The sequence below is a fragment of the Bacteroides sp. genome (genome assembly GCF_030151085.1).
In the GTDB taxonomy this organism is placed as follows: domain Bacteria; phylum Bacteroidota; class Bacteroidia; order Bacteroidales; family Bacteroidaceae; genus Bacteroides.
The window spans coordinates 1-50,879 of sequence record NZ_JASLER010000082.1 but is presented as its reverse complement, the minus strand read 5'-3'; the positions used below and the strand labels follow the sequence as shown (position 1 = coordinate 50,879).

The window sequence follows — 50,879 nt, the reverse complement described above, 5'->3', positions numbered from 1 at the left end:
AAATTGAAGAAGGTGCCATGGTACTCCGCGCCAAAATCGATATGGCTAATCCTAATATGCATTTCCGCGATCCGATTATCTACCGCGTGGTAAAACATCCGCATCATCGTACAGGTACTACTTGGAAGGCTTATCCGATGTATGACTTTGCTCACGGAGAAAGTGATTTCTTCGAAGGTGTGACACATTCGCTCTGTACACTTGAGTTTGTTGTTCACCGTCCGCTATATGATCTTTTCATTGATTGGTTGAAGGAAGGTAAAGATTTGAACGACAATCGTCCGCGCCAGTACGAGTTTAATAAACTAAATCTCAGCTATACTCTGATGAGCAAGCGTAACTTGCTTACTTTGGTTAAAGAAGGCCTTGTTAATGGTTGGGATGATCCTCGTATGCCAACTATCTGTGGTTTCCGTCGTCGGGGGTATTCTCCTGAGTCTATCCATAATTTTATAGATAAAATTGGTTACACTACCTACGATGCCCTCAATGAATTTGCATTGTTGGAAAGTGCTTTACGTGATGATCTGAATACCCGTGCTACACGTATATCCGCAGTGTTGAATCCTGTAAAACTTATCATCACCAACTATCCTGAAGGAAAGACAGAAGAATTGGAAGCCATCAACAATCCGGAAAAGCCGGAGGAAGGTAGCCATATCATTGAGTTCAGCCGTGAGTTATGGATGGAACGCGATGATTTTATGGAAGATGCCCCTAAGAAGTTCTTCCGCATGACTCCGGGACAAGAAGTTCGCTTGAAAAGTGCTTATATCGTAAAATGCACCGGATGTAAAAAGAATGAAGCTGGAGAAATTGTCGAAGTATATTGTGAATACGACCCCAACACCAAGAGTGGTATGCCCGAAGCCAACCGAAAGGTAAAAGGCACTCTCCACTGGGTAAGTTGTAACCATTGTATCGAAGCAGAAGTACGTCTCTACGACCGTCTTTGGCAAGTAGAGAACCCACGCGACGAACTCGCTGCCATTCGTGAAGAAAAGAATTGTGATGCCTTAACCGCTATGAAGGAAATGATCAATCCCAATTCTTTGCAAATATTACCCTGTTGTTATATAGAGAAATATGCCGCCGGCATGAAACCTCTCACCTACCTGCAATTCCAGCGTATCGGTTACTTCAATGTAGACCGTGATTCTACACCGGAGAAAATGGTATTCAACCGTACAGTAGGCTTAAAAGACAATTGGGGTAAAATTAATAAGTAATAAACAAATGAGTAAAAAGAGTTACTTATCTGGAAGAGATAAGGAACTGCAAGAGCTTGCAGAACAATATGAGGCTCATAAAGCCGAAAATAAACCTATCTATCTGGATGCGGATGATTTAGCCGATCTCGCCGATTGGTATGCTATTCGTCATAAGAACGAAATAGCTACTGAGGTGGTAGAATATGGTTTAAACATACACCCCGAAAATACTGCATTGCTAGTTGAACAAGCATACTTGTATTTGGATATCCAGGAGAGAGAGAAAGCAAAAGAAATCATAGAACAAATAAGCGAAAACTCTTCCGAAGTAAAAGTCTTAAAAGCAAATCTTCTGGTTGGAGAAGGCAGATACGATGATGCCGAACAATTACTTGACTCCATAGAAGATAAAGAAGATCTGGCTAATATTGTAGATGTAGCTTATTTATACATTGACACCGGTGCTCCCGAAAGAGCATTACCATGGCTGGCACGTGGAATCGAACAAAATGGTGAAGAAGAAGCCTTCCTTGCCGTTACCGGTGATTGTTACTACGCCCAAGGTAAATATGAAGAGGCTTCAATGTTCTACAACAAATTGATTGATAAGAATCCTTATTCGGCATCGTATTGGTTCGGACTAGCTCGTTGCTACTTCGATCAACAAATGTTCGACAAGACTATTGAGGCCTGTGATTATGCCATCGTTGCCGATGATGAATTTGCCGATGCCTACATTATGAGAGGTCATTCTTACTTTCAGATTGGTAACGAAGAAAGTGCTTTGGAAAATTACAAGCAAGCAGAAAAGCTTGATGCCATCACTCCTAGCTTCATGCACACTTTTATCGGACTCAACAAAGTTTCGAAAGGTGAATGGGAAGATGCATTAACCCATCTGGAACAAGCAATAGCCGATCAAGATATTGATGATTCGCTCACACTCCCTGCCCTCTATGCCAATGCAGCACTTTGCCTCCACAAAATGGGTAAAAAACGCAAAGCTCATCAATATTGCAAAAAAGCAAGAGATTTAGATCCTGATGAAGTAGACTCATACCTGATTGAAGGTCGTATTTACATGGAAGAGGATGACTATGAAAAGGGAGTTAAGAAATGGGCAAAAGCATTAGAAATAGCTCCAGAGGCCGATACTTGGCATGAAATAGGTATGAGTAGCATGGAAATAGGGCAACTAAGTTATGCCAAACTGGCTTTTGAACACGTCAAAGAAATGGAACCGGACTTCGGAGGCATTAATGAAAAGTTGACCTCCTTGTACATGTTACTTAGAGACAAAGAAAATTTTATCAAATACAATCAGCTTTGCGAACATCCGTTCAAACTGGAAGAACTGGAGAAAATACAGCAGCTGTTACTGGATGAAGACCAGGAAGATTTGGCCAAAGCAATGAAGAATATTTTTGAATCATTAAAATAACATCCAAGTAAACCACAAATTAGAAAATGGAATCATCTGCTGAACTCATCAAATGGGTATTAGAGAATTTGAACTATTGGGTAGTCACATTATTTATGGCTATTGAAAGCTCATTTATACCCTTTCCATCTGAAGTAATTGTACCACCAGCTGCATGGAAATCTATGGCGGACGAGAGTATGAATATCTTCCTTGTCATTATTTTTGCAACAATCGGTGCAGACGCTGGCGCATTAGTGAATTATTATCTGGCAAAATGGCTGGGACGTCCCATTGTCTACAAGTTTGCCAACAGCCGTTTTGGGCACATGTGCCTGATTGACGAAGCAAAAGTACACCATGCGGAAGAATACTTTAGAAAACACGGTGCCGCTTCGACATTCTTCGGTCGTCTTATTCCGGCTGTTCGACAGCTTATCAGTATACCGGCAGGACTCGCTGGCATGAAATTAGGTCCTTTCCTGCTGTATACAACACTTGGTGCCGGAATATGGAATTCAATATTAGCATTGCTGGGTTACCTTATCTATCGATATACAGATATTAAAACAACCAATGATGTCTATGTTCTGGCAACTGAATATAGCCATGAAATAGGTTATGCCATTATAGGTATCGCAGTATTAGTGATAGGATTCCTAATCTATAAAGGAGTAAAGAAAAAATAAAAACTATTCATTTATATACAAAAAAAACGGTGTACAAGATATCATTCTTGTTCACCGTTTTTCATTATCGCTTATCCAAATCCAATCTTATTTCTTTACTGCTTCGATTGCTTTATCATAATCAGGTTCTTGTGTAATTTCCGGAACAAGTTCTGTGTAGGCAATCTTTCCATCTTTACCAATAACTACCACTGCACGTGCCAATAATCCGTTAAGAGGACCATCCGCCATACGTACTCCATAGTTCTCATCAAAATCTGAAAAACGGAAGTCAGACAATGGTATCACATTTTCAATACCTTCAGTAGTACAAAAACGGGCATGAGCAAAAGGCAAATCTTTAGAGATAGCCAATACTACTGTATCAGGTAATCCAGCTGCCAGCTTATTAAACTTACGTACGGAAGTAGCGCAAACGCCAGTATCCAAGCTTGGAAAGATATTCAAGATTACATTCTTTCCATTCAATTCCTTCAAAGAAAATGAAGATAAATCAGTTTTCACTAACTCGAAATCAGGGGCAGCTTTACCCACTTGTATAAATTCACCGATAATCTTAACCGGTTGTCCTTTAAATTTTGTTGTAGCCATAGTTTTATCAAATTATTATATAGCTATAACAAACCTAATGTCGGAAAAGTTCATCAAAAACTTTTTCTTAGATGAATTGTTACTCCACAAACGAATATATAATAATCATTTAAAATTAAGATTCACATGAAAACTATTTTTGACGAACTAAAACAAGAAGTAAAAAATTGGTGGATTTCACTAATTCTTGGTATTCTTTATGTCGTGGTAGCTCTTTGCTTGATGTTCTCTCCATTCAGCGGATATGCAGCTTTGAGTATCTTATTCAGTATATCTATGCTATTCAGTGGTCTACTGGAAATCTCTTTTGCGGTAAGCAATCGAAAGACTGTATCTAGTTGGGGTTGGTATCTGACAGGAGGCATCATCGATTTGATATTAGGCTTCTATCTGATTGCTTATCCATTAGTAAGTATGGAAGTTATTCCATTCATTATTGCATTCTGGCTGATGTTCCGCGGATTTTCTTCCTTCGGTTATTCCATGGATCTAAAAAGATATGGAACTAAAGATTGGGGATGGTATATTGCATTCGGTATACTCGCAATTATTTGCTCATTAATCATTTTGTGGCAACCGGCTGTAGGAGCTATCTATGCTGTTTATATGATCTCTTTCGCCTTCTTAATTATCGGATTCTTCCGTATTATGCTAGCTTTTGAATTGAAGAATCTGCATAAACGAGTAAAAGAACATAAAGAAACAGAATCCGAAATACCTGTTTTATAAAAAATGTACTAACGAAGGGTGTCAAAAAATTATCAACTTTTGACACCTTCGTTTAGTCGTGTACTTGTTAATGATTTAACAGACGGAACATAGTAGTACGTGAAACTCCCATCTGACGTGCAAGTGCTGCACAAGACTTCCCTCTCTCATGATCTCTTACCAATTGTCTTTTGTGTTCGTTCAATATTTTCATCTTTGGCATATCCCCTTTTTTACGTCCAAGATGCTTTCCCTCATTCCTTCGTCGTGCCAATGCTTCTTTCGTACGCATGGAAATCAAATTACGCTCAATCTCAGCCATCAAACCAAAAGCAAATCCCAGAACTTTACTGTTAATGTCATTCTGAAATACATACCCTTCTTTCGTACTATATAGTACTACTCCTTTTTTGATGCAAGAATTAAGAATGGTCATAATCTCCAGTAATGTACGGCTAAGTCGAGAAATTTCTGTTACAATCAAACAGTCCCCAGGTTTCATTCGATCCAATAATCCAGCTAATTTGCGTTCTTTTGTACTCACTTTACCACTTACAGTTTCCATGTACCATTTGTCAATGTTTAAACCATTCTTCTCTGCAAAACGTACGATCTCTTCTTTCTGATTTTCAAGAAATTGCTTCTCCGTACTCACTCTCAAATAAGCTACTACTGCCATAATAAATAAATGTTTATTGGTTATTATACAATACCAAAGAACGGTTATTCAAACAAGAGTGGCAAACAACCTTCATTACTCTCTATTAAAGCAAACAGTCATTTTTCTTAAAGTACAGAAACCTTATAAATTGTTCCAATATACATGAAATGAAGATTTAATTTATGGCAAAGGTTCTCTTTTATTTAACTTTAGAATTAAAAAATAAAGTAAAATAGGTACAATTGGCAAAGCAATAAGTGCTAGGTAAGTCATACTTCCCGTTTCTAAATCGAAATAAATAATTTGCGGAGATAAAGCCTCTATCATAAAGAAGAAAAATACACCAAATTCCATCATTAATGTTATCATCAAAAGAACGACAAATGTATAATATTTTTCAATATACACATTAAATGGAACAGATATATAACGCATTATGACAAGAGCAAATATCATGAAAAGAATACAGAGGTCAATACAAAAGAATAGTCCCCACTGACCGGACGCATAATCGGAATCCATTATTTGCCAAATGTCATCATTATTAATTCCCGGTTCTATGGTCTTATAGGGAATACGGAATAGATAAAAGGGATTAATAGTACGGGTAAAAACGGAACTGGTATCAATGCTGCCATCATTGTAAAGGATGCGTGATGATATGCCCAAAGAATCGAAATCGGCAAAGTACACAGAATCGACAAAACATTGAAGACCGGAAATAAAACCGGAATGCTCTGCCGCCGCTTTTTTGGAAAAGGTAAGGAAGAAACCTAAATCCTTATTCATTACCTTTTTTGTATCCCTATAGATATAAACAGAATCATTCACCCATAAACTATCTATCACAAGGCTTAAAGATTTAACAAGCTGTGTCAATGCACGTTTTTCTTTAAAATCAAATGCCGGCAAATAAAGATTCAATCCTTCGGGCTTGGAATCAAAGTCAGCTCGATTTATCATACCACCCGGATAATTCAGTATTGAATAAATAAACTTACGACAAGCTTCCGGATTGGTTAAAAAGCGATTTGTAGACTGGGAATCACCGCAATAAGCAACCAAATCATAAGGTTTACTTTTATAAGGAATGAAATCCATCAGATTGGGAGAGGTCCAATTGTTAGTAATCTCCGGCGTTCCGCTAATGGGATTGATGACATAGCCTAAATAACCATAGCGCCTAATACGGGAACTTACTGAAAGGGGCAAACCCAGATAAACATCCGTCATCCAATAAGGAATCATTGCATAGAGTGAATCACTTTGAAGTATATGTTCCTTCAAGGTTTCGACCTCGGTAGAATAGTAACGGGTGGTATCGGTAATATACTTATAATGACTGCTACCGGCATCGGAGCGATTATCAAAATAACAATAGAAATTCTTCACGTTGTAAAGGTCATAGTAATCGGCCTCCTTAAGCCAACCCATATTTCCTTTTTCATCATATATTTCGGGAGTAGTGACTTCTTCCGTTCCGGTGGTGTCCGGTACATAAATAATATCATCCAACTTCTGCGCCGTCTCATAAGACACGTCTGTAACAAGAGTATTCATAAAGCCCTTAGCTAAAACACGGGGGGAAAGCAACTCGTTTTCAGAAAGTTTAAATTGCTGTTCGAGTTTGAAAGGATAAACCACATAGCCAAAGGCATTGGGCTTAAGTATCAAACTGTATATTCTTCCCATATCATCCACTTCCTTAAAGAAATAGGTATTGGCAGGTGTAGGTGCAGGAATAAGTCCCTTCCAGCCTCCTGCCAGATGCATTTCCATTCGTCCAGTCTCCACAAAAGGCCACTTTTCCTTTCCATGCGTTGCCACTTCGCGACGAATGCGATTCCATGCCCGCGGCGTCTGATAATGATAAGGACGGAAACGTTGGTAAGCTTCCGTAAATGTATCTTGCGCCACAAGCAAGAAGCTTATAGCAGTGACGAAGAATACAATTACTGACATGAACAATCTTTTCATTCTAAAGACTTTATTAATTAGATTCTATTGTCTTACACCCTCTTTTGCTTGTTCACGGCGGATGGCATCGACTAATACACTTTCATTGAGAGCGTTAGTTTTTGCCGCCATCAGATAAAGTGCACAACTACGGATTACATTTGTCATGGCTCCACCGGCGAGTTCATAATTAGCCATTCTCCGTATGCATTCTTCACGGTTGACTAGCCAATTTGGGGGCAGCATCTTCTCCCACAACTCGTAACGAGTTTCTTCGTCGGGCATGGGGAAGTAAATGATGGACTGGAAACGCCGGGAAAAAGCTTCGTCAATATTACTTCGCAAATTCGTTGCCAGGACTACCATACCCGGAAAATCTTCTATGCGTTGCAATAAGTAAGCTACCTCCTGATTGGCATGTCGGTCATTGGAAGTCTGTGTGGAAGTACGCTTACCAAATAAAGCATCAGCCTCATCGAAGAAAAGGATCCAACGACGGTTTTCAGCCATATCGAAAATACGTGCAAGATTCTTCTCCGTCTCACCGATATACTTAGAAACAATCATTGAAAGATCCACTCGATAAACATCCATGCCATTTCGTTTTCCCAATAATGTCGCGGCAAGAGTTTTTCCTGTCCCTGGAGGTCCGTAAAACAAAGTCCGGTAACCGGGTTTGAGGATGCGTTTCAGTCCCCACTCTTCCATAATCGTTTCGGATCCGGTAATCCAGGTGTTGATTTCTTCCAGTTGTTCCGCTACTTGGTAATCCAAAACCATATCGTTCCAATTAAGCGGAGTAGTTATCCGCTTAGCAGGAAAACCGGTACTGTAATCCGGTTTATACTCTTTACCATGAAGAACTTTACTCAATAGTTCATCCGATGCTCGTAATTGCCCGCTTAGAAAAGGTTCTCCTTCTCCCCCACCTTCCAGACGGAGAATATTCCGGATATAAAACCAATGTTCTTTCTCGAACAGACTAACAACCGAAGAACGCATATCCGTATTTTCACCCGCCAGCATAAAAGCTACTGTCTCACCCGTAGGCAAAAAACCTCCATGCGAGAGTCCTTTCCAGCCTCCGAATTCCGTATAAGGACGATCAAAGTTCTTATTATTGACAAAGAAGATATCCAGTGCTTGCGGATAGAGATGAGGCATCAATGCAAGCATGATGACGACTTTCTCCTCAAAAGAAATTTGCTCGCCGGACATACCTGTCATCTGCTCCCACCACGGGCTAAGAGGGGACTTTACTTCAAGCAAAGAAGTTATTTCACTCTCTTGCTTGAAGTAAAGACGGATTGTTGTGTCAAGCACCTGCTGAAACCAGTCGGTCAATTCTTTCATGGCATATTATCTTGCAGCTTTGGTTCCCAATACATCCGCTTCGTGTTCCAGTCCTTCATTATCATTAACCGGCATTCCGCCAATCTCTGTAGTAGGCTGTACACGCCCTTCGGCTTGCTGAACAACATGGGTTAATTCATGTCCAAGCAACTGTTGTCCCACAGATGTGTCAGGCTTAAATTGTCCCGGAGCAAAGTGAATGTCAGTACCCTGAGTATATGCTAAGGCTCCTACCTCAGGAGCTTTAGCCGAATCCGGATGAACGCGTACACTAGAGAAGTCGGTACCAAATGAATCCTCCATACGCTGTTTCACATCATCTGGAATACCTGTATTGTTTTCTTCTTTACACTGAAGAGGCTGTTCAAACTTACCTTGCAGCAAGTCGTCCTCATCTTCGTCTCGCTGAGCTACAAACTTTCCCTGTAACAAATCATCTTCATCGTCTGCACGTTGCACAATACCTGCCATCTTGGCTTGTGCTGCAGAGAGTTCACGATTATCGGCTAACTGTATACTTCCATCAGCCTGTTTGGATTGCCGTACCCGTGTAGGAGCAGCATCCATATTCATTTTCTCAGTACTCATCATATCCACTCTCCATTTAACTAGTTTCTTATCTCCATTCAACCCTAATAATCTCTTCCATCCAGCGGAAAGGCTGTATTTTATATCCCCAAGGTAATGAATCAAGTAATACATCAAAGGCTTTTTGTTCTACTTTGACTTTCCAGAATCTCTTATCTTTATCGTCTTTTTCTACAATACCTTTCCTCAGAATAAATGAATTCCGAAAACCATTTGGTGAAGTATTTCTCATCTTATCCCAGTTTCTAAGTATCATTTCGAACATAGAGTCTAGTAATGTAATATCTGCATCACTCAGTAGATAGGTACGAGGTAACGGCTCATTAGTATCAATCATTCCGGCATAAACTTTATTCAAATAAAGTTCCTCCTCATTCCATTCCCGTTGCTCGCCATAAGCCAAATACTGCAAAGCAAAAATAAAATGAATACGGTCACCCATAGACTTAAAAGATAGATTTCCATCCACTATATCCATCCTTCTGCACATCATAGGCAAATATGGACCTAACAGTACTAAACCTGCATTATTCACAGCATGGTTTTCTCTTTCACAATCCTGTTTCTTAGCCATTTCCTCCATTCGACGAAACCATTCTAATTCTCTTTCATAATCATTCATAACTTGTATTTTATTTAATAAAACAATAAATCCATGAAGTAAATTATCACGTACGCGGACAAACAAGAAATCCATAATCTCTTGCTCCGACCACGATAAATATTTAGTTGCAGTAAGTTCCACCATCCAAACTGACAGATACTCTCCCAACGATTCCAGGAAAACATACTCCTGGAAACGGGAACGTAATGCTGCATATACTGAAAGCCAACGGCGATAAATAACAAGCAAGCGGGTATCTCCAATGCGACGAAGCCAAAGATTACGCAAGGCAGAACTTCGGTTCACTAACTTCAATAATAAAGTTTCACTCATTCGACCGGATTTCCACAGTACCTTAAAAAGTCCATTCTTCTCATCCAAGAAAAAGACAAGCCATTTCTCTATATAGGATTCACGGTTTCCGGATAATACTACATCCGAACCAAACAAATAAATAGCCCAAGCCTCCAGTTCCTGATCTGTTTTAGAACGAACCACTGACACATCAGTCATAGGCAAAAGATGTTCTTCATAAAGTTCTTTCAAGATATTACCCAACTGTACAAACTGATGCTGAGATAACAAAGTCGTGAGTTCATGCAAAAAGTAACCAATCAATGTAGTGATCTCCTGATTGTAACGGGCAGCTATACGCCGCAAAACAGAATAAACAAAGTGTTTCTGATGAAATGCTAAAGTATGATCGGCAGAGAAACAAGAAAATATAAACTCCCACTTCATTGAACGGAATTCTCCTCCTGCCTTACCTTGAAGCATTCCTGAAGCATATCCTTTTTCTAGCAAAGCTGCATAACTGACTATAAACTTGCCTTGATATGGAAACAGACGAATGACTAAAGTATCAATCTGCTGCTCGGTATGCATATCTATAAATTTTCGAATCGATAACGAAGTTTGCAGAATATAAGTCCAATCCTCTACAGAACGGATATCATCCATTTCTTTCTTTTCTTCAGACATAAACATCTGCTCCAACTCTTGCAGAACCATCGTTATACCCGATGATGGAAAAAGCTGTTTCAACTCGTCATCCACATATAGCCAATGTATCAAATCAGTTAGAGAAAGATTATAATGGGCAGCCAAATGTTTAAGCACAGAACACACAAATTGCCTTCGGCTAAAAGCAGAAACCGGCATAGAAAATAATACGGCAAAAATAAACTCCCACTTTAACAGACGAAATTCACTTCCGGCTTTTCCTGTAAATGTTCCAACATCCTTATGTTTATCGAGCAAGCATGCGTATGTTATAACAAAATCACTTTCTTGAGGAATAACAACCTTCACCAACTGATGAATCTCTTTCTCTTGTAATTGTTGTAATAACTTCCGACAATGTACCGCATCGGATAAAATGCCGAACATGTGTTCACAGGATATTATATTTTCCGCCTCTTTCCTTGTTACTCTGTGGCGCAAAGCAGAAATGATTTCACGCATAAGACAGACATGATAATCACCATCCAAAGCCCAAATTTCCGCCTGCATATTTTGCCGGATTTCTTTCAATATGCTCCATAACTCCGGTAATTGTACAACGGTATTTTCAAGTTTTTGAATGCCCTCGGTGAGTAAACGGGTTATTTCCGCCAAAGAATAATTCAAATGTGCCGCCACTCCCCGAAGTGTATGCAGAATAATCTGTTTACGGCTGAAATATCCCACACTCTCGGCAAACAGATAAGCCAGTACAAGTATCCAGACCACATCACGATATTCGTTTCTCGTTATATCAGACCTTTTCAAAGAATCGTAGGTTTGTATCTGTACTCTTACATAAAGGTTGACAAAAATGCTTTCAGAAGGCTGTACAATACGAACAATCTGTTCCAATTGCCCGTCATTGAACTGATACACCAACCTCCTGCATAAGAAATCATAATGTCCGTAAGAGTTAAGAAACTCTTTAAAACGATAAGCTTCTTCATCAATGACTTTTTTCAGCAGGAAATTCAAATCAGTATATTCCTGATCTATTTCGAACGGAAAATAGCCGTGCATCAAAAAGAAAGAGAGCATCTCAAACGCACTTTTTCCTGTAGAAACAATTCGTACCCCTTCTCTATTCACATCCATAATCTGCTGTGCTTCAATCTTTTCCTTACAATATTTCTGCAATACTTCACGAAGACGGATAGGAAAATGCTTATAGAATTGTTCTTCCTCAATATTCCCCAAATCAAGGGGCAAGGAATCAATCACAATCGTACGGTCTGATTGATCATAAGCAGACAAAACTTCCTCCACCACTTCTTCGAAAGAAGTCTGGAAAAAGGAGTCCCATCCCCCGTTCAATTTCAGGGCAAAAGGCTCATCATCCGCTTTAAAATCAAATTTTACAGTACCAATTGTAATCATCTTCCAAATCCTTTTTTATCTTGTCACACAACTCTTCTAGTCCATATTTTCGCTGAGTAGAAAGGGAATATTTCCAAAAAAGATAATTTGAACGGAATGCAGCTATTTGCCCCCTTCTCTGCCAAAACAATGTCATCTGAATATGGGCAGGTAGTCGTCTAGTCAAAAGTTCTCCGCATCCATGCCTGAAATCACCATCCAACAGCCATTTTTCATCTACAGCCAGCACAACTGCAATCCGGAAAACATTTTCTTCCGCTACGGCAAATTCACTATTTCTATATTCCAAAAAGCGATATTCCAAAAGAAAAAATTCCATTTGGTATTTCTCGATATTCAATACCTTTTTAAAATAGGTTTCAATCCCAGCTTCATCCTGTTGCGCAGTGTCCAGTAAATTCAGACCTTTTCCTCTATTCAATCCCCATAATGGAATATTCTCCAAAAAAGAAACTCTGCGCTTACGGCGTTCCAACTCATCTTCATATTTCCATAGAAAAGGCAAATTACTATCTTCTCCGTAAATGCCCTCAATAACATCTATCCATTCTTCTTTTTTCGCAGTTAAACCAGTCTCGTCCGGCTCCATCCAATATGGAAGTGACTTCAGTTCATCCAATACGTTCTCCGTCAGACAATCGAAGATCTCCAAATATGCACTGGCTTGCTCACCTATATTTTCCCGGAAACATCCAGGCAAATCATTACGCAAAGAGTAATGAGCAAACACATCCCTGTGGGTTCCCGTAGGTACGGTATCCAATACTTCCTTATCCGTTGTACGATTCTGGGCACCATATAAAGTGGCGCGCATGGAACCAAAATGAAGCTGAACAGCATCCCAAAGAATAAGAACAGACCTCCCCCTACGCGTCAATGATATTTCATGCTTTCTATACCCCATCTCAGCCAAAGCATAACCTTGAAATATACTTTTCCTCTTCAGATTGCCATGCAGCAAATTCCCATCTTCTTTAAAATAAAAAGATGAAATGCGGCTGACTCCCGGCAAATCGCGAAGCCGCTGATACAGCCAAGCTACATCATATTCTTCCCAATCCATACACAAAGAAGCATCATCCACCACCATACGGACCTGCTCCGGACCTTCTAAAATCTCATCCGGTGACCAACCTTCCGCCATTAATTCATCAACCCTGCGAAACCGTACACCTGCCCGGAGAAACTCTTGAATCTCGAAAAATATTCGTGCCGTCAGCATATTGGAATCCATTGTATCATCAATTTCGATCTCTGCACATATCTGAAGAATATCGTATTCCAAAAAACGTATAATACCGACATCTTCGCACAGATTACGATGAGTGTGATATAAATTGAATACTTCTTTCAGAATCCGTTTTCTCCTTGCATCAGTAGTATCGGGCCATACATCCAATACAAAATCGTATATCCCTGATTCCGGGTGCACAATTACCCGCACATCCGACAAGTCATCAATATTTGAAATAAACAGCTTCCGATAATCTGTTACCGTCACCGGATTAACAGGGAATATCTCCGAAGGAGCAAACAATGCATGCTCACGAGGAGTAAATTCTTTTTGTGGCAAAGTCAGATAATCCGGTAAGGTGAAACCCATACGGTAATCTGTTTCAACCAGTACATAATTCAGCACGTCAAGTAGTGTAACTCCCGGGTCGTGCAGGTTATAATCAGTCCACACCTTCCCCGCAATACGCTGAATATCTTTCAGCGCCTTCTCTTGAAGCCGGGTATAAAGATCCTGGCTTTCAGTTTTACGCGTAATAGAAATGTGTCCTTCCATATCTTATTCACTTACTTATCGAGAAACAAAATCCATGTCGAACAGTCGTTTGATGCAATAATGAACCCATACATCTTCACCGTAATCCGAACGGGTACGCACTTGTAAGCAGGAATTCAATCCTTCGCTATACCAACGAAATTGTATTCTGTTAAAACGACTGCCAAACCAGGAATGACTTGAACGGATCCTAGGATGCTTACCAAAACAATGTATGGCGGTCGCCTCTGCCAGCGCATAACGGCCTTTACCTTTCAGTCCGCAAGCTGCTTCAATTTGATATCCCATACAACTATATTCCAATTCACCGATATTCTGCCACTGCCCATTCGCAGGTACTTTTCCTTTCAAATAATTTCCAATAAAGCTATCCGCACGAACGGTACCCTTTATTTCAAGTTCTATTTTATCTTTCGTACCTAATACAATCTTTCCATCTTGAAAAAGACTTACCGCAGGCTCTTCATCTAGTCCACGATGTATATTCAGTTCGCCACCTTTGCCCAATGCCACGATCCATGCCGGTTCATTATCCAGTATATTCTGGCGAATCTCCATAACTGCCCCTTCATCATCCAGCGGAGAAAGCTGCAATCCCCTCTCTGCCGACTTATTGAAGCCATCATCCACGATATTCAGCATCGAGTCTATCAAATCGGCAAATTGTCCGCTATCGGGCTTTTTCCCTTTACCGAAATACTCCTTTAAGGTTCTGCGATTCGTTTTTGCCATATCCGCTATTTTATCACAAACGTATTATCTATTTCAAAATCACCAATCTCTATCTCTTTGCGCCACTCACCTTCCGACACAAGTTTCACATAATGTCTGGAAGCGGGAACTAATATTGCCCAAGGCACGGAAGGAGCAATAACCAACTCTTCTTCATCTGTTGATATATACTCCCGAAGGTCATACCTCCCTCCATCCTCGAAGACGACCTGTAACAACTTTATTCCATGTATGGTGCTAACCCCTTTACTTTCTTTAATCCGACTTTGCAAATCACGCATAGAGAATGAATAGCCAAAGACGGGGGTTTCTCCTATCTTATTCCAAGGTTCTATACAATCTCTCAATCCTTCGTGAACTTCCTGTATTGCAGTCCCCGCAGCTTCACCAACTTTCAAACTAACTCCACAAAACACAGTAACTTCTTCGTAAACAGGGTTAATCACATCAACCTTGACAAAAGGAGAAGTATATTGTCGGAGATGTTCCTCCACACGGCACAACAATTCATCCGTACACAAAGGATATGTATCTCCACTACGGGTGTGTATCACAGCCAAAGTCACTAAAGAACTTCTATTCTGCCGTTTGGCATCCATACCCGGAAAACATTTAACCTTTACTATATCCGGAAACTCCTGCAACACCATTTGTTCGTATTCATCAGAGAGCAATAAACGATTCCGATGCGCCACACGTTCACTCATGCGGGTACGTACTTCTGCTATATCCTCTTCCGATCGAGTCCCCACAAGAGGAGCGATCCTCTCATATCCTACCAGACCCGGAACGGATAATTTAACTCCTTCAGTCATTTCCGGTTTTACTTCTGCAACATTCAAATAGATAGATCGTAGGGTAGAACAATTATCCAAATGCGAATGTACACCCACACAAAGCCAGAATATTTCTTCAGAATCGGTCATCTCAGGGGTTACACGGAAAGGTAACTGCAATACAACCGCTCCGCTATGCATTAATCCCCCCGTATCGTCACGAAGTACATTGATTGCATCCATCTGAACCCAACAAGAAGCATCCCGATAGTACCAGTCAGTATGGGGTAGAAAATCATGATCTATCTCCCGCTGCAATAACTCCATTTCCAGATACATCCGTATCAGATTCTCTCCGATAGCTCCTTTGATACCTATTAGCAAATTACCTTCGTCCTCCGGTCCATCCAGCATAGCAATGGGATGGCTATTGTCTGAATATGAATTATTTTGATTGGATAACGGACGAATATGCGAAAAACGGATTTCAGAGGTATTCCCTACATTAAAAAAGCACTCCTCTTCTGCCACATATCCCAGTTGGGATGTATCCATCGATAAAGACAGAGGAACTTCCGGCAATGGTTTCTTGCGCCGCGCACGACTGTTATACATCATTGTTTCTGCAAACAAACGATGATATTCGTACATCCCGAATCCCATATCAGGTTCAGTCAACATCAAACGATAAAAGCCGGAACGCACATTTGACAAATGGAATTTATCAGCCATCCCCAAAGGCAAAACAGAGTTCTCCGAAACAGAAAAGTGCATTTCTACATGTTCTACCAAAGGCTCATCTTTCTGTGGCACCGACTCAGGAGATGTACGGAACAGATAAAGTAGATCGGAATCAGCCAAAGGCTTCCATCCTCTACTGCGAAGTTGATCGATCCGGCCTTTAAATGAACGATTATCTATAGATTTATTATACGTCCTGTAATACTCCTCCAAACCACCATTACAAGTAGGTAAATGCTGCCAATTAAAGTTGAAGTCAACCGTTTTCACCGCTTTACAGGCCATTTCATAACATCCGAAAGCAAACCATGCTCCCTTTTCTCCCGCAGTTCCGAAAGGAGCAAAAGCCTGGTGAATATCTATACTTCCTAAATCATTATATACTTGGAAATGACGTAATCCTTGAACGGAAACATTTATCTTCACCGACTTAATATACATCTTACGTGCCCATGAATATGGAAACAACCAAGCCGTAGAGTTCACTAACAATCGCATCGAAGGTTCCAGTTCTCCTTCCAAGGGGGAAACAGACGGAAAATCCTCATCCAACCTGAAAACCAATCTAAGGCCTTCATCTTCCTCAAAACGGAGATAGAAATTTTCTATAGACTGCCATCCCTCTGACGTACTGACCCAAAGATAGAAAGCATCATGAAGCATTTTAAACAAAGCTTCATCCCGACTAATTTCCTGTATCCGAGCAACCTGTGCAATGGTATCATCCATAAAAATCAATGAATCGGATGTCAGAGAAAACAATACGTTTACTTCACGTTTCCCTTCACCCAACAACAGCATTGCCGAATGCAGACAAAATCCGATCGGTACGGAAGAGTATGTTTTATTCGGTACTACTCTTTGCTTTACAGCTGTGACATATTCCAAAGCTGCCTCGGGATAACGTTCTTTATTCTTTTCAACCACCACAACCGCCATTTCGGCAAGCGACATTTGCGTTAATCTTACATCCGACAACAATTTATACCCTGAAGCCAATTTGTCTTTATCTGCCTTCAAATAAGTATCCCGATGCAGAACAGTACCTGTTCCTACTGGCGTACTCTCAAAAGTCAACCAAGTAATACCGTCAAACTGCTTCTTTCGTACAGCTTTCAGAATCTCGTTCAGATAAAACATCGGAAGTGCTCTCCAACGCATATTGAAACTACCAGCAATCTCTCCGTAATTATGCAGAAAAGCTACAATAACAGCTAAAGAAGGATCCATTTTACCGGAAGAATAGATTTCCTCTCTATACAATTCACATTTGGACTGTAGTAAACGAACAGATGCCAACAACAATAAATAAAAACGTCGGGAAAAATCATCCGACTTGTTTTCTTCCCTGTTTCTTTTTCCGGCAACCAACCATATCTGCCGGGGAGGTTCACCTGGATAATTGCCATACTGCTTATAAAAAGTACTGAACATCGGACTGATATTAGTAGCTATCTGACCGGACAAATCTTTCAAAAGAGTGAGTTGCTTCCCAGACAGGCAAGCATATTCCAGTCTTCTACACCAATCATCCATTTGCGAAGTCAGTTCATAAACTGCCGGAACAAACTTCTCCGCTGTAGAATATTCCATAAAAGTTTTCTCAGCCGCATCCGTATCAAATAGTTCTATTTCAAGCAAAACGACAAGCGGCTGAAATTTAAAAATAGAAGAAAAATCCGACTGGCTGAGTGCACGTGCAAGCAATATCGGAAAACGCTCTTCCAATACCGCCAGGGTGACAGGCGCCAAAGCCCTCTCTAGCCGCCTCTCCCTGCTCAATCCATCCGATTCAGAAATGTTCCTCATAATAGAATGGATATACCATGTTAGCACGTGCATTTGTCTGACGTATGGTATATTCCAATAAAATATATACTATTCCGTTTCCATTTTCACTCATATCAAACGTTACATTGGTCAACATAATACGCGGTTCCCAATATAGAATCGCCTTCTCAATAGCGGCACGAAGTTGCGTACGTGCTGTCAAGTCCATATTATGATATACCATGTTGTGCAAGTCAGTGCCAAATTCAGGACGCATAATCCTTTCCCCTATACGGGTAGAGAGGATTATTTGCAGACTCTGCTTAATATCTTCTTCCTTAGTCACCATTAGAGTCGGATTTACTCCTCCACCAAAATCGACCGGAAATGCCCAGCCACAACCTAAGAAAGAATCATCTTTTTCTTCACTCATTCCATTATCCTCCAATTTGAACAGTTGGACAACCGGCTACAATAGAACCACCATGCGCTGTTATATCTCCCATCCTAGCAGCCGGTTTACCACAGATCATCACGGTTGCAGACCCTTTAATAATAGTGTCGGGAGGACCCACGCAAACACAACTATCACCCATCACTGCGGCTGGCATCTTACCGATTAGTACTGTTGGTGCACCCGGTCCTATAACAGGACCTCCTACATGAGGTATCGGAGATGGCCAAGCAGGTGTCTGCATGGGACAACTGTGCATATCTGTTAATCTTGCTGCTGGAGGCATATATATTATTTTTATTAGTTATTATTCTGTTATTCATTCTCAATTTATCATGACCATCGCCCCCTTCACCGTAGTTTGTCCGGAAGCTGAAAGTTCTGCGGAAGCACTGCCTGTCAGTTTCAAGGAGGTTTGTGCTTTTGCTGTTACATTCATTCCTTCAACTGTAGTATCCTGGGTAGCTTTTATTCCCACTTTACCTTTGGCATCCAAGGATATATTACCTTTGGCTTTTAGTGTTATATCTTTATCAGAAGTTATCTGAATACCATTTTCACCCATCACAATCTGATTCTTGTTCTGGTCTTTTAACACAATAGTCTTACCATCATCATCTATCACAATCGAATTCTTGGCAGGAGTAATAATTGTGATAACTTTCTTTTCATCGTCCAACTCTATTTTCAACTTTTCCGGAGAAATGAAAGCACGCTTATAATTATCATCTGTTATCTCGTAAGGAGGAACACGCTTCGCACTATACAGACACCCCAGGATAATGGCATTATTAGGATCATTATTCAAGAAACCAAGAATCACTTCATCTCCTACCGAAGGAATAAAAAAACTTCCAACCCCATTCGAAGCAGCAAACTGTGAAAGTCGTGCCCAAACCGTATCCGGCTTTGTATTCAACAATGGAATCTGTACCTTGATACGGCTACCTGAATCCGGATCTCCTGCCAAAGCCTCTACAATACCTATATGAAGTCCCTCTATTCCCGGGTATAATCCGGAAGCCGGAGGAGCTACCACATCAGGCTGCTGAGTAATATTCATCGGAGAAATCCCCATCTCCACTTCTGTAATCCATGCTCCATCCGCTACGCGGTGGGTTACCGCACCTGCAAATGCATTTCCATTAAAACGAGATCCCAAACCTTGCAGTTCTATAGTACATCCTGGTACAGCTGCTGCATTTCCACAAAAAGAGAATGAACCTCTGAAACGTGACAATCCCGTCTTCAATAAAGTAGAATCCGCCCATTCTTTCAAAATTTTTGCATCCGATAAAGAATCAGTTTGCAAGGTTACAGTATCAGTACCTGCAGCCGACGAAAGATTTCCGGGAGTCAAATTTCCCTGAGAATTAAGAGATGCCGGAGAAGAACTTGCAGAAACAGCCTTCTGATCTACAGGGTTCCAGCCTACGCTTTCGACTGTATTGAACTGATCTTCTGCATATACTTCACCGTCAAACGATAGTAAATCTGTTCCATATTTCACGGTCAGAACAGGACCTGCTGATGCTTTAGGTCTCTGAATCGTTACTTTGGCTCCGTCCGTCGTCACCAGCATCCCATACACATCAGCGCGCGATAAAGCGAAATCCCAATCCGTACAATAATATTGTACTAATTTAGTATGGACTATATTTGTACCATCCATGCTGACAGACAATCCGCATTCACCCAAAGCAGCAGATACAGCCTGGTTATCTGTTTTATCTTCAAACACTTTATTCTTTCTGGCAACAGTAGCCTTTATAGCTTCATCCCTGCACTCTACAACCAAGACAGGTGAAATATTATCATTAGCAGGAATTGAAATCTTTTGTGATACAACGATACCATCAAAAACTTGTTGGTTAGTCGCTTCATACCCCAGCTCTATCTTAATCTGCTGACCGGGTTTAAAATCATCCGACTCGCTTTCCGGTACATTAGCATGTGGCATATCGCCTGCTATCACTTTCAAGAGAGCACTCCCTATACGATTTATTTCCCGATGTACCTCTATCGAGCGAAACTGATAGGTATCACTTACTTTTTTCCCATTACTGTAAATAGTGAAAGTCACCAATCGACCCATATTTGAATTTGGAGAATCTGCCATCTTATTCCTAGTATTATTTAATTATTAGACAATGGTGGAAATAGTAATTGTGTACCCGGAGTCAGATGACGAAAACCAGTCAATCCGTTTACACGCGCTACTTCTGCACAGTAAGCTGCACTTTTGTATATCCGCTGACAAAGGGCTGGCAAAGTATCACCATCCTTCACAGTCACCAGATGGGAAAGGTCAGGAGAACTTTTATTTTTTAACCTGTTCTGCGTAGCCTCATCAATATATTTCAGCATACTCAGAGTGATCTTTGCCCGCAGAGGTTCACCCTCGGTATCAAAAAGCTGATAATTGATATTCATGCTTTTTAATCGTCCTTTGTAATTCAGCGTTCCCCACGCCACACTTAGATAAGGAGGTTCGTGTGCATCTCCTACATAAGTATAAACTGTAGTTTCAAGTTTTTTAATCGTTTCCGATAATGGTTTTAGTTCATTAGCGTTCGGAACATTCATCCAGTCAATAAGTACTCCGGTAGTATCCAGTGTAAATTCAAACTTAAGATCTTCATCCTTATATCCTTTGTAAGCAGGCATATTGCCACCATCCATAGCCTTTTTCTCATCGTACTCAATTTGCTTATTTTCATCATAGTTACCTGGATTTACCATCACAGTAAAAGTATTTCCTGTCTTTGACGAGAAACCCTTGTCTTCATAGGCTATTATTTCCAGTTTTTTCAGTCCTGCCATAAGCTATAGTACATTTTATCTGTCTTTTTTGTTTTTTCTTGTATGCTGTACCCAGTTATTTTCACCCAGTTCAGCAAGTATTTCCTCTTTCAAGACCTTCAGAATTTCCTCAGAAGATTGTAACCACTGTAGAGTTTTACGCTCCACAGTGGTCTTTACCATTACTTCTTTTATGACAATTGGCATATCCTACATCACTCGTCTATTAGTATCATACGCAAATTCAATAGTTTCCAAAGCCACGTCATTCTTCTTAGAGTCAAATCCTGCAATATCCCATTTCACCGGATAAGCACTTTTAATAAACCATGCACATTCAGGATTTCCATCAGGATTAAGCAACTTAACCATCAAATCACATGGAATAATTTCAGAATCTACCCCTCCTCTCATGGTCATATTAACCCACGAAGATAATTCGCTCATAAAAACCCCATGCAAAGGACGCTTACAAACCAAATTTCCATGCTTCTGGCGCACAGGAACAACTCTTTTATTACCTCCTCCCATATCTATTTCTTGTGTTTCAAGTTCCATTGTCAAACCGGAAACTTCCAAAAAAGCCATATCATTGATTTTCAAAGGGCCTACAAATTCTAATTGGAAATAAAATGATACAGGTGGGGGTGTAAAATGATCAAACTCCATAATATAAATATACTAATTGTTACAAATAAATTAAGCATTCTCAATTACTAATCCCTCATGAGCCATATCCAACTGCTCAACGGCAACTTCGTTTCCATCCGATTTCAAACTAACACCAGTCACCTTTGTCGGCCATGCATTAGCCAGTTTCCATACCATAGTTGGATTTCCTTCTTCATCGAGCAAACTGATAGTAACCGCTTCACGCTGGATAGTATTCAATTTAATTGTATTAAACCAATCAAATAATTTATTATCCTTTGCAAATACCCCTTTCTTCAACTGTATATTGCTATATTTCTTGATGCCCGGCATCTTAATCGTTGAAAATTGCGGGCTGTTTCCATGACGATATTCTATAATCTGTGCTTCAGCATCCAAACCTGAAACTTCCTTGAAAGCTATTTCACCTAAACTGCCAATCTCTACTTTAAAATAAAACGCCGGCAATGGCCATACGTTATCTTGTTTTTCTCCTGCCATAATTTTCAATTATTAATTATTAATCATCTTAGCTCTTTTGCATCTGCTGCTGGAAAGTAATCTCAATAAACTCTGCCGGACGTACTATAGCAACCAACACTGTTACCCGCAATATTCCTTCCAAAATATCTTCGGGAGTCATCGTATCGCCCAGTCCTACATGTACACTAAAAGCATCATCAGGAGTAGCACCGGCAAGTCCACCACGTTTCCAAATTCCATTCAAGAAGTTCTGAATCATGCTCTTGATATTAATCCAGGTACCTGCAACGTTTGGATCAAACACGTATGCACGAGCAGCATTCTTTACTGACTCTTCAAGCATAATCATAGTACGACGTACATTGATATACCTCCAATCAAGAGAGTTTCCGTCCAAAGTACGAGCTCCCCAAACCTTAATACCTTCACCCACAAAAGTACGGATAGCATTAATAGCCTTACCGCTCAAAGGTACATTCAAATCTTCCTGTTCATCATGAGTAATGTTTACTGCCGGAGAAATAACCGAACTTACAGAGACATTAGCAGGAGCTTTCCATACACCACGGGTATTATCCACCATTGTATAAATACCTGCCATAGCAGCAGAGGGAGGTAAAAGATTCAGCATACGTTTCATCTCTTTCAGTGCAGCATTGTAAACCGGAGAAATCTGAAGAAGAGTCTTATTCAACGTATCCTGACCAACGACATCCAACTCTGTACCTATCAGGTCAATCTGTTCCTGTATAAGCGGTTGTTTTTCTTCAGGCTGTTTTTTCAACTCTTCATTCAACAAAGCCTTCAGCAATTCAGCATCGAAATTGAGGAAAGAAAGATCACGGTCTTGCACAATGGAAGTATTGACCCAAGGATAGTAAGCAGCACCAAAATCAAGGAACGAACTGCCAATCTTTTCACGGAATTCATTTACTACATCACCAGACGGATCACGTCTGTCCTTGTAGCCATCAAACACATCAAGAATACTCACACGATTGCGCATCTTGTAACCACAGTGGCTCAGCATAGCAGTCTGAACGCTGTAACACAATTCTTTATCCTGAATACCAACAGCCTCGGGACACAGTACCATCGTAGGTTCTTGTTCTTTCAGAAGCGTTTCAATACCTGCCTTAAAAGCATTCGCATTAAGTTCTTCCGCCCTATAATCGCCTACAGAAACGATATAGCACGGACCGCCGCCATTCGCAAAGAACATCAGCATCTGATAGTAAAGCGTGAAAGGTACACTGGTCTGCTTAACCATTACCTTTTTTTCACCGCAGATCAAAGTAGGCTCTTCGCCTTCCACGGCATCCGGCAAAGCAAACATAGGAGTTGGAGCTCCTCCAAAATAAGCATGATATTCCGCCATAGAAGTAATGCGGAAAGGCTTGTTAAGCAAAGAAACATTACCATTCACAGCTCTCTCCGTATAGCCAATAAATGCGGGTACTGCGGTAGCAACTTCTACTGCCGAATTAGGGAATGCGTTTTTCTCTACGATATAAACGCCGGGTGTTTTCATTGTTCCCATAAGCAAATAAGATTTAATTATTAATTAGGAAAATCATATTTATCACTTTAAAAGTATGCTATAGACAGTGTCGAATCTTTATCCTCCTTATTAAAAGGAAAGCGACCAGGAATCGGCAAAGGCAAAGAACGCAAAAGTGGTCTTCTTATTCCGGAAGGTAATAGTTCATACAACGAAACTCTTTCTAAACCATATTCTTGCGACTTAAGTGGGACAGATGTCCGGAATTTTACTAACGATATATTCATGGGGTTACTGGAATCGTCACACCGACGACACTCTATTTCTTTATCATTATCTTTTATTTCAAGCTCTAAACTCCGGCTTATATTTCCGTCACGTGGAATCAACCAATATTCCCAATAATAACTTTTAGCTGTAAAATCCAACTCGGTAATAGAAGTTCTTTGGCTATTTATCCCATGCAACGAAACTACCATTTGGAAAAAAACATTTCGTTTAGAATCGACTTTCTTGCCTGGTAGTGTTCTCATATCAATATGTACATCATCATTTACACCAACCTGTATCTGCCGACATGTACCATTTGCCTGCCAATCCCATTCTGTATTATAAATCAGATTATTATCTTCACACATAAAATCCAGTTCCAACTGATCCGAATCTTCAAATATATCATCACCAAAAGCGATAAGTAACCATTCCGAACCCCCGGTTTGTATCAATCTACTTCCACGTCTTCGTAACAACAAATCTGACTTCTGAGACAAACTATACTTTAACCCACGGCAATTACCATCCCTGTAGAAATCATGTTTGATTTTCAAACGCCAAATTTCTCTAAACTGTGTCATATACGTCCTATATTATTTTGACTTCCAGAAACTTCAATAGCTGCACGTTTCACTTCATCCGAGTCAAACGTCAATCTTCTGATTTTACAGACCACTGACGGATAATACTTTCCTCCTAACTGTGTCCAAATGTTACTTTGATCCTGCAAGGTAGGTGAAAGAAGTTCAATCGTATATTTGTTGCCATTCACCATAAATGAGGAAGTCGTTTGCATAAATGTGATGGCTTGTGAAAGGAAGGAAAGTCCTTCCTTATATCTTTTATCACTGAATACCGCCGCAATAACTATATTCAGATTTGCATATACAGGAGGAGACGAAATTGTAGCAAAATGTCCGGAGGCACTAGCTACAGAATTCGATATTCCCTGAGTAGATTCACGCTCTATACTCAACAGTGATACCAAAATCTTACAAGGCTCTTCTTCTCCCTGCGTAGCAATAGCACCCACTTCTACCAACCCTTCCGGCTGGTGAAAGAAAGAAGCCATATATTGCTCCATGAGTTTGGCGTAAGTCGATAGTATCAGAGAAATCATATTTTCATCTGTATTATATTTATTTGCTTTTCATAGCCTGTTTTCACAAGCATTATTCACTGTTAGCTCTGTTCAAATATAGAAAGAATGTAGCATATAAAAAATATTATTTTCCGAACGACATGAAATCAACAATGAACGACATATTTCGACCCATGAACGGAAAAAAGGGGGATGAAGATTTTACTCCTCATCCCCCTTTTTTGAACAGCACTAGTTCATCCTATCCCAGTGGGTTATCATTCTCATCCCCACCGGAACCACCACTGTTACCACCATTATCATCTTTGCCATCCGAAACCGTTCCCGTCCACTTCTGAAACTCTACACCTTGTAACAAAGAACGGGTAGTACCAATAGCAGCAGGACGAGTATATTCAGGGGTAAACTGGCAACGTAAAGCGGTTACCTGATTGGGATTTACATCTTCCTCTTTTGCAACTCCTTTACCACGAGTACGGGCTTTCATTGTAAATGTACCCAACCCATCCAATCGCACTGTACGACTATTCAATAAATGCAGTCGCATGGTAGTCATCAAGTTACGAATAACGTTGTGCACATCACCCGGGGTTAATGAAGACTTCTCAGCAATACTTTCAGCCAGCATCTGTAAATCAACAGCTCTTCCTACTTTTTTCAAACTTAAGTGCCACAGTTTAGCACCTTCTTTAGTCGCAATAGACGACTGTCTCGGATAATAAAATAAAGGCATAATTTTTCTCCTTTTGCTTTTTAATTCAACATTGTTTTAATTCTCATTTCGTTGATCAACGATGCAAAGGTGAGGATATATACGGGTATAAACAAAGAAAACAGCCCGATGAAAGCTGTTTTCTGAGATTCGTTTATATAGCATTGATTTAATGCACATTACAACTCCCATCCACTATTAACCAAAAAGAGGACGCCTTTCACAAGGAATCCTCTTACAACACATTTTTACTAATACAATCAGATTAAGATTACTTAAAATCTCAAACACTGAATGTGGGGAAAACAACCTGATATGGTTGCATATTTCTATTAGATCGTCTGTCTTATTATCTCTACTACTCTCTTTATATCATCATCCGTCAATGTTGGACCGGAAGGCAGACACAAACCTATGTCAAACAACTGCTCACTTGTTCCGTTTCCGTAGAAAGGGGCATCTTTGAAAACAGGTTGCAGGTGCATGGGTTTCCACAAAGGACGAGTCTCTATATTTTCAGCATCCAGTTTCAGACGAATATCCTCACGTGTCTTACCGGCTTTGTCGGGATCAACTGAGATACATGTCAGCCAAAAATTAGAGGCGGTTTGTTCATCAGGATTCTGCATAACCGTGATCCCCGGAACATCTTTCAGCCATTCTGTATACAATTCATGGATAGCACGTCTTCTCGCAACATGTTCTTCCAATACGAACATCTGCCCGCGACCGATACCGGCACAAATATTACTCATACGGTAGTTATAACCGATATGACTATGCTGATAGTGAGGAGCAGCATCACGTGCCTGAGTAGCATAGAATTTAGTCTGTTTAGCTTCCTCCTCAGTACGGCAGATTAAAGCGCCACCGCCCGAAGTAGTAATCATCTTATTACCATTGAAAGACAAAGCAGCCAATTCGCCAAAAGTACCACACTTCTGTCCACCAAGTTCGGAACCAAGAGCCTCGGCAGCATCTTCTAATACAGGGATATCATAACGTCCAGCTACCTCCATTATCTCTTTCATCTTGGCAGGCATCCCATAAAGATGAACAGGGATAATAGCTTTAGGTACACATCCCGTCTTTCTCAAACGGTCTTTTATAGCCTCTTCCAGTAAGACCGGATCCATGTTCCAAGTATCCGCTTCACTATCCACAAACACCGGTTTAGCTTCCAAGTAGGAAATAGGATTGGCTGAAGCCGCAAAAGTAAAACTTTGACAAATGACCTCGTCACCTGATTTCACACCAAGCAGAATCAAACCAAGATGAAGAGCGGCTGTGCCAGCACTTAAAGCGACTACATGTCGGTCTTTATTCAGATAGTCTGCCAAAGATTTCTCAAAAGCATCAACATTCGGACCCAAAGGTACTACCCAGTTCGTATCAAATGCCTCTTTTATAAAGTCTTGCTCACGACCGGACATGTGGGCAAGCGAAAGCCAAATTCTATTATTCATAATTATTTATATGATTGTTATCTTTTTGAAATATAACGTGGTATAAACAGCCACTTAAGTACTCCCCATACCTTCAGGAAAAACGAGAGTACAATCATTTTTCCACTCTCACCAACAAAGTATTTCAAATCTTCTTGGAAAGAATTTATATTCGGATATTGAAATACCACCCAATTCATGTCAAATAACTCTTTCTAATATATCTAATCAACACCCTCCTTACTCACATAGGCGAGACTGATGTAATTTGTTTTTCTTTCAGACATGATTGTTTTGAAAATTAGATCAAAGGAAAGTTATCCGATATCAGTTCACTCTTGCGAGTTATTACCACATCATCATACATCATCATGATAACGCCTTCATCGTACTGACCAATAACAGGCTCATTTTCTAACCCATGAATATTGTTCAGAATCAATTTGATAAAATCCACACCTGCGCCATAAGCATGAAGGTAAGCACCGCCGAAACGAGGATTAATTTCTGACAAATAGTATTCACCATCCTTTATAAAGAAATCCATGTCACAAGGACCGTTCAACTCAAACACAACACAAACCTCCTTGATGAAATTGAAGAGTTTCTCATCTTTAAAAGAAATGGTCTTACTCGCACCGCCTATACGACTTTCTATCTTTTTCTTGCTGAAAGCAGCCACGGGCTTATGGCTAATACAATCCACATAGACATCAGCATCACAATCACCACCGGACATCAGTTCCTGAATAATATAAACAAACTTGCCATCATTGAACTTAGCTTCTGCCTCTTCCCAATTATTAACCTTGCCAATACCCACACTACCACTTCCGGAGACAGGTTTCATAAATACAGGGAAAGAAATTTCACCCTTTTCCAAACCTTCTTTCAAACCTTCGAGCGAATCGTAGGTAAGCACTGTACGCACACCTTTTTTATGAAGATACTTAAACATTTCATATTTATCGAAGCATAGACGAGCAGTCCAGTCAGCAGGGCACAAAGGCAAAATACCTCTTGCAAGCAAGTCTTCCCTATGCTTTGCTAAAAGTTCAATTTCAGGATCAATCAAAGTGGTGATAGCTTTCACATCACTCTTTTCACAGATATCAAGTACTTTCTCATAGTAGTCCGGGGCATCAATGCCAGGAACCAAGTAAGCTTCATCCGCATAAAAGAGAGCAGGAGCTACAGGACTAAGGTCAACGGCCACAATCTTGCCACAACCATTCATCGATAAACGAAAATCCTTTAGTAGAGTGGCTCTGCGCCCCACACTACAAAATAAAATATTATCCATCTTGTTCAAATTTTAGATTTCTGAATATATTCTTCGGCAGTCCACTTTTCCCTAATCAGTGAATAACCATCAATTTCCCTGACGTAAATATTAGGTATATATCTGATGAACATCGGAGTGAGACACATGGTATAAGCACCTACATTTTTATAATGAATTCTATCACCCACACTCAATAAAGGTCTATCTGTGAGTGTGTACAGACGGTCATACTCCAGACAAGTACACCCTGATACAATCTGCTTTTTTACCACTGGCGTTTCCACCTGATATAATTCTTCATTCAAATAAGACGACTTCTTGAAAAATGGGTCAATATCGTTACGTGAACCATCTGTTGTAATGAACCAGCATTCACTCTCGACACGTTTCGCATCAATTACCTCACTAAGAAAATCATAGCATGAAGCCACTAATGCATTCCCTGGTTCCACAATAACACAAAGTCGCTCCAATCCATGTTGTCTCAGTACTTCATAAAAGGTATCACTATATTGCTGAAAAGTGGGTTTGTCGGAAAAGATGCCGAAATAACCGCCTCCCACATCTATGTAGTTCAATTGTAAACCGTACTTCTTGATTACTTCACAGGCATAGTTGATGGATTTTTTGTAAAAACGAAGGCTACGGCTATGAGCTGTCCTATGGATATGCAATCCGTCAAGAACCACATTGGATAAAGATACTATCAAACCGATAGCATCCGCAAATTCCATAGTATCATCCGAGAAACCAAAGCGACTATTATCGTTATCCCCGTCAGCATCCTCTGGAGAAATATGACTAATATTAATATTTAAACGAATACCCACTTTAAATATCTTATTTTGTGGAAGTTCATAGAGCCAAGCTAACTCTCTTTTGGTTTCAATGTTTACAATTGCCCCACTCATCACTGCATCGAGAAATGTTTCCTTTGACTTCATCGGGCCGTTATAAATAATATGTTCTTGCTCAAATCCGCACAGTTTGGCCAATTCGTACTCATCGTAAGAAACGACTTCAGCATAAGCTTCCTCTTTACCAGCCAACTTCAAACAATAGGGTGTAGAATTAGTCTTCACAGAATAACCTATAACTGATTTCTCGAAAAGATTATTCAAAGCGTTCTGATAACCATGGATACTCCTAACTAATTCCTCCGTATTAAGTATAAAACAAGGAGTTATCAAATCTTCATACCGGCTAATTCGTTCCATCAAACAAAGGTGTTGTATATTGTTTTTCACTTACAGTATCATTATCAATATCGGCACGTTTTAGTACCTTCATAACAGTTCTCCAAATAATTTCACAGTCCAACTTAAATGAAACATGGTCTACATACCAAACATCCAACTCAAATTTCTTTATCCAACTGATATTATTACGACCATTACACTGCGCCCAGCCCGTAATTCCCGGACGAGCATCATGTCTGCGAGCCTGTTCCTTACTATAAAGTGCCAAATATTGTACAAGTAATGGACGAGGACCTATGATTGCCATATCACCTTTCAGGACATTAAACAACTGTGGTAATTCGTCAAGACTCAACTTTCTGACAATCCCACCAAATTTTGTGATTCGCTGAACATCAGGAAGCAACTTTCCATCTACCCCTCTGCGTTCATTCATTGTTTTAAACTTAATAATTTTAAATATTTTACCCTTATATCCAGGACGATCTTGAGTAAAAAAGGCACCTGCTCCTTCATTGAAAATAAGCAGCAAGACAAATATTACAAGCAAAAAAGGCCAGATAACTAATAAAACACAAAGCACTATTACAAAATCAATGCTTCGCTTGATATATCGTTCATACACTCTCATTCTGTATAATCATCTTTTGTACCCCAAAGTTGAGCCATCGGTTCCTCTTTCATTTCTTTTTTGAAATCTCTCAACTGATCCAGATAGCTGTATTCCGGGCGATAGGTCGGAAAATCTTCAAAAGTCCTAGTCATATCAAAAGCATTCTGCAAGGGGTCCGGCTTCTTAGGGCAATAAATAATCTCAGATGGTCTATCTTTAGGCGAGAACACTTCAATGATACCTTTAATCTGATCCTCCAGCGAAACTTGCCAACCGTTACCACAATTATAAACGCCACCTTCCTTGTCTGACTCAATGCAAGCTTGGACCAATCTTACGAAATCCTTAACATATACCATCTCTTTCTTTTTCTTACAATTCCCCCAAATTTCAATAGGCAGACTTTTACTTGCTCTATACATTAACATTCTGTAAGGCATCATTCTCCTTTTATAGTCAGCATAGTGATAGGCATTCGGATGATACTGGTAAATTGTAAAAAAGCGAAGTGCAAAAAAATGAATTCCATATTCAGCCCGATAATGTTCCATTAAATCAACAGCTGCATTTTTAGCAATCGTGTAAATGGCATGATCGCCTGTAAGTGGAAAATGTCTTGGAACGTCACCAGGAATTAATCCCTCCTGATTATGATATTTTGCCATATCGGAAGGAGTCTGAGGAAATACGATTTTTTTACAATTCAGCTTTTGCATCCAGTTCAATACATTCAATGTGCCAATGGTTATGGATTCAAATAGTTCAATTGGATCAAATGCATAACGTGAAGGTAATGAACTCGCAAAATGAGCTACTGCATATACATCCTCAAGCGGCAGAATATCAAAAGAATTAGGGTCTTTGATATCAACAGAATAATAAGGTATTCCACGATCAGCAAAAAAATTATTATCATTTTTCCTGTGACCAACAGCAATTACATCATATCCCTGCTCCTTCATATGAACAGCTATATATGCACCTAAATTTCCGGTAGCACCGAAAACTACAATTTTCTTATTCATAGAGTTTATATTTATAGTAAACTGTCAACTTATTATTTCATCATAAAACTCATACAAACACTGCCGCACAAATCCTTGCTCAAAACGACTTTCAATCATTGGTCGTGCATTGGCAATAAACTGCTGAGTCTGCTCCTTATTTAGAAGCATCCGTTCCATTGCATTGTAAAGAGCATCCCCATTCTTAAAAGGGATAATCATCCCATTCTTTTCATTGACAATAATCTCACGAGAACCATTTATATCCGTCACGATACATGGAAGCCCCATGGCACCAGCCTCCAAAACGGTATTCGGAAAACCTTCACGATAACTAGGAAATACAAAGCAATCACTGGCGGCATAGTAAGCCAACAAATCATCCGCAAATTTCGAACCTACTGCCTCAATCGCTTGATTTGTATTGATAGTATTCAATGTATCAAGCCTCACAGGATCTAAATCCGATTCATAGCTTCCCACAAGATACAAACGAGTATAAGGGTATTTCTGATTCAACTTACAGAAAGCCATAACTAACTCATTTATACCTTTGTCCCCCACAATACGCCCTACGAATATAAACGTAAAAACATCCTCTTTTTTTAGTACATTAGCTTGCTCTATAACCTCCGGCCTACGGCTAAATTTAACCATGTCCACACCACAAACATTACCATATCCCAATACTCGCATTGGTTTATTAGTGATGTGTCGTTGCAAATCATTAAGCACTCCTTGTCCTTCGGGAATCACATGTGTCGCACAGGCGCAAGTCAGCCAATCAGTTACCATCAATATCTTACGATACAAACCTGAAGTAGTCGGCCAAACAAGTCCTGTAAATGTATGCACTCTTCGAGGAACTCGAGTGAACCAAGCTGCTAACATACAAAGCAATCCCGCTTTTGGAGTCATTGAATGTACAATATATGGTCTCTCTGAATGAAATACCCTTATAAGTTGGAATAATGATTTGATATCTTTGAATAAAGATATCCTGCGAAACATACATACCCGATGCCCCATTATTCCATATTCCCGACAAATACGATCTATCTTCTTTCCAGGAGAACATAGCAATTGCACCTCATATTTTTCTTTCAAAAATGGGATCATCGGCTCAATAAAGCCTAATGACTCATCCACTGTTACAGATCGGATGATTTTATATTTTTTGATTGTCATATCTTTTGCAAACAACCGCTATAGTCCCAATATAAACTATTTTTTCAATTTACTAATATAAAACTTCAGTAACCATTCAGTAAATCGAATCCCTAAAAATCTATTGACCCAGGCAACTTTTCTTACTTTGGGATTACTAGTAAAACGAAGCAACCATCTATATTCCAATAACAGTTTGCGTTTATTGTTACGAATATCCGACCTAAGTGAGCCAATTAAAGAAAGTAAGATACAAAATTCATAAGCAAAGAAAGACCGTAAATCATTTTTTGCAGAATCCGAAAATGTCCTAATATTTACTCTTTCTATTTCCAGCTTCAAAAGATTAAAAAGATCATTGAAACTTTGTTCACTGTCTGTATTAGTAATACTGCCTAACACATTTTGTCTATACGCATAAATATAATGGTTGACAAACATACATTTCTCACAACCATCCAACAAATCGATGAACCAGACAATATCTTCACCACGAATACCCTTAACGAAAGTCAACCCCATATTTAAAAGGGATCTCAAAGAAATAACTTTCAAGCATGCACTCATAGGCATTGTACCCGATGTAACCAATAAATGCATAGCAGAATTTTTATCTGTAGGATAAGCTAATCTTTCATCAAAAGCTACCCATTTACGATAAAGATCGGTATCTGTATAATAATAGGAACAGTTGAAATTAATAAAATCACAATCTCGATTGTTTTTCACCACCTCCATCAACTTTCGTAAACAGTCTTTATTTATCCAAAAATCATCACTATCTACAAATATCACATATTCTCCCGTCGCCATTCGAACACCAGCATTACGGGCATCAGAGAGACCTCCATTAATTTTATGCAACACTTTGACTCTACTATCTTTAACAGCCCAAGTATCGCACATTGCAGGACAATTGTCGGGAGAACCATCATCCACTAAAATAATCTCAAAGTTTTTGTATGTTTGTGTCAAAATACTCTCTACACATTCATCCAAATATTTTTCTACTTTATAAACAGGAATGATAAAACTTATTTTCATAAAGGAATTCTATTTAAATGTATTAATCATCTGCTTCAAAAGACGTAAATAATCACGAATAGAAGATTTAATACCATATTTAGCAGATAGTGTATCTATCGACAGTTTTTGAGAATCTGCAAAATAAGTATTTCTGCCCTTCGGCCTTTTTGAAACATGTGAAAGGTTATAGTTACCCTCTATGGCCTCTACCAAAGGCCTTTTTTCCATAAATAAATCAGAACAGTCATTCAACAACGTTAAAGCTTTCTCACTATTTACCAACATCAAAGACACACCTTTAGATGTAGGATGATTGAATGGTATCTTCACACCTATTCCCCAATAGTCAGCTAAAGTAATATCACTCACTCTTTCTGGTCGAGCATATTCACACGCATAGCAAGCTTCACTAAACATCAATCCTTTTGTAAATGCCCTCAAATAATAGGCATTCTTAGGGAATATCACTCTTTTATCGCTATATTCATTTTTAGTCGGGAATACTAAATATTTGGACATTTGAAATCCCCAGCCATCTGTAAATCTAAAACTCACATTTTTACACTTATCCTTCAGACCAATCTTGTCAACATAAATATCAAATGCCTTCTGCGAAGGCACCCCATGGCAAACTATATCACAGGTATATAAATTGTCATACCTTCGATGTAAATATGTAAGCAAACCTGCTACCTGACAAGGAGTCCCAGTAAAAAGTACTTTTCTACCTTTGCAAAGTTGTGTCCTAATTTCCTTATATATACTCCCTACATAGGATTGCAAGTACTTTGAACCTTGCAACCGAATCAAATCGTCAACACTCTCTATGCCAATGTGGCGCACCTTCAAATCTTCACACATTGATGCACCATAGACTAGACCTTGCAAACTGAGTATCTTTCGTGCTATAACCGAGAATGCACCCCCTGAAGAGCTTTTTTTACGATCAGCTAACAATTTTGTCCAACAAGCATAAGAATGTATCGGAGTTTGACACTGTATACTTGGAGTCAATATATGACAAGCTTTCACACATATTCCACACGCTATACAAGCTTCATAATCTATCTTAGGAATCAAGAAACCATCTATTGTTTCTTGCATTGAAATACATCCTTTAGGACAAATAGTTTGACAAGCATAACACTGCGTACAACTTTTATAATCACAGAGTTTTATCTTATTCATCTCGGAGTGCATTAATCAAAAACTGTTTAGATTCTTTTCGCAATATTTCTAACCGAATTTGTTCTTCGTCCACATTATAGAAAAGTAGGCTCTTATCAGGGAAAGCATCCTTGACAGATAATATTTGAGTGTCAAGATTAAGCTTATGCATTAAACTTACCTGCCTACTATCACTTGCATTTTTATCTTGTACGACTGTCAACAAAGGCTTCCCATAGTTGAGAGCAAAGGCAGTTCCATGAAATGAGGTAGTAAGTATCATTTCTGCATCTCTTACTAAAGCAAGAAATTCTTCTGGAGATGCACCCACACGATACTTTGTGTGACAATAAACTAATTTATGTGGAGGTCTTGCTACATGAACTATTTCATAACCAGTTTGCTTCTGCATATGGTCAGTCAAGTTATCCACATAAGGAAAAGCATCGAATGTATAATTGAGGTAGTAACAAAGTATATATTTTTTCTTTATTAGACGTTTAGGTGTAGCTATTTTATTCCACTCATCTTTATTAAGAAGTAGTGTAGGATCAAGCACAGCATTTACTTCCATTCCCGTAATGTCATGTATTACATTTATACCAGAACTTTCTCTCACCGAGATGTGCTTATAACGGTCTAATAGTTCTTTATAAAGTGTATGCAATTCCAAAGGTATACTGCCCACCCCAACACTTGCTGCATAAGAAATCTTCATTGCGTCCTCTGGGGCAAAATGAAGTAAAAAAGCCGGATCACCATTACAATGACGCGGATTCCAGAGTTGATCACTCCCCGTAATATACACATCATACTGAGGAGGATTTTTTTTCAGTTCTTCTGGAGAATTATAAGTCATAGGTGATAAATGTTGATACCGATATACAAAATTATTAATCCCTCGGTGTTGCCGCAATAAAGCTTTTACAAATAGATATTTAATCCATATTGGCTCATTAGATTGAAAATCTCCTATTGTCGCAAACTTATTATTCTGATGCTGTACGTTAGGATAGCGATAATCAATTATTTCTGTTCTGTAACCTAAATCCTCACACACTTTTTGAAGAGCATAAGCCTGAAATACAGATCCATAGTTAAATATTCGATGAATAGTGATAATTCCTATATTTTCCATTACTGTCGCTTAAGCAGTTTAAAAATTAGCGATTTCATAAAATTGGGTAAATAATAAAAGAGTCTCTTAGATAGAGGTAAAGTTTTAACATCAATCAAGGATGACAATTCATCTATTATTTTGTAAGATACTTTATCTCGAATGAGTGAAGGAAGACAAGAAAGAATATATTCAGAAAAAAATGTTCTTACACTTAATGATTTTTCCATGTCACATTTATAGCGAGATATATTTCCTATTAATCGATAACGAATATCACATAGAGATTTCATTGCACTTCCTTCAACATCAAGATTGTAATAAGTCAATGGTTTGTTAAGGAATATCATATCATCTACTAATGCTATCTGAAAATAGAAATCCAAATCTTCTCCTCTTTTAAGATTAGTATCGAACAGTATATGGTGTGAGCCCAACCGTTGCTTATTGATTGTTATCGCAGAGGCATGAAAAAGAATAGATATCCGCGCATATTCAAAATACTCTGTTTTGTGGAAAAAACAAATAGGAATATCTCCAATAGTTGCAGACAAGAACTTTTCTCCCTTCTGTGACAATTGGAATTGCCTAACTCCATAGAGGCAACAATTAGGATTCTTATGTATCAAATTAACTACTTCTTCCAAATAGTTAGGTGCCCAAGAATCATCTGCATCCAAAAATGCAATAAACTCAAAAGAAGCGACTTCTATACCAAAATTTCTTGCACTAGATACACCGCCATTAGCTTTATGAATAATACGAATCCTCTCATCTGCAATCTTAGATACTTCATTTACACTGTTATCTGTAGAACCATCGTCAATAACAAGAAGCTCAAACTGTGTGAAAGATTGATTTAAAACAGAGTGAATGCAATTAAGAACTGTGTGCTCTTTATTATACAAAGGAATAACAACACTAATCATTTCAATACTATATTACTCTAATCCAATATAAAAATCATCAATATTTATTTTCCTTTCATAAGCATCTTTATGCTCAAAAAGTACAGAATCATATTCATAAATAGGAGTATTGATTTTACCATTCACTTTTAATATGGAGATTAAACAAACTATACCTATGTAAATAATCTGATTAGACCGAACACGAAATAGATAAACAAACTGAGGAATAATGACTGCATATGAGAAGAAAAACAAATTAGTCATTCTTATGGCCAAAATTCTAATTTCACTGAAATAACAGAATAAAAGTAAATAAATAAAAATACAATTGATAAATATAATATTATAAGAATGCAAAGCCTTAATTCTTTCATAATAGTAGCTTATCATTACCGCAACAGCTATTCTTAGAAAGAAGCCCATAGTAAATCCATAATCGCTTACAATCCCTGTGTCTAAATAATTATTTGAAAGTAATTCAAATCGACCTCCCAAAAGGCCCAAAAAAGGAGTTACCGCTATTGATAAAATATGTATTTTTCCTAAGTATATAATATTTCCCAATATAAATAGTACCCAAAACGTTTTCAATCCTATAGGTCTATTTATCAACCAATACATAGGTAAATAAATGATAGCAGAACTATGCATAGACAAACCTATAAGATTAAATGTAAGAAATGGAAGCAACCTGCGCTGTTCTATGTATTTTATTGAAAGAATAAATAGCAGAACAGATTTCATATTTCTCAAAACATCTGTTTCAAATATAAGACCACCAATCTCTAAAAATACAATTAATGACAATGCGACATTAGAAGAATAACGCCTCAGAAAAACTAAAATACAGATTATATTTACAAAAGTATTTATAAATACAAAGAAAGAATAATCATTGAATATACTCTTAACAAGAGTCATATACAACAAAAAGCCCTTTTCTATCGTGACATCGCTCAATAGTTGGAAAGACCATTTACCATCAAAAACAGGCAAATATTGAAACACTTCATAATACATAAAAAAGTCAGACCCAACATATCCCCTAAAGCCTAAAAAGAATAAATACAATAAGAAAATAATATAATAATTACTTTTCTCCACACTCCGATATTGAAATGACAAATATGCCAACAAAGAAAATATTATGACAAATATTATATAAGGTAAAGAATACATAAAATATAGTGTTCAAATGATACCTAATGGTATTATATTAATGTATCTTTTTTTGTCGCTGATATTAGGAAATCTAAAGATTTCATTCTCATATCATGCAAATGTTTGTTAGCATCGGTATAATCTATTTCTGAAAAAATTGGGGAACTCTCCTTGTCTATCATGCGATGAGACAAACTTATATTTTTAAGAAAAGAAATAGAGCGCAAATCTGTTTCACTACCTAATTTTATTGTATAAAAGGGTCTATTATAAATTACAGAAAAAGCAGTTCCATGAAAAGAGGTACTTACGACACACGAAGCATTGGCAAAATAGCCAACAAATTCCTCTGGAGAAGTTGTTTGATCACAATTATCTTTAACATTAATTTTTAAAGAAGCTCCACAATAAAAAACTTCGGCTCCAATTTGTCGAGCTATCTCATTTGCAATCCTATATGTTTCGGGAATTACTACAACTTGGTAAACCAGCACATAAGGGTTCTTTATTAAGGGAGTTACCTTTATTCTATCAAAAACAGCCTTTCCAGCCAACAACGTCGGATCAAGAGTCAAACTAATTTCAGAATTTAAACAAAGTTGCTGTAAAGGCCTTATCATTGATATCTCTCGAACACCTATCATATAAATTCTCTGGAGCATCTTTTTTACTCTTTCTTTTGACTTTTCAGGTATCTCACCAATACCCATACTCGCTGCATAAGAAACTATTCGCCCTTTAAAATTTCCTCCAAAATAAACCGAATCAAAAGTTCCACCAGTTAAATTGGGATTCCAAATCTGATCACTCCCTAAAACGATCATGTCATAATCGGTATGCTCAAGACCACTATATTCTGAAAGGAGCAACTTCTTTTTTATAAAATTATCGAAATTGTGAAATTTAATTTTTCTTTTTGAATAAAGAAAAGGCTCTAAGATCAACGAACAAATCCCCTTAATAATATTGCGTCTTATATATCTCCTTATATAAAAAGATTGATAAGGTTTTATTAAATAATTTGGACGATAATCAATTATAGCTACTTCATGATTTAATTCTTTTAAGCATTCCTGAAGAGCATAAGCTTGAAGTACCGCACCATAATTATGAGCGCAATGAAAAGTCAAAATACCTATTTTCATCATCTTCTTGTAATTCGTTTCAAAATTATTTTGATAAGCAGTAAACTTCTCCTCACTTTATACCTCCAGCCACAATTACCATATTTTTTCATTACATATATAAACCCTTTTTGCGTATAGTCCCTTTCAAAATTATCACGATGTTTATGAATTTCTGTCGGGTGAATTAAATTAGGTTGCATGACACTCTCTATTTTCACTTCCTTCCTTCTAATTTCTTCTACCACCGAATCAAACCATTCCTTGCCTTTTGGAGTATTGACCAAGACCAAAGAAACACCCTTGTTGTCGGTATTAAATTCTGGAGCAATTTTCTGCCATCCCCAAAAATCTGCAATAGTAACATCAGACGGACGATTCAAATTCGCAAATTTACATTTTCCACAACTCTTGCGGAACATTATGTGTTCATAGAATGCGTATGTATAAGTATAGTTATATGTAATTCCACGCCTAAAAGTAAATGACTCCTTGTGTGCCGACCATCCAAAACGACCTTTGTCTCTAAAATTCACCGCTATAGCTTCTTCACCCACTTTTTTTTCTATAAAGTTTAGATAATCGTGCCAAATATATGGAGCTGGAACACCGTGACATACTATATCTACCACAAAAAGATTCATTCTAAGTTTCTTTTCTACATAAGACAAAAGCCCTGATGTTTGACAAGGTGTTCCACTAAACACAACTTGCAAACCATCTCTCAAATCAGTTCTTACCTGTGAAAAAATATTATTCATATCACTTTGAACATACTTAGAACCTTTAAACTCATTACGTTCTTCTTTACTGGTAGCCCGTTTATGGACAACTCTAAAGTGTCCTTCATATCCCGCTCCATATACCACGCCACCATTATTTATTATTATATCTGATAGAGCTATAAAAGCAGCACCACTTCTACTTGTTTCTATTTCCTGCATATCTTTGTGACGTACAGCATAAGCCAATGGTGTTTCATAATTAGTAGAATGGTCATAATCACTCTTGAAAGAACAAACTTTTTCGCACAAACCGCAATCAACGCAGAGGTCATCATTAATTTTAGGATAAAGAAATCCCAGTCCATCAGGCTCCATCTTAATAGCCTTATGAAAACATATACTTGCACACGCAGAACAACCGCAACAATCCTCTTTTGCTTTATTTATTCTATTCATTTTGTAAGTTTAGACTTTAATTGAGACAATTTATTTCCTATCATTGCACGTTCCGAACTTGTGCAACCTACAAAATATTCCACCAAAAGGGTATTACACAGACACATGAAGGTCAATAAAAAAAAACGAGACAAACTTTCTTCAAAACGAACATATATTATCATAGGAAAAAAGCAAGAGAGTAAACTAACTATAAAGGCATTAAGGAGAACAATTTTCATGTACTTTTTCACAGATAGTTTTATCATCCCGTGAAGCATATATAGCCTGGAAGACAAACAACACAAAGATAACCCAATAGCTATAATCAATGTACTTTGAGGTGCAAAACCTAATTTTAAAACTAAATAAGACAGAGGCAAATTAAGAAGTTGAATCCCCCCAACTAAAAGTTGATAGTTCTTAATATTACCCGTAGCAAGCATAGCCGTTATCAAAGTAGCAGAAAAAGATTCGATTAATGCAAAAACAAGAACCAAGCGAGTAAAAGCAACAGTATATTCAGGTACAATATTAAGCCATAATGACAAGATAATTTTGGTTTCAAACAACACAGGAAGTGAGAGTAATAATAATAGGTAAAAAGAGAAACGAGAACCCTGTTGCACAAGAGACATCATATATTTATAATTTCCTGTAGCATATGATTTTGTTATCTGAGGATTTATTGCTGTAGTAAAGTTATATATAAAACTACAAATAGCTGAATTAATTTGAAAAGCTATTCCTCGGGCGGAATTAACTACTGGTCCGCAAAACAAATTTATCACAATATTGACACCTTGGTCACGTAGAACGGAAGAGGAAACACCTATAAAGTTCCAACCAGCAAAACCTGTCATTTCTTTTACTAATGGTCTGTCCATAACAAAATGATATGTACATTCTTCAAAATGTCGTTTACAATATAAACCATAAACAAAGCGGACAATCAAAGCTGTAATAAAAAGTAGAACAGCATAACTCATCAATTTATCGAAAACAGAATAGACTAAAAGATATACAACACCTAATTTAATAGTTACCTCAATAATACTAATATAAGCAAAAGCAGTCATACGTTCGTGAGCTATAATAGCAGCATAGTATGGAACACTTATTAGATTTATCATAAATGTAAAGATTGAAAATTGCAAAACGCAATGCGCAGCCATCATTCTATCTTGTGGTATATTCATTTTCTCCTTTAAAAACCAAACTCCACCTATTTCAGCCAAAATAAAAATTACAATGCTAAGTCCTAACTGAATATTAACAGCAGTAGAGAACACTTTCTTTAACTTCTCTTTATCTCCTTTGCCAAGTTCAAAAGTTATAAATCTACTAATCGCAGCTGAAAGAGAGCCTGACAATACGGAAAACATAGCCACAACACCGCCTACTACATTATAAATACCAAAGTCTGTTACGCCTAACACTTGAAGCACTATACGACTTGTATAAAGTGTTATTATCATTATTAGCAGCATACGGATATAAAGCATTATAGTGTTCTTGGCGATGCGCTTATTATTTTGAGAAATAGTTGTCATACTGAAATCAACCATTAACCACCGAAGAAACCTTCTTAAATGACATAATCATGGTTATACAAACTGTTTATATTTTACTGATTTTATAAATTCACCTATATTGATCGAAATAGAACTGAGAAATAAAATGTTTCATAAAATTTGAGTCAGTCTATAATAATACTTATAATAGACTACGATACAAACTATATACAGAATTGAATATTGCAAATTTGTTCTATTATTTTTTAAGAGCCGCAAGAAAATCTTTTCCAAACAATATCCAACTGGTACAAGCAACTCCCGTCAAGAAGACAATACCTATCAGAATCATTGCTTTACTTGGTTTGGATGCACGGATAGGTATTGTTGCAGGCTCAACCACTGTATAGACTGGGGTTATTTCCTGAACCTTCGCCTCAGCCATCTGTAACTGCTGTGCAACACTTGTATAGACTTGATAAGCAAGATTCATCTCATTTTCCAGACGTACTTGCTCAGCACGGTAACTCTGAAGAATAATATTCTTGTTAGCATCAGCAAATTGGGCATAATTTTCCTGAGCTACCTCATATTCTTTCTTTTTACGCTCAAAAAGCCCCTTCTGGAACTCAAAATCCTGACGTGCTTTGTTCGTACGGTAATCTGTGACATAATTTTGCAAACGGTACATTACACTATCCGTGAGGCAAGCAGCAATACGAGCCTCCTGCATTGTAACCGATAAGGTGGTAAGCCCAGTCTTTTTGTCAACTGAGACATTAATACAGTTACTCAATAACTTTACTATTTTCGTCTCATCCTTAGTCAAATGAAAAGGATCAAACTGTTTCACACCATTTTTTTCCTCTTCATCTTTGAACAGAGAAACAATCCAACCAAAAAATTTAAAAGGAGCAGAAGTTATCACACTCCACCACGGAGTACGCTGATGTTTATCCAGATAACAATAAAGGGTAGTATCAATTTCTCCATTCAAGTCTTTTACCGGTACATTGAAAAGACCGATGATAAAGGGAGTAGAACTCACTATGTCAGGATATAAGTCTGGATAAATAGCATCAGCACCAGAAGAGGTATTCATGTTAATGCCTGCCATTGCAGCAAGGGAAGACAGTCCTCCCCCACTCTTACCATCAGACAATTCCGGAGCAATAGTTGCTGTAGCTGTGTATTCCTTTGGAATACTAAAAGCAATAACTAATCCAATAAGTACTGCCCATCCACAACATTTCAATACCCATTTACGCTCTGTCCAAACCTTCAGTGCAAGTTCCAACAAATCAATTTCTTGTCCTTCTTGTGATTGCTGTGGAGTATTATTCTGTATTTCTTCACTCATATCACTTCTTTATTTAAAAGTATTAGTCAAAGTAGCCACCATCGCCGCAATTGTTGCAGTCATAGAACTCATACCCATAATCTCCGCTAATTGCATACGCTTCTTCTCTTTCTTACTCGGAACAATTATCTCACAACCGGGCTGTATCAAATGACTATCACTCTTCTTGGCACGGGCTACGGTTCCATTCAGATAAACAATATATGCCTTGCTTTTCTTTGCCATATCACCATAACCACCGGCCATATTAACATAATGCTTCAATTTCTTTCCTCCCTCCCAAGTGACTGTATTCGGGTACATTACCGAACCGCTGATCTTCACTGTATTGATGTATTCCGGAATATATATCATATCCCCTTCACGCAGAACAATGTCATAGTCACTACTTGGATTAGCCAAAGCTTTACCCATATCCACACCGACTGTATAAGTCTCCGATATTGCCAATTTTGCAGTAGAGATACTATCTTTACCTTCACCGCTATAAGCCATACGAATCACATCTCTCTCACGACGCTTCTCTTCATCATTCATTTTACGGATCAAACGGCCCCCCATAATATAAGCTTCTGGTGTAATACCACCTGCACGGTTTATCAAATCACTCAAACGTTCGTTCTTCTTCAAAAGTGAATAACTACCACTAAACAGTACCTCACCAGCAACAGTAACTGTACGCTGTACTTGATAAGCAGGACTACGGCGGACTTGAACCATATCAAAAGGTTGCAATTGGAAATTGCCGTCACCCATTATCAAACCATCCTTGATATCGAAAGTAAATGTTTCAGCCAGTTTGCTACTGTATGTAGTGCTTTTGGGATTCTTTATACGACGCGTAACGCTCACTCTTGTCGTAGCAGCGGCTTCACTCAATCCACCCGCTTGGATTATCAGATCTTCAATAGACATATTATCTGAATGAAGGAATGTACCCGGATTAAGTACCTCACCGTAGATAGAAACTGTTTCTGTCTCTTTCAAGTCATTGATACTGGGGATATAAAGATGGTCCTCCTTTTGTAAGGGGATGTCCGCAACAGTTCCATTCATCAGACCGTTCAAATCAATAGATATCATTTCATGAGAAAGATCCTCACGCTCACGATCCAGTAATACATGACCTAGAAATGCATCTCCACGGAGACCTTCAGCTTTCTTGATCAATTGTTTTACCGTATTAACAGTACCGTCCAATTGGTAGAGACCCGCACGATAAACAGCACCACTAATCTCTACTTTGTTTTCAAAACGATCCAGTACTGCATCAGTGGTAATCATATCACCATCATCCAGACGGAATACGGAATAATCCATTTCGTCCACATTGAATACCTGATGTTCTCGACCACTCTTACGAATAATGCGAACAGCCTTTTTATAGGCATCACCTGTAAAACCGCCTGCATATTTCAAAAGGGAAGCAACCGTTTCAGAAGGTTTCATCTCATAATACATTGGACGTTTCACTTTACCTACGATTTCTACCAAGGATTCATAAGGATTCACAATGATTACATCGCCTTCCTGAACGCGGATATCATCATTCATCTTACCTTTCATGATAAAATCATAAACATCAAGAGTTTCTATCGTCTTACCATTACGCACCAGTTTGATTCCTCGTAGACTACCGATTTTATTCACGCCCCCTGCACGATACAAGGCATGGAAAACCGTGGAAAAAGCTGAAAGAGTATAAGTACCCGGAACGGAGACTTCTCCCATTATATTTATTTGAATAGTACGAATATCGCCAAGCGTCAAACGTATCTGGGAATTAGGATCATTGCCACCTATGCCGGAATAGATTTTTGAAAATTCACGTTGCAAATAAGCATTCGCTTCTTTTACAGTCATACCATTCAAGTGAACCGGACCGAGGTCTTTCACCTGAATGCTACCCTCAGGACTGATTACCTGACGGATGGTATTCTCTGAAGCTCCCCAAATATCAATGATAACTTCATCACCAGGACCCAAACGATAATTGATCGGAGTAGCAAGGTTGCTACTCGGCTCAAAAGACAAGTTTCTATTTTGAAATAAATTATGACCGAAGATCTGTTTTCCAAGAACTTCGGGCTGAGCCTGCGTATTTTGTTTCTCATCGATAACCGCTTTCTGATCTTCAAGTTCAGCAGCTTCATAAGACTCACCCAAGCCTACAGAACGCTTACGCATTTGAGTCGGTATATTGTCAGCATTCACAGGTTCACCCTTGACTGCCTCATAGTTGGATTTGATTCGTAATACTTGTTCCTGAGTCACACCACGGCGCAACAACTCGGTAGTCATCTGCTTTTGCGACTTACCAGCAGCTTGACCCGCTTTTACGTACTGAATAACCTGTTCATCAGACATACGCTGTGCATAAAGGCTAGTAAAAAGAAAAAGAGAGAAAATCAATAAAAATATTCGACGCATGAAAATTTATGATTTATTGTTTATGATTTATTGTTGTATTATTAGTCAGATCCTTTTGAAAACCGGGAACGTGGAACCCGGGTGATTTATATTTATTACTTCGCGTAGTAATGAAAGGGTGGGTTCCACGGTTCCCGGAGTTTTTATTTGAAAAGGATTAGTTTAGTTTCATATCAAGTACTTCAAAACAAGAGTTCTTACTGACAAATTCAGGAACGAGCTCCTTCATCGCAGAGACTATTTTCATCTGGTCATAAGTATAGCTTATCCTGATCAGGTTTTCAATACATACCTTCACCTCGTCATAATCATATTCACGCACCGTAGCGATCATGATCTTCTCATGATAGGTAGGTTTGGTAAGTTCCTTCACATTCAGGAGTTCCTCATATAACTTTTCACCATGACGCAAACCGGTGAATTCAATCTTCACATCCGTACGACCGGAAAGGGTGATCATACGGCGGGCAAGATCTACGATCTTAACGGGTTTACCCATATCGAAGATGTAGATTTCTCCGCCATTACCCATACTGCCAGCCTCCAGAACAAGGCGGCAAGCTTCCGGGATGGTCATAAAATAACGAATGATCTCAGGATGGGTGACTGTGACAGGACCACCACGTTGAATCTGATTGCGGAAACGGGGAATAACGGAACCGTTGGAGCCTAACACATTACCGAAACGGGTGGTGATAAATTGGGTGGCGTGTGCACCTTCCTTTTGCAATTTCTTGGCTAATGACTGCACATATATCTCACAGATACGTTTAGAACAGCCCATTACATTAGTAGGATTGACCGCCTTATCGGTAGAAATCATCACGAACTTCTCTACACCATATTTTACAGCCAGATCAGCGAGGGTTCGCGTACCGTATACATTCACTTGAATCGATTCGGAAACGTTATCCTCCATCATAGGGACATGCTTGTAAGCAGCGGCGTGGAAAATGTACTGGGGGTTGAATTCCCTGAAGATTTCTTCCATACGGGTGGCATTGGAGATATCTGCAATGATCGTTTCAGCGTCAATATCACGCCAACGGTCCTGCAATTCCAGGCGAATATCATGCAAAGGCGTTTCGGCCTGGTCTACCAGAATCAGTTTATAGGGATTGAAAGAAGCTACCTGGCGCATGATCTCACTGCCGATAGAGCCGGCAGCACCGGTTATCAACACACGCTTGCCTTCCAGATGAGAGGCAACTTTGTGTATATCAATTTCTATAGGAGCACGCTGAAGTAAGTCTTCAATCTGAATCTCTTTAAGCTGAGTACTCTTCAACGCCTTACCGTTCCATTCACTCAAGGCGGGAGCAGTCATCAGTTTAATGTCATGTGAGAGCAGACGGTCCGCCATGTCGGAATTCTTCAGGTCATCCATCTTGGCGGGAGAAACGATAACAGTCTGCACACCGCAATTACTAAGGTTATCCAGCAGGGTGTCATCATTAGGGAATACACGGACACCCATGATTACTTTATTTACCAGTTCAGGTTCATCGGCGATGAAACCACGAAGACGATAATGGCAACGTAAGTTAGCACGTAGGGTCTTGGCTATATTCACACCGGCTTCTTTGACTCCATAAATGAATACGTCCGCACTATGTAAACGGTCAAAATTCAATGCATCATAGACTGTTTTGACAAGGATGCGCAAACAGGACATCATAGCGAAACTGATGATATAGGACATGAACAGGAGACCGGCTGAAGCCAGTTTCTTATCAAGAATACTTTCCGACAAAAGGCTGATGACCATCAGCAATGCGTATGCCGCAGTCAATGAAACAAATATGCGCATAATGTCCACAAAGGAGGAGAAGCGCAACACATTTGAGGAGGTACGGAAAATATGAAAAAAAGCAAGATTGACAATCACCGCCCATAAAATGGCCGAATCGACCGTGGAGCTTTCTTCAAAAAGATTGGAGAGGCCATAGCGGAAACTATAAGCCAAAAGCATGGACAGGACAACGATCAGTACATCCACCAGGAGTATGGTCCAAATGGGCAATACTTTGGATGAAATACGTTGACGGAAAATCCTAATTTGAGCGGATGACATGATGAGCGTTTGTTTTGTATTTATTCCGTTTCACCGGAGATTTCTTCCCAAGGATAAGGATTGTCCAACACATTCAGGAATTCGTCGACGGCTTCCTGTTGTTCGGGCGTGAGTGACACTGAGTCCCAGGAAGCGATAATGGTACGGGCTTCCTCAGCCAAAGGTTCGTCGAACACCTCACCATAGCAGGCGGTAAGAAGGCGGAGCTTCAGCAAAGAGGCGGGAAGAGTTTCGAGAAGATCCCAACAACGGTCCAGAACCTCTTGTATATGTGCCTGTTTTTCACCGTGGTCAATGAATGAGGCGTTATAACCCATCAGGAGGGCAAGACATACATCAGCCTGTTCTTCGGGAGTAACACCACGGGCACCGGAATTATACAAAGACGTCGTAAGGCGGTAAACTTCACCGTTCCGACGAGACAGGTCATCACTATAGACATGGCTACCGTCCATACCCAGATACATCAGTTCGTGCGCAGCACGCTGAAGAGAAATCGTTTCTTCGGAAAGAGTCATTAGGAAATATAAATTATGAATTGTAAGCCATCAATTATCTGATTACTTCTATAAGATCGGGATGAATGGTAGCCATAGCTACGGCAATCACACCCCGGATTTCAACTACCACACGACGGTCACGGGCACCTTTCACCTTCAGAAAAACACCTTCCTGCCCTTCGAAATCACCACCTATAATACGAACCTTGGTACCTTTTGAAAGGTTCAGTTCATCGGGGTGGAAATACATGAGATGGTCATTATAGCTACCGGCAACAGCAATGAAACGTTGCATTTCATGGTCGGGGATAATGATCTTCTGACCGCTACGGGTATCGGTGATATATTGAAGGTAAGTGACCTGAGACTTGACACGCTTCACTTCGGAAGGGCAGGCGTGGACAAAGATCAAATTATGGATAACAGGAACAAGGGCACGAACTTTTTTACCCTTCTTTATGTTTATCTTATATTGCATGGGGACGAAACAACCTAATTTCTCCTTTTCAAGAAGACGCATGGCATCAGGCTCCCTACGGTAGGTGGCACGCATAGCGTACCATAGTTCGGTCTCTTTATCAACTTCCATTCTATGATTTTGTTCAGAAAAGGGCATTCTCCCGGGGCTTTAAACTTCTTACATACGCTTGAAATTCAATCACTTGCGAGCACTTTATGTATAATACGGCAAGCTTTGTACCCCTCTTGCCAACAGATTCTCTATAATTGCGCATTACCTGATAGGTAATAATCTATAAACGAATGTGTTATAAGCATAAAAGCGTTTTTTAGACGTTCGTTTAATGGACGCAAAGATAATGTGTATTTTTGAAACCAACAAAATGTTTAATAAAAATATTTTTGAAACGACTAATGAATTACTGTAATATGCAGATTTACAATTAGTTATTTAGAGTATTTAATATTTTTATTTTCTGTTTCTTTTTAGCTTTTCGACCTCTACTTCTTTTCTAAAATATTGACGTCCATTAAACGAACGTTAAAAAAACACCTACAGAATACCATCTCATCAATTTAAATATCAACATAATACCTAGTAAACTATCATCATCAAAAATTTATCATCATATAATTAAATTCCCCAATTTACGAGTTTGTACTACCTTTGCACCTTTTTTACATTTTACATATATTAAATTATTCATTAAAAAAAGAGTATTATGAAACAAGATGTAAAGCTGAAAAGCTTACAAAAAAAAAGTTAGGTAAATCATGTAAGGAAGAGACAACCAGCAATGAATCAAGCATTAAAAAGCAAGTAGGACGCCCTCATTGCGGAATCATATTTGGGGTACTTCCCCAATATAGATTAGAAATAGAAAAGATGTTTATTGAATGGTATGAGCAGGGATATTTTGACGAAGAAAGTCCAACAGGAATGAAAGCTTTAGCAGACATCCTGTTTAAATCCAAACTACTACTCTCTAATGATGAAAAGCCGCTATCAAACAGAACTATAGAGCAAGAACTTGGGGAAGTTTACAGAGATTTGCATGCAAAAGAGATAAAGGAAAAGAAGAAAGAAAAAAGCTGCAAAAACAAGATGAAAACACGCAATAATTAAATATATACACCCTATCGGAATACCATTTATCTTTGTCGCCACTTTGATAAATGACCAAGCCGCTCCGCATAATCAAGGATGTCGCTTCTTCTTGAAGACGACATCCTTTCTTTTACTACGCCCTGACAGATCACATACCAAACGGAAAAAACTCTATTAATAATTTAAAATTGTAATGCTATGAAAAAGCAAAAGAAGTCCGCTTCACTTCACGAAGCACTCCGGAATCTATGGAAAATACGTATCATGCTCCAAAAAGGGTACACTGAAACATGCGCCGCATGGATGGCAAAAAGAATTGAAGAACTGATTGACCACATGCAGTATGGATATGCACTTATCGCTTATTACAAACAAGACGGAACATTCAAACTAGTGAAAGCAACCCTAATACCATACGAAACAGGATTCAGAAGAAAATATGAGATTACCAAAGTAACCGGTACACTGATATATTGGGATGTAGAACAACAGGCATGGAGAAGCTTTCAATTGGAGAACTTCTTGGAATGGAGACCGATTAATTGAGAGTTGAGAGTTGAAAGTTGAAATCAAAATCAAGAACACATGGCTATGATGTATGGGGGAATGCTATATTTCCCATTCAAAGTAAACCTATTCGAAGAAATAGCAATAGAATTGATTGAAGCCAAATTTGGGTTGAAAGGCACAGCAGCAGTTATAAAGCTGCTGTGCAAAATACACAAAGAAAACGGGTATTATCTGAAATGGGACTGTGAGCAATGTACACTCTTCACGAATAAGGTAGGAAAAGATATCAATGAGGAAGAGATGCAAGGCATTGTGGATATTCTAGTGGAAAAAGGATTCTTTGATCCTCAAATCTATAAAGAACAGCAAGTGCTGACTTCCATAGAATTACAGAAGGTATGGTTGGAAGCAACCAAAAGAAGAAAGAGGGATTTGAACTCCCTACCCTATTTCAAGGAAGAACTGAAAGTGAAAAACGAACAGCCTGAAGCGGGAACCGATACACCTCCTTCAAATGCAGAAAATCAAAAGAATTGTCCGCAGCATGTAGACATTTTCTCTGAAAATGCATACAATTCGGAACAAAGCAAAGAAAG

Annotated in this window: 45 protein-coding genes; 7 read left to right on the top strand and 38 right to left on the bottom strand. The window is 38.8% G+C overall.

The features are described 5' to 3' along the window. The 3 genes from Q1W14_RS16635 to Q1W14_RS16625 form a co-directional block, all read left to right on the top strand. A partial coding sequence (locus Q1W14_RS16635; protein WP_300703456.1) for a glutamate--tRNA ligase family protein occupies positions 1-1,229 on the top strand: 1,229 nt, incomplete at its 5' end. Positions 1,230-1,236: 7 nt separating this feature from the next. Further along, positions 1,237-2,652 carry a tetratricopeptide repeat protein gene (locus Q1W14_RS16630; protein ID WP_300703454.1) on the top strand — a complete coding sequence of 472 codons (1,416 nt, stop codon included), beginning with the start codon at positions 1,237-1,239 and terminating at the stop codon, positions 2,650-2,652. Positions 2,653-2,678: 26 nt separating this feature from the next. Further along, a complete protein-coding gene (locus Q1W14_RS16625) occupies positions 2,679-3,320 on the top strand; it encodes a DedA family protein (protein WP_300703452.1) in 642 nt (213 codons plus the stop codon). Positions 3,321-3,407: 87 nt separating this feature from the next. Here the strand turns inward: Q1W14_RS16625 and tpx are convergent, their stop codons facing one another. Beyond that, the gene (gene tpx / locus Q1W14_RS16620) at positions 3,408-3,911 is read right to left on the bottom strand and encodes a thiol peroxidase (RefSeq protein ID WP_300703449.1); all 504 of its coding nucleotides are present in this window, start codon (positions 3,909-3,911) and stop codon (positions 3,408-3,410) included. 126 nt (positions 3,912-4,037) lie between these two features. Between tpx and Q1W14_RS16615 the strand changes: the two genes are divergently transcribed. Beyond that, positions 4,038-4,640, top strand: coding sequence for an HdeD family acid-resistance protein (locus Q1W14_RS16615; protein WP_300703447.1), 603 nt, complete (start codon positions 4,038-4,040; stop codon positions 4,638-4,640). A 67-nt stretch (positions 4,641-4,707) separates the two neighbouring features. On the opposite strand, the gene Q1W14_RS16610 is transcribed toward Q1W14_RS16615, so the two are convergent. The 37 genes from Q1W14_RS16610 to Q1W14_RS16430 all read right to left on the bottom strand — a co-directional run bounded on the left by Q1W14_RS16610 (position 4,708) and on the right by Q1W14_RS16430 (position 48,795). Next, complete coding sequence (locus Q1W14_RS16610) at positions 4,708-5,298, bottom strand: master DNA invertase Mpi family serine-type recombinase (protein WP_300703445.1); 591 nt, start codon at positions 5,296-5,298, stop codon at positions 4,708-4,710. Between the two features lie 162 nt (positions 5,299-5,460). After that, complete coding sequence (locus Q1W14_RS16605; RefSeq protein ID WP_300703442.1) at positions 5,461-7,257, bottom strand: hypothetical protein; 1,797 nt, start codon at positions 7,255-7,257, stop codon at positions 5,461-5,463. A gap of 24 nt (positions 7,258-7,281) precedes the next feature. After that, positions 7,282-8,589, bottom strand: coding sequence for an ATP-binding protein (locus Q1W14_RS16600; protein ID WP_300703440.1), 1,308 nt, complete (start codon positions 8,587-8,589; stop codon positions 7,282-7,284). 6 nt (positions 8,590-8,595) lie between these two features. Further along, a complete protein-coding gene (locus tag Q1W14_RS16595; RefSeq protein WP_300703464.1) occupies positions 8,596-9,177 on the bottom strand; it encodes a DUF4157 domain-containing protein in 582 nt (193 codons plus the stop codon). Positions 9,178-9,205: 28 nt separating this feature from the next. Then, positions 9,206-12,163 (bottom strand): contractile injection system tape measure protein, encoded by a 2,958-nt coding sequence (locus Q1W14_RS16590; protein WP_300703437.1) that lies wholly within the window; start codon positions 12,161-12,163, stop codon positions 9,206-9,208. After that, complete coding sequence (locus Q1W14_RS16585) at positions 12,135-13,952, bottom strand: hypothetical protein (RefSeq protein ID WP_300703435.1); 1,818 nt, start codon at positions 13,950-13,952, stop codon at positions 12,135-12,137. Before Q1W14_RS16585 ends, Q1W14_RS16590 begins: the two co-directional genes overlap by 29 nt. Before the next feature lie 15 nt (positions 13,953-13,967). Beyond that, positions 13,968-14,684, bottom strand: coding sequence for a hypothetical protein (locus Q1W14_RS16580; RefSeq protein WP_300703432.1), 717 nt, complete (start codon positions 14,682-14,684; stop codon positions 13,968-13,970). A gap of 5 nt (positions 14,685-14,689) precedes the next feature. Then, entirely contained in the window at positions 14,690-18,010 is a 3,321-nt protein-coding gene (locus tag Q1W14_RS16575; protein WP_300703430.1) for a hypothetical protein, read from the bottom strand. Next, entirely contained in the window at positions 17,994-18,404 is a 411-nt protein-coding gene (locus Q1W14_RS16570; protein WP_300703427.1) for a GPW/gp25 family protein, read from the bottom strand. Before Q1W14_RS16570 ends, Q1W14_RS16575 begins: the two co-directional genes overlap by 17 nt. A gap of 4 nt (positions 18,405-18,408) precedes the next feature. Further along, on the bottom strand, positions 18,409-18,711 hold the full coding sequence (locus Q1W14_RS16565; protein WP_300703425.1) for a PAAR domain-containing protein: 303 nt from the start codon (positions 18,709-18,711) through the stop codon (positions 18,409-18,411). Between the two features lie 39 nt (positions 18,712-18,750). Beyond that, positions 18,751-20,544, bottom strand: coding sequence for a type VI secretion system tip protein VgrG (vgrG, locus tag Q1W14_RS16560; protein ID WP_300703422.1), 1,794 nt, complete (start codon positions 20,542-20,544; stop codon positions 18,751-18,753). 17 nt (positions 20,545-20,561) lie between these two features. Next, on the bottom strand, positions 20,562-21,248 hold the full coding sequence (locus tag Q1W14_RS16555; protein ID WP_300703420.1) for a hypothetical protein: 687 nt from the start codon (positions 21,246-21,248) through the stop codon (positions 20,562-20,564). Positions 21,249-21,437: 189 nt separating this feature from the next. After that, positions 21,438-21,896 (bottom strand): phage tail protein, encoded by a 459-nt coding sequence (locus Q1W14_RS16550; protein WP_300703419.1) that lies wholly within the window; start codon positions 21,894-21,896, stop codon positions 21,438-21,440. 30 nt (positions 21,897-21,926) lie between these two features. Next, a complete protein-coding gene (locus Q1W14_RS16545) occupies positions 21,927-22,379 on the bottom strand; it encodes a phage tail protein (RefSeq protein ID WP_300703417.1) in 453 nt (150 codons plus the stop codon). 28 nt (positions 22,380-22,407) lie between these two features. Continuing rightward, positions 22,408-23,901 (bottom strand): phage tail sheath C-terminal domain-containing protein, encoded by a 1,494-nt coding sequence (locus Q1W14_RS16540; protein ID WP_300703415.1) that lies wholly within the window; start codon positions 23,899-23,901, stop codon positions 22,408-22,410. Between the two features lie 47 nt (positions 23,902-23,948). Continuing rightward, positions 23,949-24,716 carry a hypothetical protein gene (locus Q1W14_RS16535; protein WP_300703413.1) on the bottom strand — a complete coding sequence of 256 codons (768 nt, stop codon included), beginning with the start codon at positions 24,714-24,716 and terminating at the stop codon, positions 23,949-23,951. Further along, complete coding sequence (locus Q1W14_RS16530) at positions 24,713-25,255, bottom strand: Pvc16 family protein (RefSeq protein ID WP_300703410.1); 543 nt, start codon at positions 25,253-25,255, stop codon at positions 24,713-24,715. The genes Q1W14_RS16535 and Q1W14_RS16530 overlap by 4 nt, the downstream gene beginning before the upstream one ends. Before the next feature lie 223 nt (positions 25,256-25,478). Then, positions 25,479-25,970, bottom strand: coding sequence for an HU family DNA-binding protein (locus Q1W14_RS16525; protein ID WP_300703407.1), 492 nt, complete (start codon positions 25,968-25,970; stop codon positions 25,479-25,481). Between the two features lie 311 nt (positions 25,971-26,281). Next, positions 26,282-27,415 carry an aminotransferase class I/II-fold pyridoxal phosphate-dependent enzyme gene (locus Q1W14_RS16520; RefSeq protein WP_300703404.1) on the bottom strand — a complete coding sequence of 378 codons (1,134 nt, stop codon included), beginning with the start codon at positions 27,413-27,415 and terminating at the stop codon, positions 26,282-26,284. Positions 27,416-27,695: 280 nt separating this feature from the next. After that, a complete protein-coding gene (locus Q1W14_RS16515) occupies positions 27,696-28,697 on the bottom strand; it encodes an ATP-grasp domain-containing protein (protein ID WP_300703401.1) in 1,002 nt (333 codons plus the stop codon). Positions 28,698-28,702: 5 nt separating this feature from the next. Beyond that, positions 28,703-29,896, bottom strand: a complete 1,194-nt coding sequence (locus Q1W14_RS16510) for a diaminopimelate decarboxylase (RefSeq protein ID WP_300703398.1) — start codon at positions 29,894-29,896, stop codon at positions 28,703-28,705. Beyond that, entirely contained in the window at positions 29,883-30,503 is a 621-nt protein-coding gene (locus tag Q1W14_RS16505) for a sugar transferase (RefSeq protein ID WP_300703461.1), read from the bottom strand. Before Q1W14_RS16505 ends, Q1W14_RS16510 begins: the two co-directional genes overlap by 14 nt. A 2-nt stretch (positions 30,504-30,505) precedes the next feature. Continuing rightward, positions 30,506-31,516, bottom strand: a complete 1,011-nt coding sequence (locus Q1W14_RS16500; RefSeq protein ID WP_300703395.1) for an NAD(P)-dependent oxidoreductase — start codon at positions 31,514-31,516, stop codon at positions 30,506-30,508. Positions 31,517-31,540: 24 nt separating this feature from the next. Continuing rightward, the gene (locus Q1W14_RS16495) at positions 31,541-32,614 is read right to left on the bottom strand and encodes a glycosyltransferase family 4 protein (RefSeq protein ID WP_300703458.1); all 1,074 of its coding nucleotides are present in this window, start codon (positions 32,612-32,614) and stop codon (positions 31,541-31,543) included. Positions 32,615-32,719: 105 nt separating this feature from the next. After that, positions 32,720-33,706 carry a glycosyltransferase family 2 protein gene (locus Q1W14_RS16490; RefSeq protein ID WP_300703392.1) on the bottom strand — a complete coding sequence of 329 codons (987 nt, stop codon included), beginning with the start codon at positions 33,704-33,706 and terminating at the stop codon, positions 32,720-32,722. Between the two features lie 9 nt (positions 33,707-33,715). Then, positions 33,716-34,876, bottom strand: coding sequence for a Coenzyme F420 hydrogenase/dehydrogenase, beta subunit C-terminal domain (locus tag Q1W14_RS16485; RefSeq protein WP_300703390.1), 1,161 nt, complete (start codon positions 34,874-34,876; stop codon positions 33,716-33,718). Continuing rightward, entirely contained in the window at positions 34,869-35,993 is a 1,125-nt protein-coding gene (locus Q1W14_RS16480; RefSeq protein WP_300703387.1) for a polysaccharide pyruvyl transferase family protein, read from the bottom strand. The genes Q1W14_RS16485 and Q1W14_RS16480 overlap by 8 nt, the downstream gene beginning before the upstream one ends. Further along, entirely contained in the window at positions 35,993-36,901 is a 909-nt protein-coding gene (locus tag Q1W14_RS16475) for a glycosyltransferase family 2 protein (protein ID WP_300703384.1), read from the bottom strand. Before Q1W14_RS16475 ends, Q1W14_RS16480 begins: the two co-directional genes overlap by 1 nt. A gap of 12 nt (positions 36,902-36,913) precedes the next feature. Further along, positions 36,914-37,987, bottom strand: coding sequence for an EpsG family protein (locus Q1W14_RS16470; RefSeq protein WP_300703382.1), 1,074 nt, complete (start codon positions 37,985-37,987; stop codon positions 36,914-36,916). 107 nt (positions 37,988-38,094) lie between these two features. Next, on the bottom strand, positions 38,095-39,192 hold the full coding sequence (locus Q1W14_RS16465) for a polysaccharide pyruvyl transferase family protein (RefSeq protein WP_300703380.1): 1,098 nt from the start codon (positions 39,190-39,192) through the stop codon (positions 38,095-38,097). After that, positions 39,189-40,349, bottom strand: coding sequence for a Coenzyme F420 hydrogenase/dehydrogenase, beta subunit C-terminal domain (locus Q1W14_RS16460; RefSeq protein WP_300703377.1), 1,161 nt, complete (start codon positions 40,347-40,349; stop codon positions 39,189-39,191). The genes Q1W14_RS16465 and Q1W14_RS16460 overlap by 4 nt, the downstream gene beginning before the upstream one ends. After that, positions 40,346-41,881 carry an oligosaccharide flippase family protein gene (locus tag Q1W14_RS16455; RefSeq protein ID WP_300703375.1) on the bottom strand — a complete coding sequence of 512 codons (1,536 nt, stop codon included), beginning with the start codon at positions 41,879-41,881 and terminating at the stop codon, positions 40,346-40,348. The genes Q1W14_RS16460 and Q1W14_RS16455 overlap by 4 nt, the downstream gene beginning before the upstream one ends. 220 nt (positions 41,882-42,101) lie before the next feature. After that, positions 42,102-43,202: a Wzz/FepE/Etk N-terminal domain-containing protein gene (locus Q1W14_RS16450; RefSeq protein ID WP_300703373.1), complete on the bottom strand. Its 1,101-nt coding sequence runs from the start codon at positions 43,200-43,202 to the stop codon at positions 42,102-42,104. Positions 43,203-43,211: 9 nt separating this feature from the next. Next, the gene (locus Q1W14_RS16445) at positions 43,212-45,632 is read right to left on the bottom strand and encodes an SLBB domain-containing protein (RefSeq protein WP_300703370.1); all 2,421 of its coding nucleotides are present in this window, start codon (positions 45,630-45,632) and stop codon (positions 43,212-43,214) included. 157 nt (positions 45,633-45,789) lie between these two features. Next, the gene (locus Q1W14_RS16440) at positions 45,790-47,706 is read right to left on the bottom strand and encodes a nucleoside-diphosphate sugar epimerase/dehydratase (RefSeq protein WP_300703368.1); all 1,917 of its coding nucleotides are present in this window, start codon (positions 47,704-47,706) and stop codon (positions 45,790-45,792) included. A 20-nt stretch (positions 47,707-47,726) separates the two neighbouring features. Then, positions 47,727-48,224, bottom strand: a complete 498-nt coding sequence (locus tag Q1W14_RS16435; protein WP_300703366.1) for a UpxZ family transcription anti-terminator antagonist — start codon at positions 48,222-48,224, stop codon at positions 47,727-47,729. Positions 48,225-48,258: 34 nt separating this feature from the next. Beyond that, complete coding sequence (locus Q1W14_RS16430; protein WP_300703363.1) at positions 48,259-48,795, bottom strand: UpxY family transcription antiterminator; 537 nt, start codon at positions 48,793-48,795, stop codon at positions 48,259-48,261. A 537-nt stretch (positions 48,796-49,332) separates the two neighbouring features. Here Q1W14_RS16430 and Q1W14_RS16425 point away from each other — a divergent pair. The 3 genes from Q1W14_RS16425 to Q1W14_RS16415 all read left to right on the top strand — a co-directional run. After that, the gene (locus Q1W14_RS16425; RefSeq protein WP_300703361.1) at positions 49,333-49,791 is read left to right on the top strand and encodes a hypothetical protein; all 459 of its coding nucleotides are present in this window, start codon (positions 49,333-49,335) and stop codon (positions 49,789-49,791) included. 180 nt (positions 49,792-49,971) lie between these two features. After that, a complete protein-coding gene (locus Q1W14_RS16420; RefSeq protein WP_300703359.1) occupies positions 49,972-50,319 on the top strand; it encodes an SH3 beta-barrel fold-containing protein in 348 nt (115 codons plus the stop codon). Positions 50,320-50,358: 39 nt separating this feature from the next. Beyond that, the coding region (locus Q1W14_RS16415; RefSeq protein WP_300703356.1) for a DUF4373 domain-containing protein at positions 50,359-50,879 on the top strand (521 nt) is incomplete at its 3' end.

Coding starts and splice junctions, on each gene's coding strand:
- Q1W14_RS16630 (WP_300703454.1), top strand. CDS start 1,237: ATGAGTAAAAAGAGTTACTTATCTGGAAGAGATAAGGAACTGCAAGAG.
- Q1W14_RS16625 (WP_300703452.1), top strand. CDS start 2,679: ATGGAATCATCTGCTGAACTCATCAAATGGGTATTAGAGAATTTGAAC.
- tpx (WP_300703449.1), bottom strand. CDS start 3,911: ATGGCTACAACAAAATTTAAAGGACAACCGGTTAAGATTATCGGTGAA.
- Q1W14_RS16615 (WP_300703447.1), top strand. CDS start 4,038: ATGAAAACTATTTTTGACGAACTAAAACAAGAAGTAAAAAATTGGTGG.
- Q1W14_RS16610 (WP_300703445.1), bottom strand. CDS start 5,298: ATGGCAGTAGTAGCTTATTTGAGAGTGAGTACGGAGAAGCAATTTCTT.
- Q1W14_RS16605 (WP_300703442.1), bottom strand. CDS start 7,257: ATGAAAAGATTGTTCATGTCAGTAATTGTATTCTTCGTCACTGCTATA.
- Q1W14_RS16600 (WP_300703440.1), bottom strand. CDS start 8,589: ATGAAAGAATTGACCGACTGGTTTCAGCAGGTGCTTGACACAACAATC.
- Q1W14_RS16595 (WP_300703464.1), bottom strand. CDS start 9,177: ATGAGTACTGAGAAAATGAATATGGATGCTGCTCCTACACGGGTACGG.
- Q1W14_RS16590 (WP_300703437.1), bottom strand. CDS start 12,163: ATGATTACAATTGGTACTGTAAAATTTGATTTTAAAGCGGATGATGAG.
- Q1W14_RS16585 (WP_300703435.1), bottom strand. CDS start 13,952: ATGGAAGGACACATTTCTATTACGCGTAAAACTGAAAGCCAGGATCTT.
- Q1W14_RS16580 (WP_300703432.1), bottom strand. CDS start 14,684: ATGGCAAAAACGAATCGCAGAACCTTAAAGGAGTATTTCGGTAAAGGG.
- Q1W14_RS16575 (WP_300703430.1), bottom strand. CDS start 18,010: ATGAGGAACATTTCTGAATCGGATGGATTGAGCAGGGAGAGGCGGCTA.
- Q1W14_RS16570 (WP_300703427.1), bottom strand. CDS start 18,404: ATGAGTGAAGAAAAAGATGATTCTTTCTTAGGTTGTGGCTGGGCATTT.
- Q1W14_RS16565 (WP_300703425.1), bottom strand. CDS start 18,711: ATGCCTCCAGCAGCAAGATTAACAGATATGCACAGTTGTCCCATGCAG.
- vgrG (WP_300703422.1), bottom strand. CDS start 20,544: ATGGCAGATTCTCCAAATTCAAATATGGGTCGATTGGTGACTTTCACT.
- Q1W14_RS16555 (WP_300703420.1), bottom strand. CDS start 21,248: ATGGCAGGACTGAAAAAACTGGAAATAATAGCCTATGAAGACAAGGGT.
- Q1W14_RS16550 (WP_300703419.1), bottom strand. CDS start 21,896: ATGGAGTTTGATCATTTTACACCCCCACCTGTATCATTTTATTTCCAA.
- Q1W14_RS16545 (WP_300703417.1), bottom strand. CDS start 22,379: ATGGCAGGAGAAAAACAAGATAACGTATGGCCATTGCCGGCGTTTTAT.
- Q1W14_RS16540 (WP_300703415.1), bottom strand. CDS start 23,901: ATGGGAACAATGAAAACACCCGGCGTTTATATCGTAGAGAAAAACGCA.
- Q1W14_RS16535 (WP_300703413.1), bottom strand. CDS start 24,716: ATGACACAGTTTAGAGAAATTTGGCGTTTGAAAATCAAACATGATTTC.
- Q1W14_RS16530 (WP_300703410.1), bottom strand. CDS start 25,255: ATGATTTCTCTGATACTATCGACTTACGCCAAACTCATGGAGCAATAT.
- Q1W14_RS16525 (WP_300703407.1), bottom strand. CDS start 25,970: ATGCCTTTATTTTATTATCCGAGACAGTCGTCTATTGCGACTAAAGAA.
- Q1W14_RS16520 (WP_300703404.1), bottom strand. CDS start 27,415: ATGAATAATAGAATTTGGCTTTCGCTTGCCCACATGTCCGGTCGTGAG.
- Q1W14_RS16515 (WP_300703401.1), bottom strand. CDS start 28,697: ATGGATAATATTTTATTTTGTAGTGTGGGGCGCAGAGCCACTCTACTA.
- Q1W14_RS16510 (WP_300703398.1), bottom strand. CDS start 29,896: ATGGAACGAATTAGCCGGTATGAAGATTTGATAACTCCTTGTTTTATA.
- Q1W14_RS16500 (WP_300703395.1), bottom strand. CDS start 31,516: ATGAATAAGAAAATTGTAGTTTTCGGTGCTACCGGAAATTTAGGTGCA.
- Q1W14_RS16495 (WP_300703458.1), bottom strand. CDS start 32,614: ATGATCCCATTTTTGAAAGAAAAATATGAGGTGCAATTGCTATGTTCT.
- Q1W14_RS16490 (WP_300703392.1), bottom strand. CDS start 33,706: ATGAAAATAAGTTTTATCATTCCTGTTTATAAAGTAGAAAAATATTTG.
- Q1W14_RS16485 (WP_300703390.1), bottom strand. CDS start 34,876: ATGAATAAGATAAAACTCTGTGATTATAAAAGTTGTACGCAGTGTTAT.
- Q1W14_RS16480 (WP_300703387.1), bottom strand. CDS start 35,993: ATGGAAAATATAGGAATTATCACTATTCATCGAATATTTAACTATGGA.
- Q1W14_RS16475 (WP_300703384.1), bottom strand. CDS start 36,901: ATGATTAGTGTTGTTATTCCTTTGTATAATAAAGAGCACACAGTTCTT.
- Q1W14_RS16465 (WP_300703380.1), bottom strand. CDS start 39,192: ATGATGAAAATAGGTATTTTGACTTTTCATTGCGCTCATAATTATGGT.
- Q1W14_RS16460 (WP_300703377.1), bottom strand. CDS start 40,349: ATGAATAGAATAAATAAAGCAAAAGAGGATTGTTGCGGTTGTTCTGCG.
- Q1W14_RS16455 (WP_300703375.1), bottom strand. CDS start 41,881: ATGACAACTATTTCTCAAAATAATAAGCGCATCGCCAAGAACACTATA.
- Q1W14_RS16450 (WP_300703373.1), bottom strand. CDS start 43,202: ATGAGTGAAGAAATACAGAATAATACTCCACAGCAATCACAAGAAGGA.
- Q1W14_RS16445 (WP_300703370.1), bottom strand. CDS start 45,632: ATGCGTCGAATATTTTTATTGATTTTCTCTCTTTTTCTTTTTACTAGC.
- Q1W14_RS16440 (WP_300703368.1), bottom strand. CDS start 47,706: ATGTCATCCGCTCAAATTAGGATTTTCCGTCAACGTATTTCATCCAAA.
- Q1W14_RS16435 (WP_300703366.1), bottom strand. CDS start 48,224: ATGACTCTTTCCGAAGAAACGATTTCTCTTCAGCGTGCTGCGCACGAA.
- Q1W14_RS16430 (WP_300703363.1), bottom strand. CDS start 48,795: ATGGAAGTTGATAAAGAGACCGAACTATGGTACGCTATGCGTGCCACC.
- Q1W14_RS16420 (WP_300703359.1), top strand. CDS start 49,972: ATGAAAAAGCAAAAGAAGTCCGCTTCACTTCACGAAGCACTCCGGAAT.